This window comes from bacterium, from assembly GCA_030685015.1.
Taxonomy (GTDB): domain Bacteria; phylum CAIWAD01; class CAIWAD01; order CAIWAD01; family CAIWAD01; genus CAIWAD01.
On record JAUXWS010000054.1, the window covers coordinates 1 to 56232 of the forward strand.

52 protein-coding genes and 1 pseudogene are annotated in these 56232 nt (G+C 68.4%); 5 read left to right on the forward strand and 48 right to left on the reverse strand.

What is annotated here, in order from left to right:
• The 19 genes and pseudogenes from Q8O14_07005 to rpsU all read right to left on the reverse strand — a co-directional run.
• On the reverse strand, positions 1 to 1284 hold a 1284-nt coding region (locus Q8O14_07005), incomplete at its 3' end, for a S8 family serine peptidase (GenBank protein ID MDP2360484.1).
• 184 nt (positions 1285 to 1468) lie between these two features.
• Positions 1469 to 2128: an energy transducer TonB gene (locus Q8O14_07010; protein MDP2360485.1), complete on the reverse strand. Its 660-nt coding sequence runs from the start codon at positions 2126 to 2128 to the stop codon at positions 1469 to 1471.
• A 3-nt stretch (positions 2129 to 2131) separates the two neighbouring features.
• Positions 2132 to 2560: a biopolymer transporter ExbD gene (locus tag Q8O14_07015; GenBank protein ID MDP2360486.1), complete on the reverse strand. Its 429-nt coding sequence runs from the start codon at positions 2558 to 2560 to the stop codon at positions 2132 to 2134.
• A gap of 2 nt (positions 2561 to 2562) precedes the next feature.
• The gene (locus Q8O14_07020; protein ID MDP2360487.1) at positions 2563 to 2997 is read right to left on the reverse strand and encodes a biopolymer transporter ExbD; all 435 of its coding nucleotides are present in this window, start codon (positions 2995 to 2997) and stop codon (positions 2563 to 2565) included.
• Between the two features lie 36 nt (positions 2998 to 3033).
• The gene (locus Q8O14_07025) at positions 3034 to 3645 is read right to left on the reverse strand and encodes a MotA/TolQ/ExbB proton channel family protein (protein MDP2360488.1); all 612 of its coding nucleotides are present in this window, start codon (positions 3643 to 3645) and stop codon (positions 3034 to 3036) included.
• 169 nt (positions 3646 to 3814) lie between these two features.
• Entirely contained in the window at positions 3815 to 5416 is a 1602-nt protein-coding gene (locus Q8O14_07030) for a S41 family peptidase (protein ID MDP2360489.1), read from the reverse strand.
• Positions 5417 to 5550: 134 nt separating this feature from the next.
• Positions 5551 to 6690: a DNA-processing protein DprA gene (gene dprA / locus Q8O14_07035; protein ID MDP2360490.1), complete on the reverse strand. Its 1140-nt coding sequence runs from the start codon at positions 6688 to 6690 to the stop codon at positions 5551 to 5553.
• Positions 6691 to 6857: 167 nt separating this feature from the next.
• Complete coding sequence (locus Q8O14_07040) at positions 6858 to 9818, reverse strand: T9SS type A sorting domain-containing protein (GenBank protein MDP2360491.1); 2961 nt, start codon at positions 9816 to 9818, stop codon at positions 6858 to 6860.
• 363 nt (positions 9819 to 10181) lie between these two features.
• Positions 10182 to 12026, reverse strand: a complete 1845-nt coding sequence (locus Q8O14_07045; GenBank protein ID MDP2360492.1) for a HEAT repeat domain-containing protein — start codon at positions 12024 to 12026, stop codon at positions 10182 to 10184.
• On the reverse strand, positions 12026 to 12562 hold the full coding sequence (locus Q8O14_07050) for a hypothetical protein (protein MDP2360493.1): 537 nt from the start codon (positions 12560 to 12562) through the stop codon (positions 12026 to 12028). The genes Q8O14_07045 and Q8O14_07050 overlap by 1 nt, the downstream gene beginning before the upstream one ends.
• A 230-nt stretch (positions 12563 to 12792) precedes the next feature.
• Positions 12793 to 13971 (reverse strand): annotated as a pseudogene (locus Q8O14_07055) (acetate kinase).
• 150 nt (positions 13972 to 14121) lie between these two features.
• Positions 14122 to 15669, reverse strand: coding sequence for a peptidylprolyl isomerase (locus Q8O14_07060; GenBank protein ID MDP2360494.1), 1548 nt, complete (start codon positions 15667 to 15669; stop codon positions 14122 to 14124).
• A gap of 16 nt (positions 15670 to 15685) precedes the next feature.
• Complete coding sequence (locus Q8O14_07065; GenBank protein ID MDP2360495.1) at positions 15686 to 17005, reverse strand: PhoH family protein; 1320 nt, start codon at positions 17003 to 17005, stop codon at positions 15686 to 15688.
• 16 nt (positions 17006 to 17021) lie between these two features.
• On the reverse strand, positions 17022 to 17630 hold the full coding sequence (locus Q8O14_07070) for a hypothetical protein (GenBank protein MDP2360496.1): 609 nt from the start codon (positions 17628 to 17630) through the stop codon (positions 17022 to 17024).
• Positions 17611 to 18897, reverse strand: coding sequence for a hemolysin family protein (locus Q8O14_07075; GenBank protein ID MDP2360497.1), 1287 nt, complete (start codon positions 18895 to 18897; stop codon positions 17611 to 17613). The genes Q8O14_07070 and Q8O14_07075 overlap by 20 nt, the downstream gene beginning before the upstream one ends.
• Positions 18887 to 19438 carry an rRNA maturation RNase YbeY gene (ybeY, locus tag Q8O14_07080; protein ID MDP2360498.1) on the reverse strand — a complete coding sequence of 184 codons (552 nt, stop codon included), beginning with the start codon at positions 19436 to 19438 and terminating at the stop codon, positions 18887 to 18889. The genes Q8O14_07075 and ybeY overlap by 11 nt, the downstream gene beginning before the upstream one ends.
• Positions 19413 to 20426, reverse strand: coding sequence for a PhoH family protein (locus tag Q8O14_07085; protein MDP2360499.1), 1014 nt, complete (start codon positions 20424 to 20426; stop codon positions 19413 to 19415). The genes ybeY and Q8O14_07085 overlap by 26 nt, the downstream gene beginning before the upstream one ends.
• A complete protein-coding gene (aspS, locus tag Q8O14_07090; protein ID MDP2360500.1) occupies positions 20423 to 22210 on the reverse strand; it encodes an aspartate--tRNA ligase in 1788 nt (595 codons plus the stop codon). The genes Q8O14_07085 and aspS overlap by 4 nt, the downstream gene beginning before the upstream one ends.
• Positions 22211 to 22339: 129 nt before the next feature.
• Positions 22340 to 22549 carry a 30S ribosomal protein S21 gene (gene rpsU / locus Q8O14_07095; GenBank protein MDP2360501.1) on the reverse strand — a complete coding sequence of 70 codons (210 nt, stop codon included), beginning with the start codon at positions 22547 to 22549 and terminating at the stop codon, positions 22340 to 22342.
• 144 nt (positions 22550 to 22693) lie between these two features.
• On the opposite strand from rpsU, the gene Q8O14_07100 reads away from it, so the two are divergent.
• The 4 genes from Q8O14_07100 to Q8O14_07115 all read left to right on the forward strand — a co-directional run bounded on the left by Q8O14_07100 (position 22694) and on the right by Q8O14_07115 (position 27573).
• Entirely contained in the window at positions 22694 to 23554 is an 861-nt protein-coding gene (locus Q8O14_07100) for a rhomboid family intramembrane serine protease (protein ID MDP2360502.1), read from the forward strand.
• The gene (locus tag Q8O14_07105; protein ID MDP2360503.1) at positions 23551 to 24270 is read left to right on the forward strand and encodes an RsmE family RNA methyltransferase; all 720 of its coding nucleotides are present in this window, start codon (positions 23551 to 23553) and stop codon (positions 24268 to 24270) included. The genes Q8O14_07100 and Q8O14_07105 overlap by 4 nt, the downstream gene beginning before the upstream one ends.
• A gap of 73 nt (positions 24271 to 24343) precedes the next feature.
• Positions 24344 to 26095 (forward strand): pitrilysin family protein, encoded by a 1752-nt coding sequence (locus tag Q8O14_07110; protein MDP2360504.1) that lies wholly within the window; start codon positions 24344 to 24346, stop codon positions 26093 to 26095.
• A complete protein-coding gene (locus Q8O14_07115) occupies positions 26092 to 27573 on the forward strand; it encodes a pitrilysin family protein (GenBank protein MDP2360505.1) in 1482 nt (493 codons plus the stop codon). The genes Q8O14_07110 and Q8O14_07115 overlap by 4 nt, the downstream gene beginning before the upstream one ends.
• Before the next feature lie 84 nt (positions 27574 to 27657).
• Here Q8O14_07115 and Q8O14_07120 read toward each other — a convergent pair whose 3' ends face one another.
• From Q8O14_07120 to Q8O14_07165, 10 genes are all read right to left on the reverse strand, one after another.
• On the reverse strand, positions 27658 to 28227 hold the full coding sequence (locus Q8O14_07120) for a hypothetical protein (protein MDP2360506.1): 570 nt from the start codon (positions 28225 to 28227) through the stop codon (positions 27658 to 27660).
• 1 nt (position 28228) lies between these two features.
• Complete coding sequence (locus Q8O14_07125; protein MDP2360507.1) at positions 28229 to 30217, reverse strand: transketolase; 1989 nt, start codon at positions 30215 to 30217, stop codon at positions 28229 to 28231.
• Between the two features lie 116 nt (positions 30218 to 30333).
• A complete protein-coding gene (locus Q8O14_07130; GenBank protein MDP2360508.1) occupies positions 30334 to 30714 on the reverse strand; it encodes a PilZ domain-containing protein in 381 nt (126 codons plus the stop codon).
• A gap of 2 nt (positions 30715 to 30716) precedes the next feature.
• Positions 30717 to 31541 (reverse strand): protein-glutamate O-methyltransferase CheR, encoded by an 825-nt coding sequence (locus Q8O14_07135; protein ID MDP2360509.1) that lies wholly within the window; start codon positions 31539 to 31541, stop codon positions 30717 to 30719.
• Entirely contained in the window at positions 31532 to 32743 is a 1212-nt protein-coding gene (locus Q8O14_07140) for a chemotaxis response regulator protein-glutamate methylesterase (protein MDP2360510.1), read from the reverse strand. The genes Q8O14_07135 and Q8O14_07140 overlap by 10 nt, the downstream gene beginning before the upstream one ends.
• On the reverse strand, positions 32743 to 33114 hold the full coding sequence (locus Q8O14_07145) for a response regulator (protein ID MDP2360511.1): 372 nt from the start codon (positions 33112 to 33114) through the stop codon (positions 32743 to 32745). The genes Q8O14_07140 and Q8O14_07145 overlap by 1 nt, the downstream gene beginning before the upstream one ends.
• Entirely contained in the window at positions 33111 to 33569 is a 459-nt protein-coding gene (locus tag Q8O14_07150) for a chemotaxis protein CheW (protein MDP2360512.1), read from the reverse strand. Before Q8O14_07150 ends, Q8O14_07145 begins: the two co-directional genes overlap by 4 nt.
• A 4-nt stretch (positions 33570 to 33573) precedes the next feature.
• Complete coding sequence (locus tag Q8O14_07155; protein ID MDP2360513.1) at positions 33574 to 34041, reverse strand: chemotaxis protein CheX; 468 nt, start codon at positions 34039 to 34041, stop codon at positions 33574 to 33576.
• Positions 34042 to 34052: 11 nt separating this feature from the next.
• A complete protein-coding gene (locus Q8O14_07160) occupies positions 34053 to 34412 on the reverse strand; it encodes a response regulator (GenBank protein ID MDP2360514.1) in 360 nt (119 codons plus the stop codon).
• Between the two features lie 37 nt (positions 34413 to 34449).
• A complete protein-coding gene (locus tag Q8O14_07165; GenBank protein MDP2360515.1) occupies positions 34450 to 36768 on the reverse strand; it encodes a chemotaxis protein CheW in 2319 nt (772 codons plus the stop codon).
• Positions 36769 to 37205: 437 nt separating this feature from the next.
• Between Q8O14_07165 and Q8O14_07170 the strand changes: the two genes are divergently transcribed.
• Positions 37206 to 37859 (forward strand): DUF2807 domain-containing protein, encoded by a 654-nt coding sequence (locus Q8O14_07170; protein ID MDP2360516.1) that lies wholly within the window; start codon positions 37206 to 37208, stop codon positions 37857 to 37859.
• 156 nt (positions 37860 to 38015) lie between these two features.
• Here Q8O14_07170 and rpmA read toward each other — a convergent pair whose 3' ends face one another.
• From rpmA to Q8O14_07265, 19 genes are all read right to left on the reverse strand, one after another.
• The gene (rpmA, locus tag Q8O14_07175; GenBank protein ID MDP2360517.1) at positions 38016 to 38267 is read right to left on the reverse strand and encodes a 50S ribosomal protein L27; all 252 of its coding nucleotides are present in this window, start codon (positions 38265 to 38267) and stop codon (positions 38016 to 38018) included.
• Positions 38268 to 38292: 25 nt separating this feature from the next.
• On the reverse strand, positions 38293 to 38604 hold the full coding sequence (rplU, locus tag Q8O14_07180) for a 50S ribosomal protein L21 (protein MDP2360518.1): 312 nt from the start codon (positions 38602 to 38604) through the stop codon (positions 38293 to 38295).
• Positions 38605 to 38661: 57 nt separating this feature from the next.
• On the reverse strand, positions 38662 to 40308 hold the full coding sequence (locus Q8O14_07185) for an Rne/Rng family ribonuclease (GenBank protein MDP2360519.1): 1647 nt from the start codon (positions 40306 to 40308) through the stop codon (positions 38662 to 38664).
• Positions 40305 to 40475: a hypothetical protein gene (locus tag Q8O14_07190; protein MDP2360520.1), complete on the reverse strand. Its 171-nt coding sequence runs from the start codon at positions 40473 to 40475 to the stop codon at positions 40305 to 40307. Before Q8O14_07190 ends, Q8O14_07185 begins: the two co-directional genes overlap by 4 nt.
• Positions 40476 to 40481: 6 nt before the next feature.
• On the reverse strand, positions 40482 to 41123 hold the full coding sequence (locus tag Q8O14_07195) for a deoxynucleoside kinase (GenBank protein MDP2360521.1): 642 nt from the start codon (positions 41121 to 41123) through the stop codon (positions 40482 to 40484).
• Positions 41105 to 41623 carry a 2-amino-4-hydroxy-6-hydroxymethyldihydropteridine diphosphokinase gene (folK, locus tag Q8O14_07200; protein MDP2360522.1) on the reverse strand — a complete coding sequence of 173 codons (519 nt, stop codon included), beginning with the start codon at positions 41621 to 41623 and terminating at the stop codon, positions 41105 to 41107. The genes Q8O14_07195 and folK overlap by 19 nt, the downstream gene beginning before the upstream one ends.
• A 63-nt stretch (positions 41624 to 41686) precedes the next feature.
• Complete coding sequence (folB, locus tag Q8O14_07205; protein ID MDP2360523.1) at positions 41687 to 42130, reverse strand: dihydroneopterin aldolase; 444 nt, start codon at positions 42128 to 42130, stop codon at positions 41687 to 41689.
• Between the two features lie 46 nt (positions 42131 to 42176).
• Positions 42177 to 43403, reverse strand: a complete 1227-nt coding sequence (locus Q8O14_07210; GenBank protein ID MDP2360524.1) for an ABC transporter permease — start codon at positions 43401 to 43403, stop codon at positions 42177 to 42179.
• On the reverse strand, positions 43400 to 44779 hold the full coding sequence (locus tag Q8O14_07215) for a YihY/virulence factor BrkB family protein (protein ID MDP2360525.1): 1380 nt from the start codon (positions 44777 to 44779) through the stop codon (positions 43400 to 43402). Before Q8O14_07215 ends, Q8O14_07210 begins: the two co-directional genes overlap by 4 nt.
• Positions 44763 to 45503, reverse strand: coding sequence for an ATP-binding cassette domain-containing protein (locus Q8O14_07220; protein MDP2360526.1), 741 nt, complete (start codon positions 45501 to 45503; stop codon positions 44763 to 44765). The genes Q8O14_07215 and Q8O14_07220 overlap by 17 nt, the downstream gene beginning before the upstream one ends.
• A 171-nt stretch (positions 45504 to 45674) precedes the next feature.
• Positions 45675 to 47051: a GWxTD domain-containing protein gene (locus tag Q8O14_07225; GenBank protein ID MDP2360527.1), complete on the reverse strand. Its 1377-nt coding sequence runs from the start codon at positions 47049 to 47051 to the stop codon at positions 45675 to 45677.
• A 4-nt stretch (positions 47052 to 47055) separates the two neighbouring features.
• Positions 47056 to 50598, reverse strand: a complete 3543-nt coding sequence (smc, locus tag Q8O14_07230; GenBank protein ID MDP2360528.1) for a chromosome segregation protein SMC — start codon at positions 50596 to 50598, stop codon at positions 47056 to 47058.
• Positions 50599 to 50633: 35 nt separating this feature from the next.
• The gene (tatC, locus tag Q8O14_07235) at positions 50634 to 51401 is read right to left on the reverse strand and encodes a twin-arginine translocase subunit TatC (GenBank protein MDP2360529.1); all 768 of its coding nucleotides are present in this window, start codon (positions 51399 to 51401) and stop codon (positions 50634 to 50636) included.
• Positions 51402 to 51442: 41 nt separating this feature from the next.
• Positions 51443 to 52144 carry a phosphoribosylformylglycinamidine synthase subunit PurQ gene (purQ, locus tag Q8O14_07240; GenBank protein MDP2360530.1) on the reverse strand — a complete coding sequence of 234 codons (702 nt, stop codon included), beginning with the start codon at positions 52142 to 52144 and terminating at the stop codon, positions 51443 to 51445.
• A complete protein-coding gene (gene purS, locus Q8O14_07245) occupies positions 52141 to 52419 on the reverse strand; it encodes a phosphoribosylformylglycinamidine synthase subunit PurS (protein ID MDP2360531.1) in 279 nt (92 codons plus the stop codon). The genes purQ and purS overlap by 4 nt, the downstream gene beginning before the upstream one ends.
• 46 nt (positions 52420 to 52465) lie before the next feature.
• Positions 52466 to 53257, reverse strand: coding sequence for a CDP-diacylglycerol--serine O-phosphatidyltransferase (gene pssA, locus Q8O14_07250; protein ID MDP2360532.1), 792 nt, complete (start codon positions 53255 to 53257; stop codon positions 52466 to 52468).
• Complete coding sequence (locus Q8O14_07255; GenBank protein MDP2360533.1) at positions 53254 to 53925, reverse strand: phosphatidylserine decarboxylase; 672 nt, start codon at positions 53923 to 53925, stop codon at positions 53254 to 53256. Before Q8O14_07255 ends, pssA begins: the two co-directional genes overlap by 4 nt.
• Complete coding sequence (locus Q8O14_07260; protein ID MDP2360534.1) at positions 53925 to 54659, reverse strand: phosphoribosylaminoimidazolesuccinocarboxamide synthase; 735 nt, start codon at positions 54657 to 54659, stop codon at positions 53925 to 53927. The genes Q8O14_07255 and Q8O14_07260 overlap by 1 nt, the downstream gene beginning before the upstream one ends.
• A 160-nt stretch (positions 54660 to 54819) precedes the next feature.
• The gene (locus Q8O14_07265; protein MDP2360535.1) at positions 54820 to 56061 is read right to left on the reverse strand and encodes a trypsin-like peptidase domain-containing protein; all 1242 of its coding nucleotides are present in this window, start codon (positions 56059 to 56061) and stop codon (positions 54820 to 54822) included.
• Positions 56062 to 56232 lie beyond the last annotated feature (171 nt).

Consider the following 56232-nt stretch of genomic DNA (forward strand, 5'->3'; position numbering starts at 1 on the left):
GGCCACCAGGTCGGCGGCGGCGCGGGCGTTGACCAAGCCCCAGCCCATCCTGTAGTCCGGGCCGGGATGCTCGCCCGCCTCGTTGGCCGTGTGGATGAGCAGGCCGCGCAGGGTGGAGGAAAGCGGGGCGCGCGGGCTGCCGTCCGCCTGGGCATGGCCATCCTGGTACTGCTTCTGCAGCAGGGCCAGCGCGCCCGCCACGGTTGGGCTGGCCGCGGAAGTGCCTGAGAACGTGGTGTAGGCGGCGGGTCCTGTGCGGGCCATGGTCTGCAAGGAACTACCATTGGCCACCACGTCCGGTTTGATGCGGCCATCGTCCGTGGGGCCGAAGGAGCTGTAACCGGTCACCACCACGTCGGCGGGCTGGCTCCAGCCGTTGGGCAGGTCGTTGACAGCGCCCACTGTCAGCACATTCTTGGCCAGGGCCTCCGGACCTAGGCTGTCGTAACCACTCAGGCCGCCGTCCCGCTCGCGCGGCGCCAGGCTGCTCACCCATTGCCCTCCCGTGAAAACGAAGTGCGGCACGCCCTCGGCCGGACCCGCGTCCTGCCGGTGATTGCCGGCGGAGCGGACCATGATCAGGCGGTTCATCAGCCAGGCTGTCTCATCGATCTGGCGCGACACCCCGCTGTAGTAGCCGAAGGCGGCATCCTCCACCGGGCTGATGGCCGGATTGCCGTGCCAGTACCAGTTGGGCGAGCTGTAGTTCCACCCGGTGGAGCTGCCGTAGGAATGGTTGGAGACGCGCAGGCCGACCCAGGCGGCATCCCCCACCTCATCCAGGTCGCTCTCCCAGTCCCAGCACTTGAGGCGGGCGGCGGGGGCCATTCCCTTGGCCGACTCCTGCACGCCCTGCGCGATGAGAATGCCCGCCACGCTGGTGCTGTGGCTGGTCAAGCTGGCCGGGTCGTCCATCACGTCGATGCGGCCCGTCACCTCCTGGTGGGTGGTGAGGGGACGGCCCGTGTCCCACATGCCCAGCCCCGCATAGCCGAGGCCGTCCATGTTCAGGCCGGAAGCGCCGCCCGGCCACAGCTGGTCCACGCCGATGCTCCGCGCCGCGATGAGCGTGTGGCTCTCATAATAGACCGGGCGATCGGAGTCGTCCAGGCCGGCCAGATGGAGGCGGGGGTCCAGGTTGAGCACGCCGGCGGGCCCTTCGCTGGCGGCGCGCAGTTGGATCAAGGCAGGGGTCACCCGCAAGGCGGGAGCGGCGGCCTGGGCCGGAAGCCCCGCCGACAGGATGACCAAGGGCAAAGCAAGCCCCGCAACCATGGGTCGCATGGACCTCCCACGTCTGGCAGTCGGTTGCCGTGTGCTGGGGCGATTGGGTCGCCCTTCATTCCGGACCGCCCAAGTGTATCATTCCAAAGCTGCTTATGGAACTCATACGGTCCTTTTATGGGCCGCTGGAGGCAAAGTAAAGGGCCGCCTGGGCGACCCTGTTCACCTCTCGATGCTTTTTCGCTCATCGGCTGGTCAGCTCAAAGCGGATGACCTGCTGCATGCGCACGGCCACGTTCTTGTCGCGCTGCTTGCCGGGCTTGAACTTCATCTTGCGCAGGGCCTCGATGGCGGCGTCCCCGAACCCGAGCCCCTCCGGTCGTTCACCGGCGATCTCGAAGTCCCGTGGCACCCCATCGGCGCCCACGATGAAGCGGATCTGGGCCAAGCCCTCCACTCCCGCCCGCTGGGCCATCTCCGGGTACTTGACGGCCTTGTAGAGCGCTTCCGTGCCACCGATCAGCTCGGGCTGCTCCTCGATGGCATAGAAGTCGATGATCTCCTCATCACCACCGGCCATGGGGGGTGGCGGGGGGGGGGCGATGTCCCAATCGTCCTCGTCGGCGAAGTCGATATCCTCCATGTCCGCCACCTCCTCATCCTCCTGGGCAATGGTGAAGGTGGGACGGCTGGGCTTGGGAATCGTTTTTTCCTGGATCGTCCGCTCGATCTCCTCGACCTTGATCTCGTCCGGGATGTAGTCCCGGATCTTGATCGACTTGTTGATCTCCTTGGAGACCAGGAACAAGACCACGAAGAGGGCGAGGGCGAAGGCCAGGCCCGCCTCCGTGAAGACGGGGAGCTTTCGGCGGATGTCCACATCCGGATGACGGGGAATGTGCATGGCTTAGCCCTGGTCCTTGAACCGCGTCGTGTAATTGATGCGCAGGGTGTAGGCCTTGCGGCACTGTTGCTGGACGTCTGTGACGACTTTCATGCGACAGTCCCGGTCCGCCTTCAGGGAAATCACGGTCTTGGGATTCTCGGTGCGCCGCTGGTAGAGGATCGGCGTCAACTCACTCAGGTCATCCTTGTTGTACATCTGATCGTCAAGCACCACTTGATTGTATTTGTCAATCCAGATGTACGCGATATCCCGCTTGCCCACTTCGATCTTGGCCGTGGTCTTGGCCTCGGGCACGATCACCGGCAGGCCGTCGAACTGCTTGAAGCTGGTCACCACCATGAAAAAGATGAGCAGGGTGAAAATGATGTCCGGCATGGAGGCCGACGGAATCTTCCCCTGGAAGGGGGCGGGTCGCTTGAGTTGGGCCATGCTTATTCCTCCGGCTCGGCGATGGAGATTTTGCTGGCCCCGGCGGCTTTCACTTGATCCAGCACGTACATGTAGTCGTCGTAGAGGGTGCCGCCCTGGGTCTTGATCGAGACGATCTTGTGGTACTTGCCTTCGGCGTCCTTGCCCTTCTCCTCGAGGCTGGTGCGGATGCGGTTGAGCAGTTCGCCCCGGTTGGCCAGCACCTCGGCATCCACCATGATCTCGCCCCCCTCCGAGACGAGGACGTTGAGCACCATGTCCTTCTTCAACTTGACCGTTTCCGTGCTCTCCGAGAACTCCGGCAGCGTGAGGGAGACGCCCTTGTCCGAGGTGATGGTGGTGGTCACCAGGAAGAAGATGATCAGCGTGAAGATGATGTCCGGCAGCGAGGCCGTCGGGACTTCACCCTCGAATTTGGAACTGCGTTTCAGCGCCATGTGACACCTCAAGTTGGCGTGCGAGCCGGGCGCTGGCTACTTCCTGCCCTGCACGATCAGGCTCTCGACCAGCTGGACCGAGGCCTCCTCCATGTCCACCACCAGGGCCTGGATCTTGGCCGTGAAGATGGAGAAGAAGAACTGGGAGATCATGGCGGAGATCAGGCCGAAAATGGTGGTGAGCAACGCCTGGCCGATGCCGGCGGCCACGATGGAGGGGCTGATGTCGTTGGCTTTGGCAATCTCTTCAAAGGCACTCATCATGCCCGCCACCGTGCCGGTGAAGCCGAACATGGGGGCGAGGGCGATGGCCGTGGACAGCCAGACAAGGCCGCGCTCCAGCAGGGCCAACTCCACCGAGGCGGCGTTGACGATGGCCTTCTCCACCGTGTCGATGCCACGATCGAAGCGGATGAGGCCGGCGTGCATGATCGACGCCACCGGACCGCGGGTGCTGGCGCAGATTTCGCTGGCCTTGTCGACGCCTCCCTCCTTGAGGGCCTCCTGGATGCGCAGCATGAAGCGCTTGGTGTTCTGGGACGCCATGAAGAGGTGGACCGCCTTCACGATGATCATCATGAGCGCCAGGATCGTGATGATCAGGATGGGGTGCATGAAGAGGCCGCCGTCGACGTAGTACTTGAGCATGGGAATGCATCCTCCGCCTGATTGATTGTCCCCCGGAACAGGCTGGCTGCCAGCGGTCTCGCAGGGGTTTTCAAAGCCGCGAAAACCTACTGAACCGCCTGTCCAATGTCAAACAAGGAGCCTCTCGAGCGGCTTGGGAAGCGCCTGCGCCCCCGGCCGGCCCGACCTCTCAGCGACCCCGGCTGGCCAGGTGCTGGATGCGTTCGGCCTCCCCGAAGAGCAGCCGGGCCTCCGCCACCACGGGATCCATGTCCAGATCCACCATCAAGGAGGAGTCGCGCCCAAACACGACGCGGGCCACTTCACGTTTGAGATAGCCCTGGATCCAGTGCAGGTCCTGCCGCCACTGCTCCTCGTTGAAGGCGACCTTGTCGCCCACGAAGTCCGTGAAATCCCGCAGGATGGAATCGCCGGGCTGCCAGGTCCGGCGGAAACCCTCCCAGCCCAGCTCCTCCAGCTGCCGGCGAAACGGGCCGGAGGTGGCGGCGTGGTTGGCGAAATCGAAGAAGGACTGCTGGATGCGCAGGCGGCTTGTGTACTGGCTGAGGCGGCCGCTGCGGATGCGCACGTCCGGTGTGATGCCGCCGCCGCCGTAGACCTTGCGCCCGGCGCGGGTGCGGTAGACCGGTCGGTTGGCCGTGCTGTCGGCGATGAGGTTGGGGTCGGTCTCGTCCCAGGCCTCTTCGTAGTAGGAGGCCAGTCCCTTGTCGAAGGGCCGCTGGATGAGGCGCCGGCTGGGTGTGTAATAGCGGGCGATGGTGAGGCGCACGGCCGAGGAGTCCCTCATCTCGAGCTGGCGCTGGACCAAGCCCTTTCCAAAGCTGGTCTGGCCCGCGACCAAGCCGCGGTCGTGGTCCTGGATGGCGCCGGCCACGATCTCGCTGGCGCTGGCGCTGCCTTGGTTGATGAGCACGACGAGCGGCAGGGCGGGCAGGTCGTCCCCGTCGGTGGATTTCAACACGCTGCCGAACTGGGGCAGGCGCCCCTCCGTGGACACGATGGTCAGGCCGCCGGGCAGGAAGAGGTCGGCGATCTTGTGGGCCTGCTCCAGGTAGCCGCCGGAGTTGTTGCGCAAATCGAAGATGAGCTTCTTCATGCCCAGGGTCTGCAGGGTGGCCACGGCCTGGCGCATCTCCTCGTCGGAGGTGGCCATGAAGCGGTTGAGGCGCAGGTAGCCCACCTCGCCGTCCAGCATGAAGACCGACTCCACGCTGTAAATGGGGATCTTCTCCCGCACGATGGTGAAGGTGAGCGGCTCGTCCAGCCCCGCCCGCCGCACCTTGATCACCACCGCCGTGCCGCCCTTTCCCTTGAGCTTGCGCTGCACCTCCTCGTTGGTGATGCCCCAGGTGGCCTTGCCGTCGATCTCGGTGATCACGTCGCCGGGGCTGAGGCCCAGCCGGTCGCTGGGCGTGCCGGGAATGGCGGAGACCACGGTCAGCAGCTTGTCCCGGATCTGGAAATAGATGCCGATGCCCTCGAACTCGCCCTGGAACTCCTCGTTGATCTTGCGCAGCTCATCGGCCGGGATGTAGTTGGAGTGCGGATCCAGCTCGTCCAGCATGCCGCGGATGGCCCCGTCCACCACCTTGGAGAGGTCGGCCTCGTCCACGTAGAAGTCGCGGACCATCTCCATGACGGCGTTGATCTTGCCCAGGCCTTCCATCGGGCTGCGCACCGAGGCGTGGGGATCCTGGCGGCTGAGGACCAGGAGCAGCCCGAGCAGAAGGATGCCCGGGATCAGCCAAAGGAAGGAGGCGAGTCGTTTCATGGCGCCAACTTAGCAGACGGGAATCGGGTTTTCTTGACGCCGGCGACCGGCCGGCGGGCTCCCTTGATCGAGGCGGCCATCTCCATGCAAGTCCCGGGCCATTGTCCGCGAGGCGGCGGGGCCGGATGCATCCGTCACACCCCTGTCCACGTGTGGCGCGCCCAGCGGTCGCCGGGCAGGGCGCGCAGACGGCCGGCCAGCTCACCTTCCAGCAATCGGGCGGCCAGCTCGGAGGGGTCCAGGCCCAGGCGCCCGGCCAGCCGGTCCATGTCGCAGGGTGTTTCAAGCGCCTGCCATAGAAGCGGGTCGGCCTGGGCCGCCGCATCGTCCCTGCCGCCGCCGTCGTCCGCGCCCTGTTCCAGGTCGGGCATCCCGTCCACGCTGGGAGTCGGGGCGGGAGCCGGCAGCGGCAGGCACAGGGGCAGGCCGCCCAGGTCCTCGCGCAGGTGCTCGTCCGTGGCACACAGGCGGGCGCCCTCGCGGATGAGCCGATGGCTGCCCGCGAAGAGCGGATGGTCGGCCGGGCCGGGGCAGACCAGCACTTCGCGGCCCTCCTCGACCGCGTGGTGCGCCGTGGAGAGGGCGCCGCTGCGCAGGGGCGCCTGGGCCACGATCACGGCGCGGCTGAGCCCGGCGATGACGCGGTTGCGGCGGGGAAAGCGCCAGGTCTCGGGCCTTGTCCAGGGCGGCCACTCGCTCACAAGCAGGCCCTCGGCGGCGATGCGGGCGAAGAGGTCGACATGGCAACCGGGATAGGGCCGGTCGAAGCCCGAGCCCAGCACGGCCACGGTGCGCGCGCAGCCGGCCGCGCCATGGGCGGCGGCATCGATCCCGGCGGCGCCGCCCGAGACGACGACGAAGCCCAGACGGGCCAACCGGGTGGCGATGCGCCGGGTCCAGTCCACGGCCCTGGCGTCCGGCTGGCGGGTTCCCACCACGGCCACGCCCTCCCCGCGCAAGAGGGAAAGCCTGCCCTGGCAGAAGAGCGGATCGGGTGGACGGGTCAGGGCGGCCAGGCAGGGCGGATAATGGGCCATGCCCGGTCGCAGCAGCGACAGGCGGCCCGCCGCCAGATCCCTGGAGAGGCGGCGCCAGCGCTCACTCTCCTCGCTGCCGGGATCCAGGGCTCGGCGCAGGGCGGCGCCCTGCCCCCCGCTGTCTTGCGGGAGCAGGTCGAGGGGCGCTCGCCCCGACCGCAGGCGATCAAGCATGGCGTCGCGCAGCCCGACGCCCAGTTTGTCGTGGCAGAGGATGGCAAGGCGGGCGGGGTCCATTGGCGCTCCTTTCCGTCGGGAAGGGAGCAGGTACCTCGCGGGGGGCGGCGCGGGTTCCGGCCCAAACGACCAAGCCGGAGCGGGAGGAACGGCCTGTCGGGTGGACTTGACAGGGGACCGCCCCCAAGGCGCCGCCCGCTTGCGCCGTCAATCCCCAGGAACAGAGGTCATTTGATCAGCAGCAGGCGGGCCGTCTGCTCTTCCCCGGCGAAGCGGGCCCGGGCGAAGTAGGTCCCGCTTGCCCAGCGCGAGGCGTCCAGGTAGAGGCGATAGACGCCCGGTTCCAGCCGGGCGCGGGCCAGCACGGTCATCTCGCGTCCCAGGAGGTCGTAGACGCGCAGGTCCAGTTGTCCGGCCCGGTCCAGCTCAAGTTCCAGCGTGGTGGACGGATTGAAGGGGTTGGGATAGGGTGGCCGCAGGCGGAAGCGCTGGGGCAGCTCGGCCAGGCCCGGCTGCGGCGCATGGACGAAGCCCTCCACCGGCGTGTAGGCGGCTTCCGTCGCCAGCGGGCCGCCCCGCCAGCCAATGTCGGCGCGGCTGCCGTCGAAGGCGTCCAGCCATTGGGGCGAAGGATCGCCGGCGTCCACCAGCGGCGAGTCGGCGAAGAGCCGGAAGTCGGCCCCCTCGTCCACGCGCGGACTGCCCTGGCCGGCCCGCAAGTCGCTGAGCAGGCGCGTGCTGTCGTTGAAGGCGACCCAGTGGGTCACGTTTACCAGGCTGTTGTCAGCCTGGCGCAGCCAGCCGTTGCGGCAATCGAACCAGTTCCATTCGGCGCGGACCGTGCTGGCCGCGTCCAGCCAGAGGGCCCGCGGCGTGCTGGCCAGGTAGATGTCGCGCTGGGCATTGGTGAAGTACTCGCCGAAGTGGACGCTGCGCCACTGGAACAGGTTGTTGCGCACGTCCAGCGTGGAGTTGAGCGACTGCACCCGGCCGAAGCCCAGGTGGGTCGTCTGCGGCCAGCGCGGGAAGCCGGCGCTCAGGATCTGCACCGTCTGGAAGCTGTTGTTGGCGATCAGCGCCTCGCCGTCCACCACCGTGACGCCCACCACCGGGTTGATGAACAGGTTGTTCTGGACGCGGTGGCCCTGACCGCCCGCCAGATAGACGGCGGAGCTTCCCAGCAGCAGGCTGTCGGCGGGGCGCTCGAAGCGGCAGCGCGCGATCTCCACCGGCGTGTCCACGGACAGCACGCTGGTCCGCGTGCGGACGAAGCGGCAATCGGAGATGGGGATCGGGCTGGTGTTGCCCACGTGCTCCAGTTGCAGGGCGGTGGCGTAGCCCTCGAACTGGGCGTGGGCGATCCCCTCGATCACCGCCCCTTCCTGGGCTCGGAGGAAGTGTGGACGACGGTCGGAGGAGCGGGTGTGGGTGGCCAGGGAGCGGAAGATGACGGGCTTCTCCGCGCTGCCCTCCACGCTCAGGGAACCGGCCACGTCGAAGACCCAGCCTTCCAACGGCATGTCGCCGGACACGAGGCTGCTGCCCTCCTCGATGCGCAGGCTGGCTCCCGCCGGGACATGCACCGGACCCACCAGGAAGACGGCGCCCGTGGACTCGGCGATCACGCCGCTCACCTCGCCCGAAAGCAGGGCATAGCGCGGACGGATGTCCAGCGTGAGGCTGTCCGAGGCGAAGGTGTCGGTGAAGCGCACGTCCAGGCGCACGACGGCGGTGTCCAGTTGCAGGTTCAGCCACAGGCTGTCGCCCAGCACCATGGGCTGCGGCACGCCGTTCAACCAGGTGTTGTAGCGGTAACTTTGCAGCACGCCCAGCCGCCCGGCGTTGTCGTCCACCACGCGCAAGCGGACCTGGGCGATGGATCCCGCCGTCAAATGGTCCACCACCACGACCGGTTGGCCCAGGCAATCTCCCGCCGGACAGGGCTCCACCTGCACCAGGCGCGGCGGCACGTTGGGCTCGAAGTCCAGGACGGCGGTCAGGGAATCCTCATGGACCTGATCCTCCACCTGGTTGACGCCGTGCACGCGCACGGTGAACTGGCCGGTCTGCTGGAACTGGCGTGGCCAGATGAGGGCAAGGCGGTTGCGGTTCATCTGCTGAAGCTGAAGGCCGGGCGGCCCCTCCAGCAGGGTCCAGGTGGCGGGCGGGTAGGCCTCCATCTCGATCTGGCCCAGGTAGGAATAGCCCAGCACCCACTGGGAAGGACTCGGGAGGGTGAGGATGCGGCAGGGGGCGATGGCTCCCAGCGAATAGAAGGGACCGATGTCGGACCTCGTCTGGTCCGGGTCCTGGTAATCCGGATCACCGGCGTCGATCAGCGGCGACTCCGCCAGCGGCACGAGGAACTCGTCAAGCAAAGGGTCGGCCAGCACATGGGTGGAGTCCGGGTCGTGCTGGGTGTACTCGGTCTCATTGCTGGAATAGGTGGTGATGAAGTTCTGCCACTCGTTCGCCGGCCCACCATAGAAGCAGTTGTAGCGGACCTGCTCGAAGACCGGCGCGACCGGGTTGAAGAGCATCACGCCGTAGGCCCAGGTGTTGACCGAGTGGGGGAGGAAAATGTTGTTGATCACATCCATCCGCGCCCCGGCGGAATAGAGGGCGAAGGTGGAGATCTCGTCGAAGAGGCAGTTCTGGAACCAGTAGCGACCTGGTCCGTAGCAGACCGGCCCCAGGTTCGAATTGGTGAAGAGGCAGCGCTCGACCCGGGCCGAGATGCCGTCCGTTCCCGCCGGGGGCTTGTTCATGTTGAGGACGGAGTTGGCGGCGTTGACATGGGCATAGCGCAGGATGGAGCGGGTGCTGTCGCTGCCCGCCACCTGGCGCAGCTGGATGCCCAGCCAGCGGGAGAGGGCGCCCTCGGCCAGATCGAAGCGAACCAGGCTGTCGCGCTTGCCTTCCACGATCAGCGTGCCGCTGACGATCAGGCCGGATCCGTTGGCGAACCGCAGGGTGGCGCCGGGCCGCGCGCGCAGCGTGTCGCCCGCCATCACATTGACGGTGGTCTCGCAGAGGTAGGGGCTGCCTTCGGCCGTCAGCCAGAAGGTGCGGCCTTCCTCCGGACGCAGGGTGTCCGGCAGCATGGTCTGGCCCTGGGCGGCCGCGCCCGCCGCCAGGATGAGCAACAGGCGGGTGAGTTGGCGCCAGGCGCCTGTGGATAGCATCATGGACTGTGGCACCCCTTCCATCGATCCCGCCCGCTAAGGACGTGGCAGTCTGTCGACGGGCCCGCGAGAAATAGGAAATGGCGGGGGGTCCTCCAAGCCGGCCTCAGCCGCCGGGAGCAGCCCCCCACCATTGTTTTCGGAATCCCACGGGGCCAACTTCACGAGGAGCCCAGGCGGAATTGGCCGCTGCGCGGTCTCTTTCACCCCCATCGCCCCGGATCTTCCGCAGCCATCTTGCCCCATAAGACCAGTATGCGTTGCAAGATCTCCGCGAGCCGGTTTCTATCTGGGCGCGAATCCCATCGAAGACCAAGGCCCGACAATATCCTGGGGCGACCCTCCGTCCGTGGGCCAACTTCGGGTTCAGTCCTTCAACTGGGCCAGACTCCGCTCGATGGCCGCGCGCACGCGGTCCACCTCCTCGCGAGCCAATCGGCGCCGCAAGGCCGGCCGGGCGGCGGCATCCCCCAGATCCCCCAGCAAGCGGGCCGCGCGCAGACGGACCACCTCCCGTTCTTCATCCAGCAGGCGGCTCACCGGCTTGACGGCCTTCGAGGCGAAGTTGCGCAGGGCGATCTCGCAGGATTCGCGCACACTCCACACTTCGTCCAGCAGACCGGAGGAAAGGACGGGCACGGCCCGATCCATGACCAGGCGTCCCAGGACACGGGCCGCCTCCACGCGCACGCCCGGCGCGCTGTCCTTCATGGCTGCCAGGGCGGTGCGGAAGCGCAGATCCTTGTCGACGCCCAGGGAACCAAGCACTTGCAGGGCCGTGCGCCGCACGAAAAAGCGCGCATCGGTGTCCGCCACCCGCGCCAGGGCCTTGCCCACGGCGGGCACGGCGAAGCGGGCAAGGGAATGCACCGCCCGGTTCCGCACGTAGTAGGACGGGTGCTCAAGGCTGGGCAGCAAGGCCTCCGCCTCCGCCTCGGTCGCCACCTGCCCCAGCACGGCCAACAGGCAGTAGCGCTCCCAGCTGGCGCAGCCCAGCCGGTAGAGGGCCTGGTTGACGCCCCGGCGCAGGGGGAAACCTTCCTCGTCCGCCGCCTGGTCGCGGATGGCCTTGAGGTGGGGAACCGCGGCATGGTTGCCCGTCTCCCCGATGACCCGGATCAGACGCAAGCGGCCCTCCAGGCTGGCTTCCTCGCGGAGCTGCCGCAGCAGGCCCTCCACTTCCGGGCTGCCCACCCGTAGCAGCGGAAGCAGGTCGTGCACCAGACTGGGACCGTAGGCGACCAGGGCCTGGATGGTGGCCTGCCGCACATGGAAATAACTGGAGCGCAGACCCTCGCGCAGGAGGGGCAGCGCTTCGGGGGCGCCCAAGCGTCCCAGCAGGATGATGCAACGGACGCGCAGGCGCGCGCAGGTCTCGTGCTGCAGCAGCTCGATGATGGGGGCGACCGCTTCGGAACCCAGCTCGGCCAGGGCGGCGCCTGCCGCGTCGCAAACATCCTCCTGGCGCACGGCCATCATGCGCACCAAGGTGCGGGCCGCGTCCGGACCGCCCAAGCGGCCCAGGGCCTCGGCCACGGCGTGTCGCACCCGGCGGTCGGGATGGCCGGCCAGGCGCACCAGCTCGGGCAGGCTGTGCTTGTCGTACAGCAGGCCCAGCACCCGCACGACTCCGGCCAGCATGGAGGGCGAAGGCTCATGCAGGGACTCCCGCAAGGCGGGCAGGGCGCGGCTGCCGTGGCGGCACAGGTTGCGAATGACGAGGGGCCGCAGCGTCTCGCTCTCCAGGAAGAGCAGGTGGATGAGGGTATCCACGGCAGCGCCGGCGTGGGGGCCGGTCGTGCAGTCGCCCAGCCGGCCCACCGCCTCGGCCAGCACCTTGCGCGCCTCGTTGCGCACCAGCCAGTCCTTGTCCTGCAGGTGACGGGTGAGGGGGATGATGTCGCGCGGATCCCCCAGCCGGCCCAGGGCCTGGACGGCGCTCCAGCGCAGGTTGGGATCCGGGCTGTCGAGGATGCGCGGCTTGAGCAGTCCGTCCCTGGCCTCGGCCAGGCCCAGACGACCCGCCACCAGCACGGCGGCGTGGCGCACGTCGTCGCTGAGGTCGCCCAGGGCCCTCTCCACGTGCGGCCAGGCCAGGGGCGGCGCCACGTCGGTAAGGGCCAACACGGCCCGCCGCCTTTCCCGCCATTCCACGGCCTCCAGCGAACGGCCCAGCGCCGCCGGGATGCTCTTGTTCCGGGGCGCGCTCATCACAGCCTCTCGATGAAGCCTTCCACGACCCCGTCGGGGTGGATGGCGGTGATCTCGTAATCGCAGTCGATGCCGGCCAGCAGCTTGACGGCGGCCCGGAAAGCGCCCAGCCGGGCGTTGGTCATCTCCCGCACCGACTGGCCGGGAATGCGCAGGGCGCGATAGGTCTCCGAGTAGATGTCGCGGTAGATGGTGATCTCGATCTTGTTGGGGCTGACCTCCTTCAAGCGGAAATCGGAGGCGTCGCGGAAGAGCCCGGCCTTGAGCCCGATCTCCACGTAGCCGCGCAGGGCCTCGATCATGCTGCCGCCGCGCGGGAAGAGGAAGTCGTACTCGTGCTCGAGCAGGCCGATCCAAGTGGCCGTGGCGTGCTCATAGGCGCGGTCCAGGAAGATCTTGGGCCAATTGCCGTGGAAGTCGCGGGCCGTCTCCTCCAGGGCGCCCAGCCAGACGCGGGCCAGGATCCAGCCGGTCTCGGGCAGCCCGGGGGCGCCGGGGCAGGCCGTGGCCTGCGCGTTGTGCTGCGATCGGTTCATGCGGCGCGCTCCTCTCCTTCCATCAGGCCCATCCTTGTCAACAACAGCCGCACGGCGTCGGGGCTTAGCTCCCGCTTGAGGCGGTGATTGATCCGCGCCGCCAGGGTGGCCAGGTCGCCGCCGCGGGATTCCGCCCACAGCAGCACCAGTTCCCGGCGCTCCTCAAGCCCCAAGCCGGCCACCTCCCGCGCGATCTGGGCCTCGTCGCGGACCCTGGCTTGGCTCAGGGACTTGACCACGTCCATGGTCTCCCGCGCGATGGCCAGCTCCTCATTGGTGGGGATGACCATCACCTTGACCTTGCCGCCCGAGATGAGGGCCTGCTTCGCCTGGTTGGCCTCCGGGTCGAGGCGGATGCCCAGGAGCTCCAGGTGCTCCAGGATGCGGGCCCGGATCTGCACCGCGTTCTCGCCGATGCCCCCGGTGAAGACCACCCCGTCCAGTCCGCCCAGCTCCGCCGCGTAGGCGCCGATGTACTTGCGGACGCGCAGGCAGAAGATGTCCAGGGCCAGGCGCGCCCGCTCGTTGCCGCGGCCCGCCTCCTCCTCCAGCTCGCGCATGTCGTTGGAGACACCCGACAGCCCCAGCAGTCCGCTCCGCTTGTTCATGAGGGCGTCCACCGACTGGGTGTCCAGCTTTTCGCGCTCCTGGAGGAAGCCGACGATGGCCGGATCCATGTCCCCGCAGCGGGTACCCATCACCAGGCCCTCAAGGGGAGTGAAGCCCATGCTCGTGTCGATGGAGACGCCGCCGTCGATGGCGGCGATGGACGAGCCGTTGCCCAGGTGGCAGGTGATCAGCTTGAGCCGGGTCAGCGGCTTGCCCAGCATCTCGGCCGCCCGCTGCGCCACGAAGCCATGGCTGGTGCCGTGGAAACCGTAGCGGCGGATGCCGTGCTTCTCGTACATCTCGTAGGGCAGGCCGTAGAGATAGCTGGCCCGCGGCATGCGGCTGTGGAAGGCTGTGTCGAACACGCCGACCTGTGGCAGGTCGGGCATCAGCTTGCGGGCCATGCGGATGCCCATGATGTTGGCCGGATTGTGCAAGGGTGCGAAAGGAACGCAGCGTTCCATCGCCTCGATCACCTCCGGCGTGATGAGGGCGGCCCCGCTGAACTCCTCGCCGCCGTGGACGGTGCGGTGCCCCACCGCGTCCACCTCCTTCATGCTGCGGATCACGCCGTGTTCCGGATGGGTGAGGATCTCCATCACGAGGCGCACCGCTTTCTCATGGTCCGGGATCTCCAGCACGTCCCGGATGGGGGAGGCCTGGCGGCCACTGAAGGTGAGCATGGCCCGGCTGGAGCCGATCTTCTCCACCAGGCCCTTGAGCAGGACCCGCTCATCCTTCATATCGAAGAGCTGGAATTTGAGTGATGATGAACCGCAGTTCAGTACAAGGATCTTCATCCACGTCCTTTCGCCGGGGACCGCACCCCGCTCGTTAACTGATGAACAGGCTTGCTTTGAATCTGGCACAAGCGGCAGCGTGGGTCAAGTTGATTGCCGCGGGGGGGATCCTTCCGCGCGTCGGACGGCCTGCGACCGCCGCCGGCCCAGTCAGGAGGCCCAGCGGACCTCGGTCAAAGCGGTGCGGCGCTTCATCTCCTCCACCGTGCGCTGGATCTCCGCCGTGATCATGGCGGCCCGGACCCGCTCCTCCACCGCCCGGCGCAGGCCGACGCTTTCAGCGATCTGGGGCAGGCGCCGTCCGATGAGGCTGTAGAAGACCCAGCGGCTGGTCCGGCCGGGCTGCCTCAACTCCATCACATCGCTCCATTCGTCCGGATCCAGGTCGATGAGGGCGCCGTGGATCTCGGCGGGCAGGGCCCGGGCCGCCTCGGCGCTCAGCTCGCGCGGATGAAGCGTCAGCCCCAGACGCTCGGCCAGCATGGCCGGATCGAGTTTCTCGCGGCGGGAGAGGTCGCGGGCGGCCCGCGCCTTCTCCCGGGTGGGGAACTCGAAGGTCCAGAGGCCGAAGGCGCGCTCGGCCAGGAACTCCTGCGGGTTGGCCCAGAGGTAGTTCTCCAGGTCCTCCTCCGTGGGCCGGATGGCGGGGGCGATCTGCTCGTTGACGAGCAGGGCGCTCTTGAGCAGGCGCTCGCGCAGATCGACTAGATCCAGGGTCTCGCGGCTGAGCCAGGTGCCGTCGCGGCGCGCCTCCCGCAGCCAGGCGTCCTGCTCGACCCAGAAGCGCAGGAAGTCCGGGCCCAGGTTCGCGGTGGCCATGCCGCTCTGGGCGCCGAAGGCCTGGCGCATCATCTCGTCCAGTTGGCCCCGCGTGAGGGTTGTGTCCGCCGTGTGGGCCACGATGGTGCCGGCGGACACGCCGGCGCCCGAAGCCGCGGCGGTGAAGATCTCGATGCGATGGTTCTTCCAGAGGCGGGCCTGGACCTCCAGCTCGGCCCGGTGGCGGGCGTGCCGTTCCAGGATGCCGCTCAGCTCGGCGCGCTCGATCGGCCCGAACTCGATGTCGCGCTCGCGCAGGCTGTCCAGGCGGATGATGTGCCAACCAAAGGGCGATTCCACCGGCGGCGATACCTCCCCCGGGCGCAGGCGCAGCAGGGCGTCCTCGAACTCCAGCACGGTCTGCCCGGTGAGCAGCGCGCCCAGGCTGCCGCCCAGGGTGGCCGATCCCGGATCCCTGGACAACCGGCGGGCCAGCTCGGCAAAGGACTCGCCGCGGGAGAGGCGTTCAACCGCGCGGCGCGCCGCCGTCTCGTCCGCCAGCAGGATGTGGCTGGTGAAGTAGACATAGCGGGAGAGCTGCTCGTAGTCGTCCACGTTGACGGGCGGAACGGAAGCCATGCCCAGGCGACGTTCCCGGCAGAGGCGCACGGCGATCTCCCGGTGGGCCTGCTCCAGCTGGTCCAGCTGCTGGGGTGTCAGCCGCCGCCCCTGCCCCTCCCAGGCCAGGGCCAGCAGGGTGTGCTCGTGGATCTCGGGCAGGACGGCCTGCATCAAGTCGTCCAGCATGGGCTTGTCCAGCGGGACGCCCTTGGTGAGCAGATACTCGCGGGCCTGGGCGCGGGTGACGAAGACGGGGGCGGCTCCGGCGTGGTGCGCCGCGACCAGGATGGCCAGGAGGCAGAACAGGAAGCGTGGCACGGTCAGCCTTTCGCCCTTAGAGAAGCTCCGCCGCCAGCCCGGCCAGGCGGCTGCGTTCCCCCTTGCTCAAGGTGGCGTGGGCGCTGACCGACTGATCGCGGAAGCGGTCGATGACGTAGGAGAGGCCGTTGGACATGGCGTCCACATAGGGATTGTCGATCTGCTCGGGGTCGCCCGTGAGCACCACCTTGGTGCCGTTGCCGGCCCGCGTGATGATCGTCTTCACCTCGTGGGGCGTGAGGTTCTGCACCTCGTCCACGATGAAGAACTGGCGCGGCAGGCTGCGTCCCCGGATGTAGGAGAGGGGCTCCACCTCGAGCACGCCGGACTGGCGGAGCTTCTGCTCCGTGAGCTTCTGTCCCTTGCGGCCATTGCCCGCCAGACCGTCCAGGAGCTGTTCCAGGTTGTCGTGGATGGGCGTCATCCAGGGACCCAGCTTCTCTTCAAGAGAGCCGGGCAGGAAGCCCAACTCCTTGCCCATGGGGAAGACGGGCCGGCTGACCACCATGCGGCGGTAGGGCGAGTCCTCGTCCAGCACCTGGCGCAGGCCGGCGGCCAGGGCGAGCAGGGTCTTGCCCGTGCCGGCGCGGCCGGCCAGGGTCACCAGCTGGATCGTCTCGTCCAGCAGGAAATGCAGGGCGAAATGCTGGCCCAGGTTGCGGGCGCGGATGCCCAGGCCGGCGTCCTCCGTGCGCAGCAGGTGCAGGCGGCTGGGGTTGGCCTGGAAAGTGCCCAGGGCGGTGCGTTCCGGCCTCTCGGCGTCCTGCAGGACGACGCCCTCGTTGGGGTGCAGGCCCGAGTTCTCCTCCATGTCCAGATGGCCCACGGTGAAGAACTCGTCGATCCAGCCGGCCGGCACCTGGATGAGATGGTAGCCCTGGAAGAGGTCGTCCACGCGCACGCGGCGGTCCTCGAAGCCCGTGGCCTCCAGGCCGTAGGCTCCCGCCTTGATGCGCATGTTGACGTCCATGGTGACGAAGAGCTTGGGCCAGCCGCGGGGCGCCTTGTACTGCAGGCCGATGGCCAGGATGCAATCGTCGGCAAGGCCGGGGCTGAGGCCTTCGGGGAATTCGATCCGCTCCCCGGCGCCGGCCACGGTGAGGGTCCCTCCCTCCGGCATGGCCACGCCCTGGGTGAGGGAACCCAGCCGCCGCAGATCGTCGATCTGCCGGCTGGCCTCGCGGGCGTTGCGGCTCACCTCGCCCACGCCCTTCTTGAACTTGTCGATCTCGGCGATGACCGTGATGGGGATGACCAGGCGTGAACCGTTGAAGGCGTAGAGGGCTCTGGGATCATGCAGCAGGACGTTCGTGTCCAGGATCACGGTCCGCCTCATGCCAAGGCCTCCCTTCTCACAGGGTACTCAGCTCGGTGGGGGCCTCTCCTTCGGATGGGAAGAAGGTCTGGTGCAGCTGACGGGTCAGGCCCAGGTAGGTGCGACGCAGGTCGCCCAAGTCCACCGGCACGCGCAGCTCCACGTTGTAGAACTGCCGGTGCTGGCGGGGACCCATGCTGATGCGGATCTTGGCGCCCGTCATGCCCACCACGTAGGCGGCCCCCAGGTCGTCGTCGACGTTGAGGTCGAGGGCCACGTCGCACCTGAGTCCGGCCACCTGGTTGAGCAGGCGGTTGGAGGGCAGGCGCAGGGCGTTGAGATCGTCGTCCGCCCAGGCGAGGGCGTGGGAGATGAGGCGGGAGTCGATCCAGTTCTTGAAGGTCTCGTGGAGAAAGGTGTGGATGCGCACCGGGCCATCCTCCCCGGTGGTGAAGTGCCGCAGATGCACCAGCACGTGGCGGGCCGCCTCGAAGCAGGTGGGGTCGCGCGGCATGACCACCAGGATGGGGCCCTGCCGCGCCAGCTCCTCGAAAAAGCTGACCGGCACCGGCTCGCGGGCGGTGTAGCGATGATGGGTGGCGGCGTAGAGATTGGCCAGCCTGCCCCTAATTCCCGTCGCGCTCATTTCTTGCCACTGGCTCCACGCGCTTGGTCTTCACCAGACCGATGCGATGCCGCTTCATCGTCATCACGGTGAAGCGCCAACCCAGATGCTCATAGGTGTCGCCGGCCTTGGGCACCTCGCCAGCCAGCTCGTAGATGAAGCCGCCCAGGGTCTCGTACTCCTCGGCCGTGGGCAGGATCTCCTCCTCGAGCAGGGCGTTGACGTCCTCCAGCAGCATGCCGGAATCGATCACCCAACCTTCGTCCGCCGTCCGCCGCCAGGGCGGGGCCTCGGCGTCGAACTCGTCCTGGATCTCCCCCACGATCTCCTCGAGGATGTCCTCGAGGGTGACCAGGCCGGCGGTTCCGCCGTACTCGTCCACCACGATGGCCATGTGGATGCGGTTGGCCTGGAACTCGCGCAGCAGCTCGTCGATCTTCTTGCCCTCCGGCACAAAGTAGGGCAGGCGGGCAAGCTGATCAAGCGCCGGCAGGGCCTCGCGCTGGTGCAGGAAGGGGATCAAGTCCTTGGCGTAGAGCACGCCGATCACATTGTCCACCCGCTCCCTGTACATGGGGATGCGGCTGTGCCCCTCGCGGCGGATCAGGTCCACCGCCTCCTCCAGGCCGGTGTCGTGGGCAAGGCAGATCATGTCGATGCGCGGCACCATCACCTCGCGCACCGTGGTCTCGCCAAACTCGAAGATGGAGTGGATCAGCTCCTTCTCGTCCTCCTCCAGGCTCCCCTCCTCGGCGCCCACCTCGAGCAGGGTCTTCAGCTCGCCGGGGGTGAAGGGGACGCCGTCCTCGTCCTTGAAACGGCGGCGGACGACGTTGGTGATGGCGAGGATGGGCTTGACCAGCGGCCAGAGCAGCACCTGGGAGAGCTGCAGGGGCAGCGCCGCGGCCCGCGCCAGCTCCACGTTGTGCCGGAAGGCCAGGGCCTTGGGCGTCACCTCGGAGACGATGAGGAGGGAGAGGGTCACGAAGATGATGGTGACGGGGATGACCAGCTCGAGGGAGAGGCCCACCGACACCGCCCAGTGGTGGGCCATCAGGGTGGCCAGGGTGGCGGCCGCCGTGTTGGCCACGGTGTTGCCCACCAGGATGGTCACCAGCAGGCGCTGGGGCTTGCCCAGCAGATGGGCGACCCGCCGACCGGGCGCGCCGCCATCCTCCCGCTGCTGCTTGATCTGCAGCTTGCCCAGGCTGAAGAAGGCCGTCTCGCTGCCCGAAAAGAAGCCCGACAGCACCAGCAGCAGGGCGAAAAGGACCAGCTCAGCCAGCATGGCGGCCGCCTTTCAGCCAGGACTCGATCCCCGGCAGGAGATCCAGGCCGGCCAGCAGCTCGTCCTCGCGGGCGCGCATGCGCCGCCGGCGCGACGGATGGTCGTCGCGCCAACCGCACAGGTGCAGCACGCCGTGGATGGCCACCCGGGCCAGTTCGCGGCGGGGCGTCTCCCCGTAGTCCACGGCCTGCTCCACACAGACTTCGGGGCAGATGAGGATGTCCCCCGAGACCTCACCCGGCGGGGCCTCGTACTGGAAGCCCAGATGGTCGGTGGCCTCGTCCAGGCCATGGAACTCGCAGTTGGCGGCCCGCATCTCCTCCGGATCGAGCAGGGCCAGGGTCAGCTCGCGGGGGCGCACCCCCTCGGCGGCGAGGGCATGGCTCACCACGCGCCGCAGCAGGCGACGGTTGACGCGAACCCGTGATCCGGAAAGGGCGACGTCCAGCCGCCCGCTACTTCGTGAATCGGGATCGTCCAGTTCGGGCTGGGGGAAAGGGTGGGGGTCGGCGCCGTCAGCTTTCGGTCGTTGTCGTGGCACGGCCGTCGTACTCCTCATAGGCGTGAATGATGTCACGGACCAAACGATGGCGAACTACATCGGCCTTTTCAAGTTCGACGAAGGCCACGTCGCGCACTCCGCGCAGGATCTGCCGGATCTGAACCAGTCCGCTGCGCCCCGGATCGACCAGGTCGATCTGCGTCACGTCGCCGGTCACCACGGCGCGGCTGTTCTGCCCCAAGCGCGTGAGGAACATCTTCATCTGGCCGGGAGTGGTGTTCTGCGCCTCGTCCAGGATGATGAAGGCGTTGTTGAGCGTTCGTCCCCGCATGAAGGCGAGGGGCGCCACTTCCACAATCTGCTGCTCCACCAGGCGGGCCATGCGCTCCGGCTCCATCATGTCGAAGAGGCTGTCGTAAAGCGGGCGCAGGTAGGGGTCCACCTTCTCCTTGAGGTCGCCGGGCAGGAAGCCCAGGTTTTCCCCCGCCTCCACGGCCGGCCGGGTGAGCACGATGCGTTGCACGCGGCGCTCGACCAGCGCGGCCACGGCCATGGCCACGGCCAGGTAGGTCTTGCCCGTGCCGGCCGGGCCGATGGCGATGGTGACCAGGTTGGCCCCCGCCGCCCGCACCAGCCTCTCCTGGCCGGCCGTGCGCGTCCGGAGGGGACCGGTGGGCGTGTTGACCACGACTGAGAACTGCCCGGGATCGGCGTCCGCCACCTGGCCGGCCATGGTCAGGCGCAGCACGGTGTCCACGTCCTCCAGCTCCAGCAGGCCCTTGCGCCGCGCGATGGCCGCCATGTCCCCCACGGCCCGCCGCAGCAGGTCGACGTCGCTGCGGCAGGAGACGATGCGCAGATCCCCTCCGCGCAGGGCCAAGCGCGCCGAGAAGACCTCCTCGATCTTGCGGATGTGGACGTCGCCCGGGCCGAAGAGGGCCTGGGGCTCGAGACCGTCCAGCGCCAGCAACAGGCTTTCGTTGTCCATCAGGCTCCCGGATTGGCGGGCCGCCGCCGCCCGGCTCATGCCTCCCCGCCCCCGTCTCCGGCCGTGCTTCCGCCACGCAGGGCGATGTGCAGCTCGACCAGCTGGCGTTCATCCACGCGGCCGGGGCTGCCGTCCATGGGCGAGGCGGCCCGGTTCGTCTTGGGGAAGGCGATCACGTCGCGGATGTTGTCCGTGCCCCCGAAGATCATGACGAGGCGGTCGAAGCCGAAGGCGCAGCCGGCGTGGGGCGGCGTGCCGTAGCGGAAGGCCTCGAGCAGGAAGCCGAACTTCTCCCGTGCCTCCTCGTCGGAGATGCCGAGCATGGTGAAGACGCGGGCCTGCATCTCGCGCTCATGGATGCGCACGCTGCCGCCCGCGATCTCCTGCCCGTCCATCACCAGGTCGTAGCCGCGGGAAAGCAGCTCGGCGGGGGCCACGCCCGCCTCCAGCTGTTCGCGCTTGGGCTGGGTGAAGGGATGGTGGGCCGCCACCAGGCGCTGTTCCTCCTCGTCGAACTCGAACATGGGGAAGTCCGTCACCCAAAGCAGGCGGTGGCGGGAAGAGTCCACCAGTCCCTCCTCGCGGGCCAGGCGCAAGCGGATGTTGCCCAGCAGCTTGCAGACGAGGCGGAACTCGCCCGCCGCCAGGATGAGCAGATCCCCCGGGGCGGCGCCCGCGGCGCGGGCCATCTCCTCCAGCCAGGCCTCGCCCGTGAACTTGGCGATCTGGCTGGACAGGCCCTCCTCCGTCCAACGCACCACCACCACGCCCTGACCTCCCAGGTGGCGGGCGTAGTCCTGCAGGCCGTCGATCCGTTTGCGGCTGAAGGCGGCGGCCAGGCCGGGGAAGACCAGGCCGCGCAGCACCCCGCCGCCCTGGACGGCCTCCTGGAACACGGCGAAGCCCGAGCTCCCGGCCAGCTGGTCCAGGGGGCGGATCTCGAGGGGAATGCGCAGGTCCGGCTTGTCGCTGCCGAAGCGGTCCATCGCCTCCCGCCAGGTGAGGCGGGGCAGCGGCAGGGGCAGCTCCTCGCCCTTCAACTCGCGGAAGAGGGCGGCCATCACCTGCTCGGCCGCCTCCTGCACGTCGGCCTCGTCGCCGAAGGACAGCTCAAGGTCGATCTGGGTGAACTCGGGCTGGCGGTCGCTGCGCAGGTCCTCGTCGCGGAAGCACTTGACGATCTGGAAATAGCGGTCGAAGCCCGCCACCATGAGCAGCTGCTTGTAGGTCTGGGGACTTTGCGGCAGGGCGTAGAAGCAGCCGGGATGGATGCGGCTGGGCACGAGATAGTCGCGGGCCCCCTCCGGCGTGGATTTCATCAGGACGGGCGTCTCGATCTCGAGGAAACCCAGGCCGTCCAGGGCGCGCCGCACGGTCTGGGCCATGCGGTGGCGCAGCAGCAGGAAGCCGGCCTTGTGCGGCCGGCGCAGGTCCAGGTAGCGGTGCTTGAGGCGCAGCTCCTCGCCCGCCGTGTCCTCCGCCTCGAGGGTGAAGGGCAGGACGTCGGCGGGGGAAAGCAGCTCCAGCTCCGCGGCCACCACCTCCACCTCGCCCGTGGCCATCTCCGGGTTGGCCATGGCGCCGGGGCGGCGCCGCACCGTGCCATACACACGGATGACCGACTCCATGTGCAAGCGCCCGGCCCGCTCCATCAGCTCGGGCTGCTCCGGCTCGAAGACCACCTGCGTCATGCCGTGGCGGTCGCGCAGATCGAGGAAGCCCAGGCCTCCCAGGTTGCGCACCCGGTTGACCCAGCCCGACAGCTGCACGGCCTGGCCCTCGTGTCCCGCCCTCAGTTCCCCGCAGGTGTGGCTGCGCATCATGATCCCGTCTCCCGCTATTGGCGGCCGGCCGCGACGGCGGCCCATCAAGAAACCCCGCTTCGCCATCCGGTGAAGCGGGGCCGGAAGGATTTCCTTCTCCATGCAGCGGAACCGGTCGGGGACCGGCCGCTAGATCAAGCCCTGACGGCGCTGCTCGGACATCATCTTGCGTTGCTTCCGCTTGGCCGCGTTCAGCATCCGCTTGCGGATCTCCGAGGGCTTGTCGTAGCGCTGCTTGCGCCGCAGTTCGCTGAGGATGCCCGCCTTCTCACAGGATTTGGTGAATCGCCGGAATGCCCGATCAAAAGGTTCCCCCTCGCGAACACGAATATGCGCCATGCCGTCACCCCCTTCCAGCGCATTAGCCCAAAGGGCAGCAAGAGTAGCATCTGGAATTGGTCGCTGCAAGGCAATGAGGAACAATCGGCTATTTTCCGAACAGAGAAGCGTTGCAGCCTGCTGGGGGCTTTGGCAACTTGCGGCATGAGTCTGGAGCATCGCATCGAGGGCTGGCGGGAGCTGGATCCCATGGCCCGGCCGGGACCCGTCCTGCGCGGCTTGATGCTGGCGCTGGCGGCCGTCTACCTGTTGCAGGGGCCCCTGGAGCTGGAGCGCTGGGCCATCCTCCGTCCCGAGGAGGCGCTGCTGCAGGGCCGCCTCTGGCAGCTGCTCAGCTACGCCCTGCTTCATCAGGGCCTGCTGCACCTTCTCTTCAACCTGCTGGGCCTGTGGGTCTTCGGCACGGAGCTGGAAAGAGTCTGGGGCTCCCGGCCCTTCCTTTACTATCTCGTCTTCTGCGCAGTGGGAGCGGGGCTGGCCCACAGCCTCATCGATCCCTTCATCAGCGGCGAACCGGTGGGCGTGGCGGGCGCCTCGGGCGCCGTGTACGGGCTGATGGCGGCCTATGGCCTGCTCTTCCGTTCGCGCAAGCTCTTCTTCCTTGGGATCATCCCTGTGCGCGCCGGCGTGCTGGCCCTGGGATTCGCCGCGCTGGCCATTTTCTCCGGCGTGTTCCAGAGCGGGGACGGCGTGGCCCACGTCGCCCATCTGGGCGGCATGATCAGCGGCCTGGGCCTGTTGCTGGCGGCGCCGGTCCGCAACCAGTGGCGCTTGTGGCGGCATCGGCGGCGCATGCTGCGCCATTTGCGGCGCAAGGGCGGCAACGACCCGTCGCCCGCCACCCGGATCGCTCCGGGGGCGGACCTCTCCCGGATCGAGGCCCGCCTGGACGAACTGCTCGACAAGGTGTCGCGCCAAGGCCTCGAGGCCTTGACCGGCGAGGAGCGGGCTTTCCTCGACGAGGCTTCGGCTTGGCTGCGTGAACGCCGGAAGCAGGGCCGATGAAGCGGACAACCAGGCTGGTGCTGCCGGCCCTTCCCCGCGAGGGTGGCTGGGTCGATCTGGATGACGGGAAGAGCCACCACCTGCTGCGCGTGTTGCGACTGGCGGAGGGCCAGGATCTGGAGGTCCTGGATGGCGCCGGGGGCTTGGCCACGGCCCAATTGACTGTGGATGGTCGGCGGGTCCGGCTGCACTGCCAGCCCCCCTGGAGCCTGCCCCACCCTTCCCCGCGGCTGGAGGCCTGGATGCCGCTCATCCGCCCGGAGCGCCTGGAGACGGCCGTCGAGAAGTTGACCGAACTGGGCGTGGCGCGGATCCTGGTCTACTCCAGCGAGCGGACGGGCAACCAGCGTCGTCCGCCCGAGCTGGCCCGCCTGTGGCGCCTGATGGATGCCGCGCTGGAGCAATCAGGCAACCCCTGGCGGCCGGAGCTGACTGCGGTCGTTCCGCTGGCCGGGCTGCTGGCCCAGGTGGAGCCGCCCCTCCTCGTCGCCGGGCGGGACCACGCCGTCGCCGGGCCTTTTCCCGAGAGGCTGCCCGGCAGGCTGGCCCTCCTCGCCGGTCCCGAGGGCGGCTTCTCCCCAGATGAGGAGCTTCTCCTGGCCGGGCGCGTCCTGGGCCGGATCAGCCTGGGCCAGCATGTCCTGCGGGCCGAGACGGCCATGATCGCGCTGGCCGCCGCGGTGCAGGCCCGGGCCAGCATCCATGAAAAGTCTTGATGATCATGAAACTTCGGCCCCGGATGCGGGTCGGTTGGTCCCTGCAGTTAACCTATTGGCACGGAGGATAGAGATGAACGATCGACACGGCCCCGGCGCGGGCTGGATGGTGGTGGTGGCCTTGCTGGCCGCCGGCGCCCTCCAGGCCGCGCTTCCGGTCACGGAGCACGTGCTGGCCAACGGCATGCGCTTCCTCATCATCGAGGACCACACCGCGCCCAGCGTCATGGGCGCTTGGGTGGCCCACGTGGGGTCCAGCAACGAGGTCCCCGGCCAGACGGGCCTCACCCACCTGCTGGAACACATGATGTTCAAGGGCTCCCACACCATCGGGACCAAGGACCTGGAGAAGGACCTGTCCCTCCTGGCGCGTCAGGAGGAGCTGAAGGAGCAGATCCGCCGCCGCAGCCGCGAGCTGCGCCTGCAGGTGCGCCAGGGGCAGCAAGCCAGCCTGGCGGAGGCCCAGAAGAAGGACCCGCTCTGCCAGCAACTGGAGACGGAGTTCCAGCAGCTGGTCGCCGCCCAGCGGGAGAACATGATCCCCAATGAGTTCGACCAGATCATGCAAAAGAATGGGCAGCTGTTCGGCAACGCCTTCACCAGCGAGGACATGACCGCCTACTTCAACGTCCTGCCCGCCAACAAGCTCGAACTATGGTTCTGGATGGAGTCCGACAGGCTGATCAACCCTGTCTTCCGCGAGTTCTACGCCGAGCGCGATGTGGTCTACGAGGAGCGCCGCATGCGCACCGAATCCACCCCGACGGGCGTGCACGAGGAGGCCGTCAACGCCATTTTCTGGCAGGCCTCCCCTTACCACTGGCCGGTCATCGGCTGGCCCAGCGACGTCTCCGAGCTGAGCATGGCCCAGGCCCAGGACTACTACCACACCTGGTACGGCCCCGGCAACGTCACCGCCATCCTGGCGGGCGACCTGGACACGCCGGAGGCGATCCGTCTCGCCGAGCGCTACTTCGGACGCATGGAGGCGCGGCAGGATCCTCCGCCCCTGGTCACGCTGGAACCGGTCCAGCTGGGCGAAAAGCGCTACACGGGCGTGGCCGAGGTCAACCCCACGGTCAACTTGCGCTACCACTGCGGCGGCTTCAAGCACGTCGACTCCGGTGTCCTGGAAGTGGTCGCCTCGCTGCTCAGCGGCGACACCGGGCGCCTGCAGCGCAGCCTGGTGCAGGAGGGCCGGCAGGCGGTGCGGGCCTGGGCCTACTACGAACGCAACAAGCATGAAGGAGCCTTCCAGGTGGAGGCCGAGGCCGCCGCCGGAGTTGGCAACGAGGCCCTGGAGGCCGCCCTCGACGCGGAACTGGCCCGCCTGGTGGCGGAACCCGTGCCCGACCGCGAGCTGCAGAAGGTCAAGAACACCTGGTTCGTGGACACTTACCGCGCCCAGCAGAGCCCCATCCGCGCCGGCTTCGAGTTGATCATGAACGCCGGCATGGGGGACTGGCGCGAGCAGGAGGCCTATGCCGCCCGCATCCAGGCCGTCAGCGCCGCCGATGTGCAGCGCGTGGCCGGCGCCATGCTCCGCCCGGAGAACCGCATGGTGACCTGGTGGGTGCGCCAGGAGGGCGCCGCCGCCGGTCCGGCTGACGAGCTGGCCTCCCTCCCCGCCGAAGTGCAGGGCATGGCCCGTCAATTCAAGACACAAATGGGCTTGGTGACGGACCGGGACATGCTGCAGAGCATCCTGGCGCAGCTGGCCGCCGAGGAGCCGGAGGATGAGCAGCAACGGCACTTGGGCCAAGTGCTGATGGGAGTCGTCGAGGCGCGGCTGGCCGCGTTGGAAGCCAAGGAGGAGAATCGATGAGAGCGCATGCGATCCTGCCGGCCCTCCTGCTGGCCTTGCGGCTGGCCGTGCCGGCCGGGGCGGCGGCCATCGCCGGCCATCCCGACCAGCTCAGCTTCCCCCCCCTGGTCTACCACCCGCCCGTGGCCAAGGAGTACCGCCACCAGCTGAAGAACGGTGTCACCGTCTTCGTCGTGGAGGACCGGCGCGTGCCCCTTGTCGACGTGGCCTTCCACATCCGCGCCGACAACAAGCAAGTGCCGCGCCACCTGGACGGCCTGCACGGCGCCGCCTTCGTATTGATGACCAGCGCGGGCAGCGGCAAGCACGACGCCACCTGGATCGAGGAGGAGACGGCCTTTCTGGGCGCGCGCCTGGACAGCCGGCCGGACACCTTCGGGGGCATCGTCACCCTCCAGACCCTGACCAAGGATCTCGACCGCGGCCTGGACATCGCCTTCGAGCTGCTGCGCGATCCGCGCTATCAGGAGGACCGGGTCCGCGAACTTCAGGACCGTGTGCTCGCCTCCTTCAAGAAGCGCAACGACTCGCCGGAGGATCTGGAGCGCGCCGAGTGGAGGCGCCTGATCTACAACGATGAGGAGTACCGGCCGGGGACGCAGGCCAGCATCGAGGCGATCACGCCGGCGGCCCTGCGCCAGTGGCACGACCGTTGGGTGCAGCCCCGCCATCTGGTCATCACGGTCAGCGGCGACGTCACCGCCAAGGACATCCTGCCCCGCCTCGAGAAGCGCATGAAGGACTGGCGGGGCGAGGAGCAACGCTTCACCAGTCCGGAGCCGGGTTACGCCGTCGTGGCGCCCGGTGTCTATCTCATCCACAAACCGGTCAACCAGTCGCGCGTGCGCTGCTTCCTGCCCGGACTGGATCGCGACGACCCGCGCTGGCAGGCCGCCTGGCTCATGAACGAGCTGCTGGGCGGCGGCGGCATGTCCTCGCGCCTGCTCAACCGCATCCGCACCGAGGAGGGCCTGGCCTATTCCGTGGGCAGCCAGCTGGAGGAGCGCGAGTTCGGCCGTGGCCTGTTGTGGGCCGCCTTCCAGACCAAGACGGAGAGCACGCAGTACGCCATGAGCCTGCTGGTCGAGGAGTTGGAGCGGATGGCGGCGGGCAACATCGACGAACAGGCGCTGGCCGATGCGAAGAACCAGGTCATCCTGGCCTTCCCAACCTGGTTCTCCAGCGCCCAGGCCATTGCCGGCAGCCTGGCCGACGAGGAGCTGAGCGGCCGAGCCAAGAGCAATCCCGGCTACTATCAAGACCTGCGCGACAAGGTGGCGGCGGTGACGGTGGAGGACGTGCGCGCCATGGCCAGGGACCTCCTCCGCCCCGGCCAGCTGATCTGGCTGGTGGTGGGGGACGCCGCCGCCGTCACGCGTCCAGACGAGGCCAAGGGATTGACGCTGGAGCGCTTCGGGCCGGTGACCCGCCTGCCACTGCGCGATCCCATGACCCAGGAGCCGCTGCCTTTCGACTGAACAAGACCCTGATTGAGTTGGACCTGCAAGGGGCGGCCGGCGGCCGCCCCTTCGATGTCCAGCCCGCGCTGGGTTCTGATGCGGCTAACGCAGCAGGGTGAGAGGGATTGCTTCCCGGGCCTGGTCGTCGCGGACAAGCAGGGCCCAGAACCGGCCGGAAGGCCAGGCGGCGCCGTCCAGGAAGAGCTGGTGGGGACCGGGACGCAGGTGGTCCAGCTCCCGGCGCGACACGAGGCGGCCGCCGGCGTCGCGGATCTCCAGGTGGCTGCCATCAGCCGCCAGATCGAGGGCGAGTGTGCAGCCCGGATTGAAGGGATTGGGCCGGGCCCCCAGCAGGTGCCGGCGGGGCCTGAAGGGCTGTTCCACAAGGGGCGGCAGCGGCAGTTGGGCCGCCGCCTGCTCCTGCAGCCAGAGGGCGCGGGTGGTCGGGTTGGTGGCGTGCTGGTCCAGCGTGTAGCCGCCGATCAGGCTGCGGCCGGTGGCCAGCGGACGTCCGGCCGCGGCCGCCAGGCCCTCCACCAGGGCAGGCAGGTCGTTGACATAGGTATGGCTGTTGCCGATGAAAAGCACGGCCAGGGAGTCCTGCCCCCGCGCGGGGCCGGCCGGCGACAGCCCCAGCAGCAGTCCCAGGCAGCAGGCGGTCGCCCGGCGCATCTCAGGTCTCCAGCAGTTCCCGGGCGACGTCCAGCACGGCCTGGACGGTCATGCCCAACTCCGCCATGACCTGATCGGCCGGGGCGCTGAGCCCGAAGCGTTCGATGGAGAGGACGCGGCCGTCAAGGCCTGTCCAGCGGTGCCAGAGGGCGCCCGAGCCCGCCTCGACCGCCAGGCGGCGCCGGCAGGCGGGGGGAAGCAGCTCATCCCGCTGCTGGCGCGGCATCGCCGCGAAACGCTCCAGGCAGGGCACGGACAGCACGCGCACGCCGCGACCCTCCGCCGCCAGGCGTTGCGCCGCGGCAACAGCCAATTGCACTTCGCTGCCCGTGGCCAGGATGACCAATTCCAGCGGCGCCTGCTCGCGGCACAGCACATAGGCTCCCTGGCGCACGCCCTCTCGCCGCGACGCGGCATCACCGCCCAGGGCGGGCAAGGCCTGGCGGCTGAGGGCCAGGGCCGTGGGCCCGCGACGGCGGGCGAGGGCCTCCTCCAGGGCGGCGGCCGTTTCTTCGGCATCCGCCGGGCGGAACACCTCCAGGCCGGGGATCAGGCGCAGGGAGGAGAGCTGCTCCACCGGCTGGTGGGTGGGGCCATCCTCCCCGACCCCGACCGAGTCGTGGGTGAACCACCAGATGACCGGCAGGCCGGCCAGGGCGGACAGGCGCAGGGCGGGTCGCAGGTAGTCGGAGAAGACAAGGAAGGTCGCCCCAACGGGGCGGAAGAGGCCGTCATAGGCCAGGCCGTTCATCATGGCGCCCATGGCGTGCTCGCGGATGCCGACCCGCAGGTTGCGTCCAGCCAGGCGGCCCGGCAGGATCTCCCCCCCGCCGGCGATGTAGTTGAGATTGGAGCCGAAAAGGTCGGCGCTGAAGGATTGAAGCAGCGGCTCCCCGGCCGCCAGATGCTGCAGGGCCGTCTCGGCGGCCTTGCGCGTGGCCAGGGCCGTGCCGGGCGCGAAGTGGGGGACGGGGGCGGGCATGGGGCGACGCCCCGCCAGCACCTCTTCAAGCTCACCTGCCTTCTCCCCCTCCGCGGTCTGCCAGGCCCGCCGCTTCTCCTCCCAGGCCCGTGCCGCTGTCACCAACTCCTGCTTCCGCTCCCGGAAGGCCGTCCTCAATTCCTCCGGCACGTGGAAGTCTTCCGGAGGCAGTCCCAGTCCGTCCTTGGCCTTCCCGCGGAAAGTGGCGCCACTCTCGCCATGGCCCTTGGGTGTCCCCGCCACCTCGGGAATGCCGCGGGCGATCTGGGTGCGGGCAATGACCAGCACCGGTCGCGGCGACCTCCGGCTACTCTCCAGGACGGCGGCCAGCGCCTCCACGTCATGGCCGTCCACCTCCTCCACCTGCCAACCGCAGGCGCGATAGCGGGCCGTCGCCTCCATGCTTTGGGTCTGGCTGGCGGGAGCGTCCAGGGTGACGTCATTGGCGTCCCAGATCAGGGTCAGACTGTCCAATCCCAGGTGGCCGGCCAGCTCGGTGGCCTCCAGGGCCACGCCTTCCTGCAGACACCCGTCGCCGGCCAGGCAGAAAACCCGCCAATCCAGCAGGGGGTGGGCCGGACTATTCCAACGGGCGGCCGCCAACTTGCCCGAAAGGGCCATTCCCACCGCATTGGCCACACCTTGACCCAGCGGCCCGCTTGTCACCTCCACGCCCGGCGTGTGACCGAACTCGGGATGGCCGGGCGTGCGGCTGCCCAGGCGCCGGAAGGCTAGCAGATCCTCCCGCGCCAGATCAAAACCGGCCAGGTGCAGCCAGCTGTAGAGGAACATGCTGCCGTGTCCGGCCGACAAGATGAAGCGGTCGCGGTTGACCCAACGGGGGCGGTCGGGGTCCAGCCGCAGGATCCGGCCGAAGAGGACGGCTCCGATCTCGGCGGCCCCCAGGGGCAAGCCCAGATGACCGGATTTGCAGGCGGCGACGGCGTCGATGGCCAGGCCGCGCGCCACGGCGGCGGCCAGATGGAGGTGCGTTTGGCTCAGGGGCATGGTTCATCCGTCTTCGTGGGCGTGACGGAGATCAAGTTAAGGAAGGAGGGCCTCCCTCACGGGATGGCGGCAGGATCAACCCTTCTTGTGGACTGTCCAGTGTGGAATCTTCCCACCTACTCAATGCGGCGCTTGAGGCCACAGTGCCGGCTCATCTCGTCCTCGGCCTCCGGCGCGCTCGGTGCGTTGTGCAGAATCAGGCGACGCAAATGCTCCAGTGATTCCGCGCCGCGAATGCCCAGGAATTCCACTCCCACACCATCCGCATCCGCCCGGACGACCCGACCCGAGATCTCCACGCGAACGGCCTGGGGACCTTCACCCAGCACCAGACAGAGCTCGCAGTTCTCGCCCTGCTGGATCTGATCCAGGTGCGACACGCGGACGCCACGCAAACTGAGATCCTGCGTGCAGGCCCGGACTTCCAGTCTGTCGCCGCCGCTCAACAGAATGTCGATGCTCAGTGGCACCCGGGTGAATTCTCGTCGTTCGCTCATGTTCACCGCCGAATTCGATAGTAAACGGTCTTGCCCGTTTGGACCCGCTCCCATGCCTCGTCCAGGTTGAGCGTGGTTTCGGCCCCACCCAGAAACAGCACGCCCTCGGGCTTCATCACACTCCGTGCCCGTTTGAGGATCTGACGCTTCGTCTCCAGGTCGAAGTAGATGAGCACGTTGCGCAGGAAGAGGAAGTCAACGCCGCTCTGGACCGGCCAGGAGCCGGCCAGATTCAGCTCGTGGAACTGGATCATGTCGCGCAGCTCCTCCTTGATCTGCCACGAGGCGCCTTCCTTTCGGAAGTGCTTCACCAGCATGGGAGCCGGCAAACCCCGATTGACCTCCAACTGGCTGAAGAGTCCCTCCTTCGCCCGCCTCAGCATCTCGCGGGAAATGTCGCCGGCCAGCAGGTTGACCCGCCACCCGCTCCGCAGCTGGGGGAAGGAGTCGTTGATCAGCATGGCAAGGCTGTATGGCTCCTGGCCGCTCGAGCAGGCCGCGCACCAGATGGTCAGGTTGCGCGAGCCCTCGTTCCGCCGCATGGCCTGCGGCAGCAACTCCAACCTCATGGTCTCGAATGGGTGCAGATCGCGGAAGAAGCTGGTCTCATTGGTCGTCATGGCGTCCAGGACCTGGGCGTGGAGCGGACCATGGGCGGAGCTTCGCAGCTTGCGGGCCAGCTCGTCGACATTGTCGAAACCCTCCATCCGAGCCAGCGTGGAGAGGCGCATCTCGACCAGATACTCCTTGGACTCGTCCAGCACGATGGACGACCGCTCGCGGACCAGCTGCCGCAGGTAGTCGAACTCCACCCGATTCAGCGCCATGGCCCGGCCCCCGTGGTGGTCGACCTGTCCCGCCGCAGGCTTTGAAGCAGGTGGGGCGCCAACTGGTCCAAGGGCAGCACCTGGTCGGCCACGCCCGCATTGCTCACGGCGCCCGGCATGCCCCACACCACGCTGCTCTCCTCATCCTGCGCCAGGACCAGGCCTCCCCCCTCGCGGATGGCGCGGGCGCCGCGCAGCCCGTCCCGCCCCATCCCGGTCAGGACGACGGCCACCGCAGTGGCGGGGCAGGCCTGCGCCGCCGACTGGAAGAGCGTGTCGACGGCGGGGCGGCAGGAGTTGACTTGCGGCCCCTGATGCTCTTTCAGCAGCAACTGTCCGCTTTCGCGCGCCACTTCCATGTGCCAGTCGCCTTTGGCCACCCAGGCCTCGCCGGGCCGCAGGACGGCGCCGGCCTCGGCCTCGCGGACCTTGAGCTGGCTGTTCTGATCGAGCCGGTCAGCCAGCATGCGGGTGAAGAGGGGCGGCATGTGCTGCACGATGAGAACGGGGACGGGCAGGTTGCCGGGCAGGGCCGGTATGAAACGGGCCAGGGCGTTGGGTCCCCCCGTCGAGACGCCGACCACCACCAGCTCCGCGGGTCGCATCAAGTGACGGCCGCTCGGCTGAAAAGGGCGTCGTTCCGGATAGCGCTCCCGGTGCTGCATCAGTTGGGCCGAGGTGCCCGCACGCTGCAGGGGCGGTGGGCCGACCTGGGCGGGGCCTGAGGTGGATGGTGCTGTCATGTTGGAGCGAAGATCGCCTCTCGCTGGCTGATCCTGTCCGCGTTCCTCCCGGACGCGGACCAGGGCCCGTACTTTTGGCACAAGGTCCTGGCGCAGCCTTTCCATGCTTTCCATCAGACTGGTGGCGCCTGCCGGCTTGGTCAGGTAGTCGCTGGCCCCCAGGCTGAGCGCCTCGATCGTGGTGGCGGCCCCCCGACTGGTCAGGGTGGAGAACATGATGACGGGCAGGCGAGGGCGCCGGCGCCGGATCTCCACCAGAGTGGCCAAGCCATCCATTTCCGGCATCTCAACGTCCAGGGTCACCAGGTCGGGCGCCAGGGCATCCAGCTTCTCAAGGGCCAGCCGGCCGTTGGCGGCCTGTCCGGCCACGGCCAAACCCGGCTCTTCCTCGATGACGCGGGTCAGCAGTCGCCGCACCACCGACGAATCGTCAATGATGAAGATGCGGATGTCGCCCATCAGACCGGATCAATGCCAAGCAAGGCAAGCTTCTCAAGCAGGGCTTCACGGGAGAAGGGTTTCATGATGTACTCGTCGGCCCCGGCCTCCAGCGCTTCCATCACACTTTCGATCTGGTTGACGGAGGTCACCATCAGCAGTTTCAGCTCGTCCCGCGTGTAGGATTCCCGCGCAATCCGGATGAATTCGATGCCGTCCATGACCGGCATTTGCCAATCCACCAGGGCAAAATCGAAGGGGCCTTCGCGGGCCAGCGCCTCCATCGCCTCCCGGCCGTTGGCGGCTTGGGCGTGGGTCACGCCCAACTCGTCCAGCAGACGCGCCAGCAGCAAACGCATGGTGGACGAGTCGTCGATGATGAGGGCTTTCATCCAAGGTCCCGCAACTTGGCATCGGCACCATCCAGCTGCGTGAGGTTCTTCACGTCCAGCAGCAGGAGCAGCTGATTCTCCAGCTTGTGGGTGCCGGTGATCAGTTCACGCATGCGCCCTTCCAGGGTGTCGGGCGGCGCCTCCCATGTGCTCTCATCCACGCTGACCACGTCGCCCACCTCATCGACAAGCAGGCTATGGACCGTCTCGGCATCACGGATGACCACGTTCATGGGCGCCTTGGAATCGTCCCGATCCGGCATCTCCAGGCGCCGGCGCAGGTCGATGGCCGTCACGATCTGGCCTCGCAGATTGATCAGGCCGCTGACCACCCGGGGCGCCATGGGCACGGGTGTCATCGACTGGAAGCGGTTCACCTCCTGAACGATCTTGACATCCACGCCGAAGAAGAACCCATTGAGGTAGAAGGTGCAGACCTGTTGTTGCTCAGCCATGTCGCTACTCCAACTTCATCGTGACTTCCATCACGAAGCGATGCTTGCCGATTTCGAAGGGGATGACCATGACCGGGACATCTCCCTTGTGTCCGATGGTGTGCCCCGGCCCCACCACGATCGTGGGAATGGAGATGTTGAAGGTGATGTTCTCCTTGGAGAGCTCCGTCTTGGCGCCGCCGGCAACGATGTTGGCCAGTTCGCCCACCACATCCTGCACGTCGTTGGTGATGCGGTACACCTTCTCGCCCATCATCAGGCTGTAGAACTTCAGCGCCACGGGTGTTGGGAGACTAAGCGCCACTGAACCCGTCACGCACGGTCCGGCGAAGCCGATGATGGCGGAAATGTCGCCCTGCGTCTGGCCTTCGCGCTTGAAATAGGGGGTGCCACGCTCCGGGGTGATGCTCAGCATCGTTTCCAGGGCATTGACCAGGGCCATGACAAAGGGATTGATGTACTTGGCTTCCATGTTGGCTTCCCCTACTGCTGCATGATCAGTTTGACCTTCTCGCCAAGCACCTCCTTGGTGAATGGCTTGACGATGTAATCGTTGACGCCGGCGGCGAGGGCTTCCATCACTTCGTCGCGCGCACCCTCAGACGTGATCATGATGATGGGCAGACGGGCCGTGGCGGGCGCGTCCCGCAAGGTCTTGACCAGTGTCAGACCATCCATGGTGGGCATGTTCCAGTCAGTGAGCAGAAGAGTGACCCCGTCCATGGTTTGCAGCGCCTGTTGCCCATCTCCCGCCTCGACGATGTCGTCAAACCCAACAGCCCGGAGACTGTTGCAGATGATGCGACGCATGGTAGTGGAATCATCCACGACCAGGATTCTCATATCCTCCTCCCGCTTGAGTCCCGCTTCTTCTCCGCGCTCAGCCTACCTTGCGGGCCAGCAGCTCCAAATCGAGCATCTCGGTGATGCGATCATGCACCACCACGACGCCGGTCACGCCTTCCCGCGTGGCCTCCCGGCGCACGGCGATCTCCTCATGCGCGATGTCCTCGATGCCGTCCACCACCAGGCCGTAGCTGCTGGATCCATGTCGGTAGACGACCACCTGGAGCATGGCCGTGGCCTCCTGGCCATCTCCGCGGCGCTCCCGGCGTCGCTCCGGCAGATGGTCGGACGGACGCACGAGCGGCAGGATGCTGCCTCTGTATTGCACCACTTCCTGGGTCCCGGTGCGCTCGATGCGGTCCAAAGGCAGCTCCTCGAGGCGGTCGACCTGGTCCAGCCGCACGGCCATGTGGCTGTCACCGATCCTGAAGAGGAGCAGGGTCTCACGATCCTCGGCACCCTCCCGTTGGCTCTGCGACAGCTCGGCCAGGGCTTCGTGGCGGCTCTCGCTGATCACGTGACTCTGCTGGGCCAGGCCCAACACGTCCAGGATGAGGGCCACCGAGCCGTCCCCCATGATGGTGGCGCCGGCGAAGAGGCGGATATGCTTGAGGGCAGCCCACAAGGGCTTGACGACGATCTCCTCGGTGTCGGTGATTTCGTCGACGATCAAGCCGAATGGTCGGCCGTCGGCCTGCAGCACGACAATGTTGATACTGCTGTCGTCCGCCGCTCCGGGTTTCCCCAGCTGCGACCGGAGGTTGACCAGCGGCAGCAGGCGGCCGCGCAAACGGTAGACGGGGGCGCCGTGGATCTGTTCGATGCCCCTGCGCGCCTGTTCGCCTTCCAGGCGGACCAGCTCCAACAGGTTGACCTGTGGCACCGCGAAGCGCTCGTCGTCGATCTTGACGACAAGGGCTGGAATGATGGCCAGGGTCAGAGGGATCTTGATCTTGAGGATGGAGCCCTGCCCCCGCTCGCTGGTCATGTCCACCGTGCCGCCGATGCGGGTGATATTGGTCCGCACCACGTCCATGCCGACGCCGCGCCCGGAGACGTTGGAGACCTGCTTGGCCGTTGAAAAGCCCGGCATGAAGACGAGGTTGACCAAGTCGCGCTCGCTCATCTGGTCGGCCACCTCGGCACTCACCACATGGCGCTCCACCGCCTTGCGCCGGATGGATTCCGTGTCCAGCCCGGCACCATCGTCGCGGATCTCGATGTTCACCTGTCCGCCCTCGTGGAAGGCCCGCATGTGGATCACGCCCTCCACGGCCTTGCCGGCGGCCAGCCGATCCTCCGGACTTTCCACGCCATGATCGACCGAGTTGCGGACGATGTGGGTGAGGGGATCCTTGATCGCTTCCAGGATCGTCTTGTCCAGCTCGGTGTCCTTGCCTTCCGTCTCCAGACGGATCTGCTTGCCGCAGCCGTGGGCCAGGTCGCGCACGATGCGCGGGAACTTGCTCCACACATTGCCGATGGGCTGCATGCGGGTCTTCATCACCCCCTCCTGCAGCTCCGTCGTGATGATGTTGAGCCGTTGCAGGATGGGATTGAAGCCGGCATCGTCGATGCGGGTGGAGAACTGCAGCAACTGGTTGCGCACGAGAACCAGCTCTCCGGCCAGATTCATCAGGCGGTCCAGATGGTGGACGTCCACGCGCAATGTGCTGTCGGCCACACTGCCCTCGCGTGCCTTGCCCTCCTGCTGCCGGGCCAGGGCGGTGCGGATCGCCTCCGGTTCCACGGCGCCCTTCTCCACCAGAATCTCACCGACATGGCGCGGATCGCCCTGCGCCTGCTGTCTCAGTGCCTCGTCCAGCTGGTCCTCCCGCGCCACGCCCGTCTCCACCAGGATCTGGCCCATGGCCGGAGTGGGAGTGGGGGCCGGCGTCCCGCACTCCGCCGCCGGCTCTCTGGCGGACGTGGCGGCGGTCGTGTCCTGCGGCGGGGAAGGCGTGCCCAGGTGGGCGGCCAGGGCCTGGATGAGCGGGCCGTAGTCCGCCGTGCCTTCGCCCTGGGTGGCCTCGATGGACTTCAACATGACGCGCACCGCGTCGACCATGGCCAACAGGTCGGTGGTGACCGCCGGATCGAGCGCCTTCCTTCCATCCCGCAACAGGCTGAGGAGGTTCTCACCCGTGTGGGTGAGCCGCTCCAGCTTGCCCAGGCCGAAAAAGCCGCTGGTTCCCTTGATCGTATGGATGGTGCGGAAGATGTCGGCCAAGACCTCCTTGTTTCCCGGGTCCTCCTCCAGCACCACGAATTGCTGGTCCAAGCGGTCCAGGTTCTCGTAGCTTTCCACCAGGAACTCGCGAAGGATGTCTTCCATTCCGGCAAATGCGCTCATGTTTTCTCCCTAAGGATCGCCGCCACATGATCGGCCCTTGGATGGTTCAACTTGAGAAGAGTTGCCCCAGCCTGGAAGCGTTTTGGGCTCGCCAGGGAGAAACCTGCTTCGGGAGCGTGGTCAAAGGGCCTTTCCCGGCGCCGCAGGATGGTTCGGAAGCTAGCAGCAGTCGGACTTGGCCGCTTCGCGGTCTTCATCGCCCCACCCGACGCTCGCGTCGGGCCTGTCGGTCCCATTCGACGCAGATTTCTTGCGAGAAAAAGCCATTTCGCGACGCGAATTCTCCGCCGAATGGCCCTCGACATGGGCGCGAATCCCATCGAAGGTCCAAGCCCGACAGGCTGCCAGGGACCCTGCGGCTTCGGGGAGCATTGGCCGGGCATCCGGCACGGCCTGCCAACCGTCAGTGATCGACAGGTTCAGCTTTGGAGTGACTCATGTGGAAGACTGTCTTGCTCTTTATCCCGCTCGGACTGGTCCTCAGTTGCTGCGCCCAGGCCGGAGTCCGGGGCAACGGGCAGCGGGCCGTCCGCGCCCTTGATCTGGCCCCCTTCAACCATGTGGAGGCCGGATCCGTGCTCAAGCTGGTCATCCACGCCGGAGAGCCCGCCCGTGGTGAGATCAGCGGCGATGCCAATCTGGTCGAGCTGGTGCGCGTGAAGCAGAAGGGCGAACGGCTGACGTTTGAAGTGGAGAAGGAGGTGGACACCAAACTGCCCCTTCAAGTGGAGCTGTGGATTCCCGACCTTCGCTCGCTGGATCTCTCCGGCGCCAGCTCCTGTGAGGCGCTGGAGTTGGACCAGCCGAAACTTCGCCTGAACGCCAGCGGTGCCAGCCGGGTGGTGCTGGCAGGTCAGGTTGGCGTGCTGATGTGCGATCTGTCGGGTGCTTCCCGCCTGATCGCCCGCGCCTGCCAGGCCGCCCGGGCGGAGGTGGAACTGTCCGGCGCCTCCAAGGGGGAGATCAGCGTCCAGGAGGTCCTCAGCATGTCGTGTTCCGGGGCCTCCCATCTGGAATACTGGGGCAGGCCCACCCTGGACCGGATGGACACCTCCGGCGCGGCATCGATCAAATCCCACGACGTGGATTGATCGGACGGATGACCATGAGCAGAACCCGCAAACGGGCTCTGTTCATGGTCTGTTCAGGGGATCAGGCGCTTCGTCCGCGCCGGCTCTCGTTGGACCCGGCGACCCGGAAAAAGAAAGAGCCCGCATGGGGGCTCTGCTTGTTGGCTGTCCATGGAATCAGGCGCCCTGCACCCTCACCAGCTTGCGACCGGCCCGGGAATAAAACTCGACCACGCCGTCGCAGGTGGCATACAGTGTATCATCGGATCCGATGCCCACATTCTTGCCGGGGTGGAAATGCGTGCCCCGTTGCCGGACGATGATGTTGCCGTTGATGACGGCTTCGCCACCGAACTTCTTCACGCCCAGGTACTGGGGATTGGAGTCGCGCCCGTTGCGGGTTGAACTCTGGCCTTTCTTGTGCGCCATGCGTGGTCTCCTCGATTCCGGGCGATCAGGCGGTGATGCCGTTGACGGCGATCAGGGTGAAATTCTGACGGTGGCCCCGCTTGCAGCGGAATCCCTTGCGACGCTTCATCTTGAAGTTGATGACCTTGTTCGCCTTGCCGTGCTCCAGCACCGTGGCATCGATCGTGACGCCGTCCAGGGCCGGGCTGCCAAAGCGGCTCTTGTCGCCGTCGATGAGGGCCAGGACGCGGTCGACCACCACTTTGTCCCCCGCGGCGGCGGACAGCAGCGGCACGCGCAGCTGGGCGCCCTGGGTGAGCTGGAACTGGCGGCCGGCGATCTCCGCGATGGCATGCATGTGGCTTCCTCCGATCCGTTGCAAAGGCGGAAAACTTAGCGCCTCCCGCCGCAAGAGTCAAGGCTCGTCATCCACATCCAGTTGGCGGCGGAGTCCCAGCCCGGGTGAATCCTGTTCGAACTCCCGCGCCTCCGCCGCGTCCCACTCCTCCGCATCGTGGTTCGCACCCGGGGCGGCGTCGGTCTGGGCCCCGGTCATGCGCTGCGCGCCCACCCCGCGGGCGTAGTCCTGGGTCAGTTCCCGGCCCTGGCGGGGCGACACGCAACGGAATTCCGTTTCATCCAGCCGTTCGTCCACCTTCAGCCGGATCAGCATGAAGTGGCGCCACATCATGCGCCACAACAAGTTGCGCTTTCCCGCCGTGAGGTGGGCATGCAGAGGGGGCGCCACCAGGATGAGCAGGCGGCGCTCGCCTGTGGCCGCCTTGAAACGGCGCACCCAGCGGTCCAGCTCCGTGAGCAGGGTCTCGCGGGAGGGAACCAGGCCTGTTCCGCCACAGCGCCGGCAGGGCTGATGCAGAGTGTGGATGAGGGCCGGCCTGACCCGCTCCCGCGTCATCTCCATGAGGCCGAAGCGGGAGAGGGGGGCCACGTCGGTCTGGGCGCGGTCGTGTTTGAGGATCTGGCGCATCTCCTGCAGCAGGCGCAGGCGGTGCTCCTCCTCCTGCATGTCGATGAAGTCGATCACGACCAGTCCGCCCAAGTCGCGCAGGCGCAGCTGCCGCCCGATCTCGCGGGCCGCCTCGAGGTTGACGCGCAGGGCGTTGTCCTCCAACGTGCGTTTGCGGGCGAAGCGGCCGGAGTTGACGTCGATGGTCGTCATCGCCTCCGTCGACTCGATGATCAGGTAGCAGCCGCCCTTGACCCACACCCGCCGCTCGATGCTGCGCTCGATCTCCTCCTCGATCCCCATGGCGTCGAAGAGAGGTTCGCGGCCGGTGTAGAGGCGCACGTCCTCCGTGAGGGCGGGCAGCACCTCGGCCACGTAGGCCTTCAGCTCCTTCCACAGGCCGCGGTTGTCGCAGACCACCTCGTCCAGGTCCGCCGTGAAGAGGTCGCGCATGACGTGGGAGACCATCCCTGGTTCGCGATGGGCCATTTCGCCCGGCTGGGCCGTGCCCAGTCGGCGGCGGACCTCCTCCCAGTGCTGCATCAGCTCGCGCAGGTCGGCCTCGATCTGGGCCTGGCTGTGCCCCTCGGCCACGGTCCGCAGGATGAGTCCAAAGCCGTCGGGGCGGATCTCGCGCACCAGGGTCTTGAGACGTCGCCGTTCGGAGGTCGACTTGATCCGCCGACTGACTCCGGTCATGCTGTCGCCCAGCAGCAGGACGAGATAGCGGCCCGCCAGGCTGAGCTGCATGGTGAGGCGGGCGCCCTTGGTGCCGATGGGCTCCTTGACCACCTGGACGGGGAAGACCTGATCCACCTGCAGGCCGGCGCGCTGGGGCGCGGCGTCGGCCTCTCCGCGCCAGCGGTTGGGCGGAACGCAGTCCGAGTAGGGCAGGAAGCCGTCCGATTCCTGGCCGATGGCGACGAAGGCCGCCTGCATGCTGGGGGCCAACTTGACGACCCGGCCCATGAAGATGTGCCCTAGCAGGCGGTCGCGCTCGGCCCGCTCCACGTAGAAATCGGTGAGGCGCTCCTCCTCGAGGATGGCGACGCGGCTCTCCGCCGGCGAGCTGTTGATGACGATCTGGCGCTTCACGAGGAGGGCTTGTCCTCGTCGTCAAGCACCTCGAACTCCGCCTCTTCCGCCTTGCGGAATGGGGAGCCTCCGGCCGGCCCGGGGACGGATCGGCCGCGGGCGCCCCGCAGAAGCCGCCAGACACTCCAGGCGAGCAGGGCGTAGACAAGCAGTTTCAGCAGGCGCATGGGGCCTCAAATGCCGGGGTTGAAGTACATGGTGCCGCTCACGGGCCGGGCCAGGCGGTCGAGCAGGGCCTGGCGGTGGGCGGCGTTGTGCACGAAATCGATCTCGTTGGCGTTGACGATGAGAAGCGGAGTCCGCTGGTAGTTGAGGAAGAAGGCATTGTAGGCGTCGTTGAGCTGGCGGATGTAGTCCGTGCTCATCTCCCGCTCGTAGCTGCGGTTGCGGATCTGGATGTTCTTCAGCAGCCGCTCCACATTTGACTGCAGGTAGACGACGAGGTCCGGCCGGTGGATCTCCTGCTCCATGAACTCGATGATCTTCTCGTAGAGGACCAGTTCCCGCTCGTCCAGGTTGAGATAGGCGAAGATGCGGTCCTTGTCGAAGAGGTAGTCGCTGACCGTGATCTCCGCGAAGAGGCTCATCTGGCGGTGGCGCAGCAGCTGGTTGTAGCGGGCGAAGAGGAAGTTGAGCTGGACCTGGAAGGCGAAATGCCGCGGCTCGCGGTAGAAATCCTCCAGGAAGGGGTTCTTGTGCGGCTCCTCGAGGACCAGTTGGGCGCCCCACTCCTGGGCCAGGATCTGGCACAGGCTGGTCTTGCCCACGCCGATCACGCCCTCCACCGCCACCGACTTCAGCTGTTCCGGCACCATCCGGCATCCTCCATTTGCCGCGCCGAGGCGGGATCCTGCCCCACCAGGCGCCGCAGACTCTCGGCCAATCCGCCGCCCGCCCATCGCTCGGCCACGACCTCGTCCAGCTGAAGCAGGGGCGCCAGCACAAAGACGCGCTCCCGCAGGCCGGGGTGGGGCAGGGCCAGATCCGCCGCCCGCGCCTGGACGACGCCGTCCTCCACGGCCAGCAGCAGGTCCAGGTCCAGCTCGCGTTCCCGCCAGCGCGGCCGTGCCTGGCGGCCCAGCCCGCGTTCGATCTCTTTCAGCCGGCCCAGCAGGGCGCGTGGGCCCAGCGCCGAGGCCAGCCGAACCACCGCGTTGAGATAGTCCGGCTGTCCGGGCGGCCCCATGGGCTTGGTCGCCCACAAGCCGGAGGCGGCCAGCAGGCGCAGGGGACCACGATCCAGCTCGGCGCAGGCGCTGCGCAGCGTGTCGCGGACATCGCCCAGATTGGCGCCCAAGCCGATCCAGGCGATCACGCGCCGCCCCCGGCGGCAGGCCATCTCCACAAGGCGGGCGCGGGGCCGCCCGGTCCCCCCGCCCTACTCGCTCCCATGGGCGCCATCTCCCCCGGGCCCGGCCAGCCAGCGCGGATGGACCCGGTTGATCTCCACCTCCACATGCCCGAAGAAATTTGGAATGGGCGGGTGGGGCTTCCGGATGCAGAGCTGCAGGGCGTCCACCTGGGGAAACTGGCGGAAGATCTCGTCGGCCAGCCCCTCCACCAAGCATTCCAGCAGGTGGAAACGGCGGGTGGTGACCCACTGCGTCACGCTGGCGTGCAGGCTGTGGTAGTTGAGGGCGTCCTCCAGCGCGTCGCTGCGCCCCGCCGTGGAGCAGTCCAGGAAGGCCTGGACCGACAGCTGGAAGCGCTGGCCCAGGGTGGACTCCTCCGCCCGGTGGCCGTGATAGGCGTAGAACTGGATGCCTTCGATGCCCACCCGGTCGGAGTTGCGCCGGATGCGGGGAAAGACCTTGTGATGCATGGCGCGCAAGGTATCAAAGTCCACCTCGTCGCGGCGGGGCGGCGGCTCAGGAGCGGAAGATCACTTCCTCCCGCTGGAAGAGCTTGACCGCCACCCAGAGCGAAAGGGCGGCGTAGCCCAGGTTGATGAGGAAGACGAGGCCCATCAGCCCCAACTGGCTGTAGTCCTGCAGCAGCGCGTCCTTCATGAGGATGGTCACGTTGAAGACGGGCACGAAGGCGAGGCCGATGCTGAGCTTGAGGCCCGGGATCATGCTGGCCATGCTGGGAAAAATGACCAGCATCATGAGCGGCCCCAGGTAGCTCTGCGCCTCCTTCATGGAGCGGGCATAGAGGCAGACGGCGAGCAGCACGGCGGCGAAGGTGAGGGCCACCGGCAGCAGCAGCAGCAGGCCGAGGCCGAGGGCGGAGGGCTCCACGCTGAAGGGCAGGCCGCCCTCGATGAAGGAGTTGGCCGCCACCTTGAAGAAGACGTACTGGCCGCCCAGGGTGAAGACGGCGCTGCCCAGGGCCATCACCGAGGTGGCGACGTACTTGCCCAGCACGATGTCGAGCCGCGACACCGGATTGACGAGCAGGGTCTCGATGGTGGAGCGCTCCTTCTCCCCCGCCGTCAGGTCCATCGCCGGGTACATGGCGCCCTGGATGCACAGGATGAGGATGATGTAGGGCAGGAAGCGGGCCAGCATGTCGGCCGCCTGGCGTTTGGGCGGCGCCGTCTCCACATGCTCGACCAGCCAGGGCGTGCTCAGGTCGTGGCGCAGGCCCTGGCCGCGCAGCCAGCCCTCCAGCCGCCCGTTGCGCAGGTCAAGCAGGCGCTGCCGCAGCTCCGACCCGGCCATCTTCGCCTCGTCGTCGGTGGTGTCGTAATAGAGCCGCACGACGGGCGGCGGCCCCTCCTCGTCCGGCCGGGTCAGCCGCTCCAGGGCGCTCGCCAGGCCCGGTCCGAACTCCAGCACCACGCGCGTGTCCCCGCGGGCCAGCAGGCTGTCCACTGGCAGGTCGGGGTTGGCCACCTCGCGAAAGACGAAGCGCCCCTCCTGGCGTCGCAGCGAATCCAGCAGGCCGGCGTCCAGCCCGGCCCCGCGCACGGCCACGCCGGTCTCCAGGCCGCGCATGCGCTCCAGCGAATGGGTGGTCAGCCAGAACACGCCGGCCAGCAGCAGGGGAATGGTCAGAACGGGAATGACCACCATCGAGATGATCGTGCGCCGGTCCCGCAGCAGGTCGCGCAGTTCCTTGTCCGCCACGACTTTCACCACGCGCAGACTCATGCCTTGTCCTCCCCCCTGGCCCCAGTGGCGGCGTCCTCGTCATGCCGCTGCGGCGCGGCCTCCCTCTCCGGCGCCTCCCCGGTCAGGGCCGTCAACATGGCCCTGTGCCGGGCGGAAAGCCGCCCCAGGGTGGCCAGCAGGTAGGCCGGCCGCTCCTGCTTGGTGAACTCGGCCGGATCGCGCAGGAAGAGTCCGGCCACGGCGGCGGCGTCCAACTGGCTCCGCGGCCGCGCCGGCAGGACCAGGGTCTGCTCGCCCTGCGGCGCCCGGCGCAGGAGACCGCCCTCCGCCATCGTCTCCACCACGGCGTTGATGTCCGCCTCGGGCAGCCACAGCAGGCGCCCCAGGCGCTCCACCGTCAGCTCCGCGCCGTGCTCGAAGCTGTCCAGCACGGCGTCGCGCACGGCCAGGGCGACGATGTACTCGGGCAGCGGGCCGTCCTTGCGGCTCTTGCGGCGCAGGAGCAGGGCGCGACGGTTCTGCACGATGAAGGAGAGTTCGGCCCCGGTCAGGACGATCACCCAGGTCAGGTAGACCCAGATCATGAAGAGCGGCAGGGCGGCCAGCGATCCGTAGACCACGTTGTAGTTGTGGGCGCGCACGGTGTAGATGCCGAAGCCGATCTTGGCCAGTTCCCAGGCGCCGGCGGCGAAGGCGGCGCCCACCACGGCGGGCACGAGGCGCACGCGCGTGTTGGGCATGGCCCAGTAGAGGAAGAGGAAGCCGCCGAACTGCACGGCCATGGGCAGGAAATGGCCGCGCGCCTCGTTGACCCACTCCGGCAGCTCATGGAAGATCTTGACCACCGCCGCCTCGCCCGAGAGGAAGATGGAGACGCCGGCCACCACGGGGAGCAGGGTCATGAGCAGCCAGTAGCTGCTCAGGCGCTGCCGGATGCTGCGCGAGCGCCGCACCCGCCAGATGTTGTTGAGGTCCGTCTCCACCGTCGAGATGAGCGTGTAGACGCCCAGCCCCAGCGTGAGCACGCCGAAGACCCCCAGGGTGGAGAGGTCCAGCTCCGCCATCCGCATGATGAGGAACTGCGTGACGAGCTGGGAGCCGTCGGGGCTGAGGTACTCGGCGAGGATGGGCTGCAGTTGCTCCATCAGCCACTGGAAGCCGCCCACCTGCTTGAAGATGACCACGACCAGGCCCAGCAGGGGAATCATCGAGAGCAGGGTGGTGTAGGTGAGGGCGGCGGCCCGGGCGGCGGCGCCGCGCTGGAAGAACTCGCGCATCGTCTCGTAGAAGAGGAGGACGATGTCGCGGAAGAAGAAGACGGGATTCTGCTCCGACATGACCAGGCGGCCCAGCTGGCTGGCCGTGGCGGCCACGAAGCCGGCGTGCTCCCGGGCGGGATCAGGCTTGTCCGTCATGGCCCGTCACCTTGAGGAAAATGGAGTTGAGGTCCCGCGTGCCGTGGCGGGCGGTGATCTCGTCCAGCGTGCCGTCCTCCACGATGCGGCCCTTGTGGATGAAGGCCAGGTCGTGACAGAGGCGCTCCGCCTCGGGCAGGATGTGCGTCGAGAACAGGACGGTGCGGCCCTCCTCGGCGCAGCGGCGGATGAAGCCCACCACGCTGGCCGAGGCGATCACGTCGAGGCCGCTCGTCGGCTCGTCGAGCACGATCACCTCCGGCTCGTGCAGGGTGGCGCGGGCAATGCTGCATTTCTGCTTCTGCCCGGTGCTGCACTTGCCCACCCGCCGATGGAGGAACTCGTCCATGTCGAGCAACTGGGCCAGTTCCCGCGTGCGGCGGGCGATGCGCTCCTCGCTCATGCCCTGCAGGCGTCCGAAGTACTGCAGGGTCTCGGCCGGACTGAGGCGGTCGTAGAGACCGGTCGCCCCGGTGAGAAAGCCCAGCCGTGCCCGCACGGCGTCCGGCTCGCGGGCGGTGTCGTGGCCGGCCACCTCGATCAGGCCCTCGTCCGGCGAGAGCAGGGTGGCGATGGCGCGCAGGGTGGTGGTCTTGCCCGCCCCATTGGGACCCAGCAGGCCGAACACCCGCCCGGGCATGGCCCGCAGGTCGATGCCGTCCACCGCCAGGACGCGCTTGTCGCCCCGGCCGAAACTCTTGCGTAGGCCCTCGATGCGAATCATGCTTGCCTCGTCTGACCTGTCCACTGCCGTGCCCGACCAAGGATGACACCGATGAGGCGTCCATTGCTCCCTTAGGACCGGACAGCCGGCGGGCAACCTGACCGGCTCCATCCGCGCCGCCCCATGCAACCGCGACCGTGCGGTCCAGGCCCCTTCCACCCGGCGCGGGCCTCAGGGAAAGAGCTTGCGCCCCCACTGGGGATCGTAGTACTCGCCACTCTTGGTGGAGTGGACCAGTTCGAAAGTACCGAATCCCTGCAGGTCGATGAAGATGAACTCCACGCCACCCTCGATCCGGTTGTAGAGCCACAGTTCGAAGTCGCGATGGCCGCTGCCCGCCTGGCTGTCCCGGCTGCCCAGCTGGTAGCCGAAGCGGGCGTTGAGCAGGCTGAAGTCGGTCTCGACGGCGTCGGGCGGCCCGTAGCGGACAAAGATGCGGGCGCGGTCGCCCAGTTCGCTGCCGCGTCCGCCCTGGGGCCAGCGCCGCTTCGCCTCCTCCAGGCGGGCGGCCAGACGCAGGCGCTCCTCGTTGACCAGGGTGTTACCGTCCGGATCCCGCCCCCGCCAGAAGTCGCGCAGGAAGGCGCGCCGGCCTTCCAGGTCCTGGCGCTCCCAGGCCTCCTGCTCGTAGTGGCTGGCCAGGAGGCGGGCCAGCTCCCATTGGCGGTTCAACTCCTTCGGCTCGGCGCGGCTGAAGTCGTCGCCCTCCGGTTCCGGCGCCGGCGCCTCCACCGCCGGATTGTGCATCCAGAAGGATTTGCGCAATCGGCCCAGGCTGTGCTCCCCATCGAGCAGTTCGGCCTCCAGATGGTAGGCCCCGCTGGGCAGGTGGCCCACGGACAGGGCAAGGGCGAGCAGGCCTTCGTCATCGGGGGACCGCGGCCAGGAGGCCAGCGGCCGGGGCAGGCGGCTCTCCAGGCGGTTGCCGCGCTCCCCGAGCAGGGCCAGGCCCAGCAGGAGCGAATCCGCCCCGGGGCGGGCGCCCACCTGGATAAGGGCGTGCAGGGTGTCCAACCCCGAGCCGAAGAGGGCGTCGGCATAGGGCAGGAAGCGCCAGCCGCCCCGGCGGAAGGGACCCTCCTCCGCGACATGGGGGGCGGCCACGCCCAGGACCAGGCCGCCCAGGAGGGCCGTGCTGTCCGCCGCGGCCAGGCGCAGGGTCTTCTCCACGGCCGGCCCGCCCGCCAGGTCGGCCACGGCCACGCGCAGGCGTCCGCCGCCGGGCGGAGCGGCCAGGCTCACCTGGTCGGGCAGCTTCTCGGTGCGGCCCACCTCCTCGCCGGCGCCTCTCCAGTCCGTGCGCGTCCAGCTTGTGTCCAGCGCGATGCGGCCGCCTTGCTCCAACACGGCTCGGACGCGCCAGGCGGCCTCGCCGCCATCATCCCGTGCCGTCCATTGCAGGCTGGCGCGCTCCAGCATCAGGTTGATCTCAAGGAGCGGGGGCGATCCCAGGCACCAGAAGGCGTCCAGGGAGCAGACGGGCTGCGCCCCCAGGCGGCCGGCGCCCGCCAGCAGCAGGACCAGGACGACGACGGCCGGGCCCGTCATTCTTCTAAGCGCCTTCATGGAACTGCACGCTGACGATGGAACTGACCCCCTCCTCGGCCATGGTGACCCCGTAGAGCTGGTCGGCGTAGCCCATCGTCTTCTTGTTGTGGGTGATGATGATGAACTGGGTCATGCCGCTGAACTCCTGGATGAGGGTGTTGAAGCGGGCGATGTTGGCGTCGTCCAGCGGGGCGTCCACCTCGTCGAGGATGCAGAAGGGACTGGGCTTGACCATGTAGATGGCGAAGAGGAGGGCGATGGCCGTCAAGGTCTTTTCCCCGCCGCTCATCAACATCAGGTTCTGGATGCGCTTGCCGCTGGGCGTGGCGCTGATCTGGATCTCCGCCTCCAGCGGGTCCTCCCCTTCCAGGGCCAGGTCGGCCCGGCCGTCGGTGAAGAGCTTGCGGAAAAGGTACTCGAAGTTGGCGCGAATGCTGGAGAAGGTCTCCTCGAAGAGTTCGCGGGCCACCCGGTTGATGCGGCCGATCGTCTCCTTGAGCATGGCCTCCGCCTCCAGCAGGTCGTTCAGCTGGGCGCGCAGGAAGCCGGCGCGCCGGCTCTCCTCCTCGAACTCCTCGATGGCGAGGAGATTGACCGGACCCAGCCGGCGCAGGGCGTCCTTCAGCTCCACCACGCGGCGGCGCGCCTCCTCCCGCCGCGCCTCGTCCGCCGCCTCGTCGTCGCCGGCGGGCGCTTCCTCCAGGCTTCCCGGCGCCGGCGGCTCCAGGACCAGCTCATGCTCGGCCTGGATGCGCTCCACCAGCGCGGCGATGCGCGCCTCGAGACCGCGCGCCTCCAGCTCGGCCTGGTGGCCCTCGTCCTTCAGGCCGTCCCGCCGGGAACGCAGGGCATCCTCCCCCTCGCGCAGCTCCCGCTGCCGGCCGCGCAGCTCCGCCTGCCGGGCGCGTCGCTCCTCCTGGCGGGCCTCCTCCTCCTCGCGGGCCAGGGCGGCGGCGATCTGCAGCCTCTCCAGCTCCCCCAGCCGCTCGCCCAGGCGCGTGCGCCGCTCCTCGCCCTCGCTTCGCTCGCCGGCGGCGCGCGCCAGCCGCACGCCGCCCTCGGCCAGGAAGCGGCGCAAGTCCTCCCGCTCGCGGCGGTGGGCCTCCAATTGGAGAAGCCCGCCGGCGGCGGCCATCTGCGCCGCGCCGCGCTCCTCCACCAGGATGCGGGTGCGCGCCGCCTGCTCATCGAGCAGGGTGGCCAGGCGCAGATTCTCGCCCTCCGCCTCGTCCCGCCCGGCCTGCAGGTCGTCCAGCTGCCGGCGGAGGGAACGCTCGCGGGTCTCCAGCTCCCGCACCTGTCCGGCCAGGGTGGTCAGACTGCGCCGGGCACCCTCGGCGTCCCGACCGGCCCGCTCCTCTTCCAGGGCGAGTCGTTCGCGCTCCCGTTCCAGGTCGCGCAACTCCCCGGCCGCGGCCTGAACGGCGGCCTCGGCCCCCTCCAGGGCCAGGCGCCGCTGCTGGAGAAGCTCCTCGCGCGCCGCCACGAGGGATTCCTGCTCCGTGCGCCTTGCCGCCAGGGCCGCCCCATCCTCCTGCATGTGCTCCACCTGGTAGCGCAGGCCCAGATGGCCGCCGCCGCCACGGCCGTGGCGGCTGAGGAAGGGCGGGCGCCGGCTCTCGCCATCGGGCAGGACGAAAAGGCCGGCGGCGCTCTCCCAGGGGGCGACCCCGGCGTCATCGACCAACCAGCAGCCGGCCAGCAGGTGCTCCAGGAGCGGACGAACCCGCCCGTCGCAGCGCAGCACCCCAAGCAGGGGACGGCACCCGGCGGGCGCGGACTCCGCCCGTTCCGCCACCGGAGGCAGACGGTCCAGCCGGGCCAGGGTGCAGCCGCCCTTGCCCGCCCGGCGCAGCACCTGGGCGGCGGCATGGGCCGCGGCCCCGTCCTCGACCAGGATCCAGCCCGCCGCCTCGCCCAGGGCGCTTTCCAGGGCAGGAAGGTGCTCGGCTTCGGCGTGCACGAGGTTGCCCAGCATGTCGGGCACGCCGGGCAGTCCGGCCTCGAGGACGGCCCGGGCGCCACCCGGCACGCCCTCGAAGCGGGAGAGGAGCTGTTCCAGCAACTGGCGGCGGCCTTCGAGGGCGCGCTCCTCGGAGCGCAGCTCCTGCAGCTGCGCCCGCGCCTCCTGCAGGCCCTCCCGCGCCGCCTCCACCTCCTCGCCCGCCTGGCGCCGACTCTCCTCGCGCTCACGCTTGCCGGCCTGGGCCTTGGCCAGACGCCCCTCCACCTCTTGACGCAGTCCGGCCCGCTTCGTCCGCTCCTCGCCCAGCTGGGCCTGGTCGGCCTCCAGGTCGGCGCACCGCCGGCGGTGACCCTCCAGGCCCGCCGCCGCCGCCGCCTGCTCGCTGCCCAGGTTCGACTGCTTGCCCAGGAGATCCAGCACCCGCGCCCGCGCCAGCTCCAGTTGACCGCGCAGATTGTCCAGGCGGCTCTCCGCCTGGCCGGCCAGGGAGGCGGCCTTCTCCAGGGCGGCATCCAGTTCCGCCTGGCGGGCGCCCGCCTCCTCGACCTGGCGGGCCAGCAGGGACTCGCGACCGCGGCTCTCGCGCAGGCGGGGCTCCAGTTCGGCCGCCTCGCGCTCCAGGCGGGCCTGGTCGCGCTCCAGCGCCTTCAACCGCTCCCGCGCCACCAGCGCCTCGTCCTCCAGGCGGCGGCAATCCTCCCAGCGCTGTCGCAGGACGAGATCCCCTTCGGCCACCGCCTCCTCGGCGCGCAGCAGCTCGTTGGCCTGCGAACTGAGCAGACTCCCCTGCCGGGCCAGCTCCGCCTCCAGGCGCGCGGTGGCCAGCCCCCCCTCCTCCAGCCGTCGGCGCAGGGGCGCCAGACGGGCGCTCCAGCGCAGCAGATCCTCGCGGGCCAGGGACAGCTCCGTCTCGCGCAGTTCGCGGCTCAGGTCGCGATGGCGCTCGGTGCGGCCAACCTGGCGCTTGAGGGCCGCCACTTGGCGCTCCGCCTCCGCCACCACGTCCTCCAGCCGCAGCATGTGCTGGCGGGTCTCCTCCAGCTTGCGCAGGGCGGCGCGGCGGCGGTGCTTGTACTTGGTGATGCCCGCCGCCTCCTCGAAGAGCTGGCGGCGCTCCTCCGGCCGGTCGGAAAGCAGGTCCTCCACCATCTTCAGCTCGATGACGGAGTAGGAGCCGGCGCCCATTCCCGTGTCCATGAAGAGGTCGTTGATGTCCTTCAGTCGGCAGGGCTGACGGTTCATCAGGTACTCGGACTCCCCCGAGCGGTAGAGGCGGCGGGTGAGGACGATCTCGCCGTACTCCACGGGCAGGATGCCGCGGCTGTTCTCGATGGTGAGGCTGACCTCGGCCATGCCCAGCGGCCGTCGCTGAAGGGATCCGGCAAAAATGACGCTCTCCATCCGGTCGCTGCGCAGCGTGGCGCTGCGCTGCTCGCCCAGCACCCAGCGCACGGCGTCGAGGATGTTGGTCTTGCCGCAGCCGTTGGGACCCACCACGCAGGTCACGCCGCTGGACAGCTCCAGCACGGTGCGTTGGGCGAAAGATTTGAAGCCGTAGAGGTCAAGCCGGGACAGGTACATGGATCATCCTTGGCTGGCGGGCGCTCCGGCCCGCATCATGGCCGCTCCTCGTCCCGGCGGGCGGCCCGCGGCGCCCCGTCCCCCTCGCTCCGCCGCCGGCGCTCCACCAGCCGGCCCCCCAGGATGGACAACTCGTAGAGCACGTACAAGGGGCCGGACATCAGCACCAGCGACAAGGGGTCCTGCATGGGAAGCAGGGCCACGGCGACGAGGATGCCCACCACGGCGTGGCGTCGCCAGCGGGACAGCTGGGCCGTGGCCAGCACGCCCAGCCGCACCAGCAGCATGAGGACGAGGGGCAGTTGGAAGGCCAGCCCCAGCCCCAGCATGATCTGGGCCGTGAAGCTGAGATAGCTGCCCAGGGACCAGAGGTTGCCGATGGAGGGCGTGGCGAAGGCAAGGAGGAACTCGGTGGCCAGGCCCATGATATGCCAGCCGAAGACCGCCCCCATCAGGAAGAGGAGCGAGGCGGCCAGGGTGATGGGCAGGACCAGCCTCTTCTCGCTGGCATGCAGGCCCGGCGCCACGAAGGTCCAGAGTTGCCAGAAGACCACCGGGCTGCCCAGCAGCAGGCCGCCGAAGAGGGCCAGCTTGATGCGCACCAGGAAGCCCTCCGTCGGCGTCAGGAGGGCAAGGGTGCCGGCCGTGGGGCCGATCCTGGCCGCCGCCCGGGCATAGGGCATGACCAGCAGGTCCTGCAAGTAGGCGGCGAAGGCGAAGCAGAGGGCCATCCCCGCCAGCACGGCCACGGCAGAACGCAGGATCACGCCGCGCAGGGCATCGAGGTGGTCCCAGAAGCTCATCTCAAGAGGGCTGCCCGCCCCCCCTTCGCCCGCCGCCCGGCTCATAGGGTGTGCAGCGTCTCGACGGCGCCGGCCAGGGAGCGGAAGACGACCCCCCCGTCCGCGCTGCCCAGGGTGGCGGCGGCGGCGCGCTCGGGATGGGGCATCATGCCCAGCACATTTCCCTGGCCGCCCAGGATGCCGGCGATGTTCTGCAGGCTGCCGTTGGGGTTGGCCTCGGCCGTGGCGCGGCCTTCGGCGTCGCAGTAGCGGAAAAGGATGCGGCGCTCCTCCTCAAGCTGGTCCAGCTCCTGGGGCGAGCAGACGTAGCGGCCGCCATGATGGGCGATGGGCAGCTTGAGGACGGTCTGGCGGTCCAGGGCCAGCGTGAAGGGCGTGTCCCGGCGCTCCACCTTGAGATGGACGTCCCGGCAGAGGAAGCGCAGGCCCGTGTTCGTCATGAGGGCGCCGGGGAGCAAGCCGGACTCGCACAGGATCTGGAAGCCGTTGCAGATGCCCAGCACCAGCCCGCCCCGCCTTACGTGGGCCTGCACGTCCTGCATGACGGGGCTGACCGCCGCGATGGCGCCGGTGCGCAGGTAGTCGCCGTAGGAGAAGCCGCCCGGCAGGACGATGAGATCCAGCCCGTCCTCGATGCGATCCTTGTGCCACAGCATGCGGCAGTGGGCGCCCAGCAGTTCCAGGGCCCAGCGGGTGTCGGCGTCGCAGTTGGAACCCGGGAAGACGACGATGCCGGCCTTCACGCGCCGGCCTCCCCCGCCGGCGGATCGGGCAGGGTCAGGTAGGTGGCCGTCCACGACTCGGTGTTGGGGTTGACCAACAGGCGCCGGCAGATCTGCTCCACTTCGCGCTCCACCTCCCCCTGGTCGGCGCCGTGGAAATCAAGGGTGACGAACTTGCCCACGCGGCAGGCGTGGGCGGCCGCGAAGCCCAGGCTGGCCAGGGCGTGGAGGACGGTCTGGCCCTGGGGATCCAGGATGGAGGCCTTGGGCATGATGCGGATGTGGGCTTGAATCACAACGACTCCAGGTTTCGGCCAGCCGGACGGGCGGCGGCCGGGACTGTCAGAAGTGGGTCTTGTCCGTCCACTCCTCCTCGTCCGCCTCGTCCTCGTCCAGCGTCGGGGCCGGATCCTGGCGCAGGTGGCGGATGATCGAGTAGGCCAGGTAGAATGCGGCGGCGGGGAAGAGCGCCTTGGCCTGCAGGAACATGACGCTGCCCAGGATGGCCACCAGCAGCAGGAGGCGGGTCAGGTTGCGGCTGCCCTGGCGGAGGCTGAAGTAGGGCATCCCCTCGAAGCGCACGCGGCTGACCATGAGGAAGGAGGCGAGCAGGGTGAGGGGCAGCAGGCCCTGGCTCCAGACCTCGTCGAAGAGGTCGAGGCAGAAGAGGACATAGGAGGCGATGAGGCCGGCCGCCGCGGGAATGGGCAGGCCGGCGAAAAGGGCGCTCTTCTTCTCCTCCACCGAGGTCTCCACGTTGAAGCGGGCCAGGCGGTAGCAGCCGAAGGTGAGCGGCATGGCGGAGATGAGGAAGCCGGCCAGGGCGAAGAGGGGGCCGCGCTCGCCCCAGGCGGAGAAGTGCAGGGTATAAAGCAGGACCGAGGGCGCCAGGCCGAAGGAGACGGCGTCGGAGAGGCTGTCCAGCTCCTTGCCGAACTGGCTCTGGTGCCCGATGGCCCGCGCCAGCTTGCCGTCCATGGCGTCCAGCATGGCGGCGATGAGGATGAACCAGGCCGCCTGGGCCGGCCCGCCGCCCAGGCCCTGGGACCAGCGGATGAGGCTGGCCACGGCGGCGAAGCCGAACACCACGTTGAGGAAGGTGATGAGGTTGGGCAGACGCGCCAGTTGGCTCATGTCCATTCTCCCAGGATGCTTTCGCCGGCCTTCACGCGCTGGCCGGTCCTCAGGTCCACCCGCACGGCGGCGGGCAGGAAGTGGTCCATGCGCGAGCCCAGCTTGATGATGCCGTAGCGCTGGCCGCGCTCCAGCCGCTGTCCGGGCTCCACGCTGCAGACGACGCGACGCGCCAGGAAGCCGGCGATCTGCCGCTGGGCCGTGCGGCGCCCCGCCTCGTCCTCGATCACGAGCAGGCAGGCCTCGTTCAGCTCGGACGACTTCTCGTGGAAGGCCATCAGGTACTTGCCCGGGCGGTAGTCCACGGCCGCCACCCGCCCCGCCGCCGCCACCCGGTTGACGTGCACGTCGAGGGGACTCATGAAGATGCTGACCTGGGTGCCGGGGCCGCCCAGCTCGGGGATGTGCTCGCGCCGCAGCACCTGGATCACCCGGCCGTCCGCGCCGGCCAGGAGCGCCCCGGGCGGGGCCGTCGCCCGCCGCTCTGGGTCGCGGTAGAACCACATGAGAAAGAGGGCGGCGAGGAAGACAAGCAGGCCGGGCACATGCATCAGGGCCCGCGGAAAGCAGTGCAGGAAGGCCATGCCCAAATCGCCCAGCACGAGCAGGAGGACGCTCAGGGTGAGCAGGCGCAAAATGGGTGGATGTCCGGCGGAGTGGATGATCATCAGCCCAGCACCTTCTCCAGCACGTCCCGGTAGGCGGCCTCGGCGCCGGCCAGTCCGGAGCGCATGCAGTCCGAGTCGTACTTGCGGCGCGTGCGGCGGTCCCACAGGCGGCAGGTGTCCGGGCTGATCTCGTCGCCCAGGAGCAGGCCCCCCTGGGTGCGCCCGAACTCCAGCTCCACGTCCACCAGCAGGATGTCGCGGCGGTCGAAGAAACTGCGCAGCACGGCGTTGATCTTTGTCGCCAGGCGGTCCACGCAGCGCAGCTCCTCCTCGCTGGCCAGGTGGAAGGCCTGGCAGTGGCTTGGGTTGACGGGCACCGCCTCCTGGCCGGGACGCTTGTAGAACAGCTCGAGGATGGGCACGTCCAGCACCTGGCCCTCCGGCACGCCGAAGCGGGCGGTAAGGTCGGCGGCGGCGATGCTGCGCACCAGGACAGTCAAGGGCAGCATCTCCAGGCGGCGCACTTTCATCCGGTTCTCGCCCGTCATGCCCAGGAAGTGGTGGCCGATGTTGTAGCTCTCCAGGTAGCGGAAGACCGCCTCGGAGAAGCGGGCACAGAGGGCGCCCTTGCCCTTGAAGGGCGCCTTGAGACGCCCGTCGGGCAGCACGGCCTGATCGAGGAATTCGATCTCCAGGGTGCCGGGGCCGTCCTCGTGGAGTCGCTTCGTCCGATGTGTCACGCCGCTCTTGCCCACGCCGCCTCCCGTCCTTGGCTCCTTGCGCCGTGCGGACATGGCCGCTTCGCTGTCTTCATCGCCCCTGCCGGCCTGGATCCTCCGCCGCTTGCCCGTCCATGCCGCCGGGACGCGCCGCGAAATCTCGGACAACCGGTCCCGCCATGGGCACGCGCGCCTTCGGCGCGGATCCCGGCAAAGGCCCAAGCCCGACAGGCTGCTAACGTCCCTGCCGCGCGCCGGGCGCGTTCCCCGTCGGCGGGGCCTTCCCCGTCTGCGGGGCCTGGCCCGCCCGCATGGCGATGGTCAACACCTTGCCCTCGCGAAAGACCTCGAGCAGGACCCGGTCGCCCACCTTCACGTCGGTGTCCGCGATGATCTCCTTGATGCTCGCCGTCGTCTTGACAAGACGGCCGTTCAGCTTGATCAGGATGTCGTGCACTTGCACGCCGGCCTGCGAGGCCGGACTGCTGTCGGCCAGCTCCACGACCAGCACGCCGCCCTGGCCGCGATAGCCCAGGGCCTGGGCCATCTTGCGGTTGAGGTCGCGGATCCAGATGCCGGTCCAGATGTTGCGGTCCACGAAACCGTGGTCCTGCAGGTCGCCGATGATGGCCTTGACCCGGTTGACGGGAATGGCGAATCCCAGGCCCACGCTGCCGCCGCTGCGGCTGTAGATCATCGTGTTCATGCCGATGGCCTGCCCCAGCGCGTTGACCAGCGGTCCCCCCGAGTTGCCGGGGTTGATCGCGGCGTCCGTCTGCAGCATGCCGATGTAGACGCGCTCGTCGTTCTGGGCGCCGAAATCGCGGTCGGTGGCGCTCACCACGCCCACCGTCACGCTGGGGCTGGCGCTGGAGAAGAGACCGTAGGGATTGCCCACGGCGATGGCCCACTCCCCGATCAGCACCTCGTCGGAATCCCCCAGGGCCAGGACGGGATAGCCCTCGCCGTCCAGGTCGAGCAGGGCGATGTCCGAGTTGTAGTCCGCCCCCACCAGCCTGGCATTGACCTCGCGCCCGTCGGGCAGGGTGACGACGATCTTGCTGGCGCGGTGCACGACGTGCTCGTTGGTGACGCAGAGGCCGTCGGCGCTGATGATGAAGCCGGATCCCAGGTTCTGCACCGGGTGCTCGATGACGCGGTCGGGGAAGAACTGGCCCCAGAAGGGGTCGCGGCTGAAGGGGCTGCGCTCGATGTAGCGCTCCACCTGCACCACGTTGATGCCCACCACCGCCGGCTCGGCCGCGGCCACCGCCCGCGTGATGGCCGTGTGGCGCGTTCGTGTGACTCCGTCCTGGACCAGGGCCGTGACCGCGTCCCCGCCCTCCTGGCCGGCCGCTTCGAAAGCGCCGGGTGTCTGGGCCCGCATGGGCGTGAGGGCGCGCAGCAGGACCAGCCCCAGCACCATGCCCAGGGCCAGCCAGACGCCCTCCACCAACCGCTGCACGGCCTTCCTCATGGCTGCCTGTCCTCCTTGGGCGCCGGCCTGCTCAGAGCTTGTGAATCAATTGCGACCCCCGATCCTGCTCCTCGATCGCGTGGTGGATCGCAGCAGCCACATCACGACGTTGCGTCCCTTATGTGATCACCTGGTGCTCCTCTTGCGTCATGGTCCAGGCAGACGTGTGCC

Coding starts and splice junctions, on each gene's coding strand:
- Q8O14_07010 (MDP2360485.1), bottom strand. CDS start 2,128: ATGCACATTCCCCGTCATCCGGATGTGGACATCCGCCGAAAGCTCCCC.
- Q8O14_07015 (MDP2360486.1), bottom strand. CDS start 2,560: ATGGCCCAACTCAAGCGACCCGCCCCCTTCCAGGGGAAGATTCCGTCG.
- Q8O14_07020 (MDP2360487.1), bottom strand. CDS start 2,997: ATGGCGCTGAAACGCAGTTCCAAATTCGAGGGTGAAGTCCCGACGGCC.
- Q8O14_07025 (MDP2360488.1), bottom strand. CDS start 3,645: ATGCTCAAGTACTACGTCGACGGCGGCCTCTTCATGCACCCCATCCTG.
- Q8O14_07030 (MDP2360489.1), bottom strand. CDS start 5,416: ATGAAACGACTCGCCTCCTTCCTTTGGCTGATCCCGGGCATCCTTCTG.
- dprA (MDP2360490.1), bottom strand. CDS start 6,690: ATGGACCCCGCCCGCCTTGCCATCCTCTGCCACGACAAACTGGGCGTC.
- Q8O14_07040 (MDP2360491.1), bottom strand. CDS start 9,818: ATGATGCTATCCACAGGCGCCTGGCGCCAACTCACCCGCCTGTTGCTC.
- Q8O14_07045 (MDP2360492.1), bottom strand. CDS start 12,026: ATGAGCGCGCCCCGGAACAAGAGCATCCCGGCGGCGCTGGGCCGTTCG.
- Q8O14_07050 (MDP2360493.1), bottom strand. CDS start 12,562: ATGAACCGATCGCAGCACAACGCGCAGGCCACGGCCTGCCCCGGCGCC.
- Q8O14_07065 (MDP2360495.1), bottom strand. CDS start 17,005: ATGAGGCGGACCGTGATCCTGGACACGAACGTCCTGCTGCATGATCCC.
- Q8O14_07070 (MDP2360496.1), bottom strand. CDS start 17,630: ATGAGCGCGACGGGAATTAGGGGCAGGCTGGCCAATCTCTACGCCGCC.
- Q8O14_07075 (MDP2360497.1), bottom strand. CDS start 18,897: ATGCTGGCTGAGCTGGTCCTTTTCGCCCTGCTGCTGGTGCTGTCGGGC.
- Q8O14_07085 (MDP2360499.1), bottom strand. CDS start 20,426: ATGAGCCGGGCGGCGGCGGCCCGCCAATCCGGGAGCCTGATGGACAAC.
- aspS (MDP2360500.1), bottom strand. CDS start 22,210: ATGATGCGCAGCCACACCTGCGGGGAACTGAGGGCGGGACACGAGGGC.
- rpsU (MDP2360501.1), bottom strand. CDS start 22,549: ATGGCGCATATTCGTGTTCGCGAGGGGGAACCTTTTGATCGGGCATTC.
- Q8O14_07100 (MDP2360502.1), top strand. CDS start 22,694: ATGAGTCTGGAGCATCGCATCGAGGGCTGGCGGGAGCTGGATCCCATG.
- Q8O14_07105 (MDP2360503.1), top strand. CDS start 23,551: ATGAAGCGGACAACCAGGCTGGTGCTGCCGGCCCTTCCCCGCGAGGGT.
- Q8O14_07110 (MDP2360504.1), top strand. CDS start 24,344: ATGAACGATCGACACGGCCCCGGCGCGGGCTGGATGGTGGTGGTGGCC.
- Q8O14_07115 (MDP2360505.1), top strand. CDS start 26,092: ATGAGAGCGCATGCGATCCTGCCGGCCCTCCTGCTGGCCTTGCGGCTG.
- Q8O14_07120 (MDP2360506.1), bottom strand. CDS start 28,227: ATGCGCCGGGCGACCGCCTGCTGCCTGGGACTGCTGCTGGGGCTGTCG.
- Q8O14_07125 (MDP2360507.1), bottom strand. CDS start 30,217: ATGCCCCTGAGCCAAACGCACCTCCATCTGGCCGCCGCCGTGGCGCGC.
- Q8O14_07130 (MDP2360508.1), bottom strand. CDS start 30,714: ATGAGCGAACGACGAGAATTCACCCGGGTGCCACTGAGCATCGACATT.
- Q8O14_07135 (MDP2360509.1), bottom strand. CDS start 31,541: ATGGCGCTGAATCGGGTGGAGTTCGACTACCTGCGGCAGCTGGTCCGC.
- Q8O14_07140 (MDP2360510.1), bottom strand. CDS start 32,743: ATGGGCGACATCCGCATCTTCATCATTGACGATTCGTCGGTGGTGCGG.
- Q8O14_07145 (MDP2360511.1), bottom strand. CDS start 33,114: ATGAAAGCCCTCATCATCGACGACTCGTCCACCATGCGTTTGCTGCTG.
- Q8O14_07150 (MDP2360512.1), bottom strand. CDS start 33,569: ATGGCTGAGCAACAACAGGTCTGCACCTTCTACCTCAATGGGTTCTTC.
- Q8O14_07155 (MDP2360513.1), bottom strand. CDS start 34,041: ATGGAAGCCAAGTACATCAATCCCTTTGTCATGGCCCTGGTCAATGCC.
- Q8O14_07160 (MDP2360514.1), bottom strand. CDS start 34,412: ATGAGAATCCTGGTCGTGGATGATTCCACTACCATGCGTCGCATCATC.
- Q8O14_07165 (MDP2360515.1), bottom strand. CDS start 36,768: ATGAGCGCATTTGCCGGAATGGAAGACATCCTTCGCGAGTTCCTGGTG.
- Q8O14_07170 (MDP2360516.1), top strand. CDS start 37,206: ATGTGGAAGACTGTCTTGCTCTTTATCCCGCTCGGACTGGTCCTCAGT.
- rpmA (MDP2360517.1), bottom strand. CDS start 38,267: ATGGCGCACAAGAAAGGCCAGAGTTCAACCCGCAACGGGCGCGACTCC.
- rplU (MDP2360518.1), bottom strand. CDS start 38,604: ATGCATGCCATCGCGGAGATCGCCGGCCGCCAGTTCCAGCTCACCCAG.
- Q8O14_07190 (MDP2360520.1), bottom strand. CDS start 40,475: ATGCGCCTGCTGAAACTGCTTGTCTACGCCCTGCTCGCCTGGAGTGTC.
- Q8O14_07195 (MDP2360521.1), bottom strand. CDS start 41,123: ATGGTGCCGGAACAGCTGAAGTCGGTGGCGGTGGAGGGCGTGATCGGC.
- folB (MDP2360523.1), bottom strand. CDS start 42,130: ATGCATCACAAGGTCTTTCCCCGCATCCGGCGCAACTCCGACCGGGTG.
- Q8O14_07210 (MDP2360524.1), bottom strand. CDS start 43,403: ATGAGTCTGCGCGTGGTGAAAGTCGTGGCGGACAAGGAACTGCGCGAC.
- Q8O14_07215 (MDP2360525.1), bottom strand. CDS start 44,779: ATGACGGACAAGCCTGATCCCGCCCGGGAGCACGCCGGCTTCGTGGCC.
- Q8O14_07220 (MDP2360526.1), bottom strand. CDS start 45,503: ATGATTCGCATCGAGGGCCTACGCAAGAGTTTCGGCCGGGGCGACAAG.
- Q8O14_07225 (MDP2360527.1), bottom strand. CDS start 47,051: ATGACGGGCCCGGCCGTCGTCGTCCTGGTCCTGCTGCTGGCGGGCGCC.
- smc (MDP2360528.1), bottom strand. CDS start 50,598: ATGTACCTGTCCCGGCTTGACCTCTACGGCTTCAAATCTTTCGCCCAA.
- tatC (MDP2360529.1), bottom strand. CDS start 51,401: ATGAGCTTCTGGGACCACCTCGATGCCCTGCGCGGCGTGATCCTGCGT.
- pssA (MDP2360532.1), bottom strand. CDS start 53,257: ATGAGCCAACTGGCGCGTCTGCCCAACCTCATCACCTTCCTCAACGTG.
- Q8O14_07255 (MDP2360533.1), bottom strand. CDS start 53,925: ATGATCATCCACTCCGCCGGACATCCACCCATTTTGCGCCTGCTCACC.
- Q8O14_07260 (MDP2360534.1), bottom strand. CDS start 54,659: ATGTCCGCACGGCGCAAGGAGCCAAGGACGGGAGGCGGCGTGGGCAAG.
- Q8O14_07265 (MDP2360535.1), bottom strand. CDS start 56,061: ATGAGGAAGGCCGTGCAGCGGTTGGTGGAGGGCGTCTGGCTGGCCCTG.